The following is a 57,671-nucleotide window of genomic DNA, read 5'->3' on the forward strand; positions in this document are numbered from 1 at the left end:
CAATGCTTTTTGAACAGGTTCATTGATAAGGGCTTTGGCTCGCTCTATAATGTGTTGTCTTTTTTCAAGATTGTGTGCGTATTCTTGTTCTAGGTAGTCCTTATTAAGATCTAGTATGGCATAGAACTGATTGAGATGGTGGAAGTAGTCGTTATTCAAAATTTTGAATTTAGCTTTTGCTACTTGCCCTGCATTAGCCCACGCTTCTTTTATAGCTCTAATTTCTTTGAAGTAATTGATGCCTGGCTCTGTATTGGTATAGAGGTGTTTCAGGCGTTCTATGATGTCTTGTCTCTCTGTGAGATTTTCAGCTTGTTGCTCTTCTTGCAGTTTGAGGAAGTCATCGTGTTTTTCTTTGAAAATATGGATAAGCCCCGATAGTTTTGAAAGTAGCGGATGCTCCCATTGAAAGTGTTCTTCAGTGTTGCCAGCTTCTACAAAATCGTGTTTCTTATCCTCGGTTTCTTCGTGGATTTTTTGGGTAGCCAGATGTTTCAGTTGGTTGAATAGTTTGTATTGTTCCCCTGCATTCTCGGTATTGATGATGCGTTCCATCTCGGCAACCACCTGCTCTACAGAGCGGGTATCGGTGGTATGGTCCAGCGTTTCTTCCTCTTCCTCTGTATGGTCGGTAGTATAGGACTCCACCACAGGAGAGGCAGGTTCAGCATTGTTTTTTTTGGAATGTTCTACCGCATTTTGAGGTTGGCTTTCTGCGGTTTTGGGTTGTAATTCTTGGCTTTCAGGATTAGAGTGTTCCGTAATCATAGCAACTTAATTTTAAGTTCTCGTTTCAGTTCAAATATCGGTGCAAACTTAGGTTTGCTAAAAATCGCAATAAATATAAAGATTTTATTTTAAACCTACCAAAAAATCATTTAAAATTCCAAATTTCCCAAGCTTTTTCTGCTTGTTGCTCTAGCATAAAGAAACCATTGCAGCATTTTGCACCTTGCTGTGCGGCTCTCAGGAGAAATTCGGTCTGATTGGGATTGTAGATTAAATCTATCACCAGATGCTGGTGGGTAAGTTGTTCAAAAGGGAAGTGGAGACAGTCTTTTACATTGGGAAAAGTGCCTACAGGTGTACATTGTATAATGATGGGGCTAGTGGCTACCCACTCTTTGGGGAGGGTTTCAAAATTAGGTTCAGAGGTTCTGGTAACGACACGGAGAGGGATTTTATGTTTCTCCAAAACAAACTTCACCGCTTTGGCTGCTCCGCCGTTTCCTAAAATTAAAGCTTGGGTATGAGTCTCTTTTTTGTGCAAGAGTAAGGTTTGTTCAAATCCGAAAGCATCGGTATTATAACCAATGCGTTTGCCGTTTTTGATGAGCACTGTATTTACAGCTTGGATGTATTGGGCTTCTTCATTGAGCTCATCTAAGTAAGGGATAATCTGCTCCTTGTATGGAATGGTAACATTGAAGCCTTTGAGCGTAGGGTCTTTTAGTAGATTTTGAATTTCGTCTATGGATGGTAAATCAAAGGTATGGTAGCTGTGATTTTTAAGGAATAGTTTTCTGAATTTTTCGGTGAAATATTTTTCAGAAAAGGAGTACGAGATATTTTTTCCTATCAATCCGAATTTTATGATGTCTTCCATATTGTACGGGTATTGCTAAAAAATGGCCGAAGCAAACTTCGACCATTTCCTTATTTAAGTAATTATTCTATGATGAATTTCGCAGTGCTATTGCCTGCTTTCAAGATGTAAACGCCTTTTTGAAGTTGTTTCACTTGGATAGCATTGTTAGATTTTGATGCCTTGTCCACAGTCTGAACTAGCTGTCCTGCGGTATTGTAGATTTCCACTTTTACCGTTTCCTGAAGCCCAGATAGATAAAGTGTTCCGTTTTTTACGGGATTAGGCGTGATGCTCAGTTTCTTATAATTGCTTACTTCATTGGTGCTTAGGTTATTATAGCAAGTCCAAGAAAGGTCGTCCAAAGAAACGCGTTCTTTTGTTGAGGTGTTTTTCAACTCTAATGTGAAGTTTCCTTCTACATTAATGTTTTCTAAACGCTGGGTAGTAGCCGTTGCATTATAGTCTAAGAAACCTTTGGATACACCATTGACTAAAACTTCAAATCTTCCTGATGAGCCACTAAATTCTCTTTTTAAAACCACGGAAAGCGAACCAATACCTCCAGAAATATTAGAAGATGTAAGTGAACCATTTCTAATGGTAATGGCCCTTCCATTGATGCTAAGGTCTGTTCTGGCATCTGTAGCAGTCCAAGTGATATTGTTATTGCTCCAAGTTCTGGTGGTATAGCTAGAATTGACAGTTGGGATAGTTTCAAAATTTTCTGTGCCACAAGTAGCTGTGGTAGGAGGAACTGGCGTTCCTGCCAATGTAGTGGCTGTTACAGCATTACTGAATGATGAAATATTACCCGCTGCATCTTTTGCTCTTACCTTGAAAGTGTATGAGGTTTGTGGTGATAGTCCTGTTACATTATAGCTGGGTTGTGCAGAAGTGCCTTTCAGAACATCATCTACAAAAATGTCATAGACTAAAACAGCTACATTATCCGTAGAAGCAGTCCAATTAAGCTGAACGGATGAAGAGGAGATAATATTGGTGGCTAGATTGGTAGGGATAGATGGCGCTTCGGTATCGTTAGAAGAATTGCCCCATACCAATGCGACAAACTCTGGGTGGTCTACATAAGGATTTCTATTCCCTTGAAAATTGTATCCTGCATTATTTCTTACACGCTCTCTTTCGGAAACAGGGTCTTGAGCGTTCCACTGAAGGAGCATCGGTAGAGCCCAATTGCTCACCCCTGGATAGGCTTGATTTCCAAACATTGCAAAAGAAACGCCACCTAGATTTTTCTCATATCGCGTAGCGAAATAAAGTATAATTCTGGCAACATCACCTTTAAACTCATCAATAGGTTCAAACATTGTTCCGCTATAGCCGCTAACATCAGAAGCTCCTATTTTAGAACCATTACGAGAGGTCCAAGTTGCATTTTTTACATTACCAAAAACATAACTTTTTCTTTGGTTGTTTACATAGCCATCTGTAGGAATTACTTGATAGAAATCGTTTTTCATAATTCCCAAGTTCAATGTACTTTGAGGAACCATATGCTCACGATTGAAGCAATCGCCTTCACCACCATAGTTTCCGCATCTAGGACCGCTTGGGCGGAAGTTATAAGGGTCAGCACCACTAGGATTTTCTGAATAAATGTCTAAGATGGTACCATCATTTTCATAAAAATTATCAATATCTCCCGCTGCGTAGCCCGTATAGAGAGCACCATAGCCTCGGTCTCTATGACCACTGGTGATGATTTCGCTAAGTTTTGTTTTTAGAGTAGCTCCTGTAAGTCCGTCGGTACCATTATAATAGCCCGCTGGAGTCTGAGCGAAAATCTGAAATCCCAAGAGGGACAACATTAAAAAAGATAATTTCTTCATTCTATTATAAATTTGAAATAGGAGGACAAAGTTACAATAGAAAAATGACTTGAAAGCTAAATTTAATGTTAAAAAATATGAGATTTGTTCACCTTTGAGAATATCCAAGAAACTAAAATACCAAATGCTAAAGCTAAACAAGCAACAATGCAGTAGTTAAACACGGTGATTTTTACAGGGAAAGGTAGATTAACCCCCGCCTGGAAAAGGTTGGTCTGTATCTGAAAATAGCACATTAGGGTTCCAATTACCAATCCCAATACAATCCCAGTGAATACAATGAGAATCCCTGTATAGAAATAAATATTGCGAAGCCTTCTGATGGGAAAGCCTAATGAAATCAGAGATTTGGCTTGTTCTTTTTTATCCAGCTGAAGGATGATGATGGCACCAGCAAGGTTGAAAGTTGTGATGAAAATTACCAAAGCAAAAATGAAGTAAATCATCAGTTTTTCGGTGTTAATCATTTTCCAAAATGCGGCATTTTCTTCTGCCTTGGTTTTGATGATGTAGTCTTTGCCCAGTTTTTCGGAGAGTACTTTTTGTACTTTATCGGTATCCTTAGTATTTTTTAGTTTGATAACAATTTGATAAGCCTCTTTTTTTTGCAGGTGAAGTAGCTCTTGGGCAAGTTCTAGCGGTGCGATGATGTAGTTGCTAAGTTGCTCATTATTGGGGGCAAAAACTCCCGTAGCGTAGATGTCTTTTTTGGTGAAAATATCAGTTTCAGAAGAGATGATGCCTGTGCCTGCTTTGGGCATATAGAGAACGGCTGCATCTATACTATCGCCTACGGGAAGAGAAAGGCGACTGCTGAGTCCGTTTTCTACAATGACTTCGTTACTGTATTCAAAACCGGGATAGCTACCGAAAAAAATACTTTTATCAATAGGATTAACCTGTGTGTATGCAGAATCTACCCCTCTTAGGTAAGCAATCTCTCCCACATCCCCATAGTTGATATAGACTTTTTCTTCAATAATTTTTGAAAAGTTTTGAATTTCGTCTTGCTGTTTCAGTTGCAGGGTGAGTCGGTCTATGTTTTTAAGGCTTTTCCCTGAATTGCTGTATATGGTAAGGTCTGCGTGGAGGTTGGCAATCATTTCCTTGTTCATATCTTCTAAACCAGAGAATACCGAAATGATGATGAACATTGCCGCTACAGCAGTAGTCATAGCAAAGGCTGCCAGCCAAGTGATAAAGGTAACTGCAGAGCTTCCTTTCTTGGCGAGTAAATATCTTTTGGCGATGTAAAATGCTGTATTGCCCACAGAATAAAATTATAGAATAGGATTATCCCCGAGTCCTTTCAGCTCTCGTTCCAATTTCTCTACATCATCTAAAGTGGTATCCAGATAAAACTGCAAGTCTGGAATGATGCGTACTTGTTTTGCCATTTTCTGACCAATGAAGTGGCGGTATTGGGATTTATGAGCTTCTATCTCTTTCATAATAGGCTGGCGAAACTCCTGTGGGAAGATGCTGAGGTAGATTTTAGCAATCCCCAAATCGGCGGTTACCTTCACATCAGAAACGCTCACAAGAAAGTTTTGTGGGCTATCTGCGGCTTGCTTACGAAAAAGCTCGGCAAAATCTTCGTGGATAATTTGTGCTACTTTTCTTTGTCTATTGCTTTCATTCATACTGCAAATTTAGTATTTTTGTTTTAATCTATTATTTAAATCTTAAAATATTGATTTCATTATGAAAATAGAACATTTGGGCATTGCTGTAAAATCTTTAGGTTTTTCAGATGATTTGTTTGAAAGACTTTTGGGAAAGCCAAATTATAAACAAGAAACAGTGGAAAGGGAAGGGGTAACGACTTCTTTCTACGAAGTGGGAGAAAGTAAGATAGAACTTTTGGAAGCCACGAAGGAAGATAGTCCCATCGCTAAGTTTATAGAGAAGCGAGGGGAAGGTATTCACCATATTGCCTTTGGGGTGGAAAATCTTTTGGAAGAAATTGATAGACTGAAAAAAAATGGTTTTGAATTTATCTCCGAAGAGCCCAAGGAAGGTGCTGATAATAAGATGGTTGTTTTTCTACATCCTAAGACTACGAATGGTGTGCTGGTAGAACTTTGTCAAGAAAAGCCATAAAATATTTTGTAATTCACGAAAAAGTATTATTTTTGCAAACCAATTGTAAGGAACTAAAAGTTTCTGGTCCTATAGCTCAGTTGGTTAGAGCACCTGACTCATAATCAGGTGGTCCCTGGTTCGAGCCCAGGTGGGACCACGGTTTTTAATCCATTCGTAGAAATACGGATGGATTTTTTTGTTTTTATAATGCTGAATTGAAACGGACTCTAAGTTTTGCAACCTTGCAATTTGGTATGGGATTGGGGAAAGCTGTTTATCTTTGTAGCATCAAAATCAAACGACTAACTATGCAAAAAACCATCATATTTCTTATTACTTTATTGTTGTTTTCAGGTTGCAAGAGGAGGGAAGTATATCCAGAGCCAGAGAGGGATTACACCACTTTTACGCAGGAAGCCAAGCAGTTTGCACAGTACAACAGGCTTTCTAATGAGTTTTATATTTTGGTGGATATGTCTGTGCATTCTGGGAAGAAGCGGATGTTTGTTATCAATTTTGCAGATGGCAGCATTAGGGACGCTTTTCTCACCACTCACGGTATGGGCTGTGGCTCTTCTGATGGTGATGTGAGGTTTAGCAATACCCCAGAAAGCCATTGCTCTTCCAAAGGGAAATATATCTTGGGTACGCAAAAAGTATATAGCCCAGGCTACCGATACAAGTATATAATGTATGGCAAAGAGGCGAGCAATAGCAATGCAGTGGTGAGAAATGTAGTGTTTCACCCTTGGAGCATTGTCCCCGATGAGGAAACTTATCCCAATGGCATTGCCCAAAGCTGGGGGTGTCCCGCTGTTTCAGAAAAGGCTTTTAATACAATAGATGGTTATCTTCAAAGTACCAACGGAAGGGTATTGCTTTGGATTATAGATTAGTTCTGTCTAAAATCAAATAGTTTTTTTGAAAAAAAATATTTTTTAGGGTATTATTTTGTTAATTTTTATGAAAATCTAACATAGTTATATCTGAATAAAAACCCCGAAGTTTCCCCCGTGATGAAACGGCAAAAAATCATTTGCCCGAAGCTTCCCCCGCAGTGAAATGAGGTTTGAGCAATTCCCCGAAGCTTCCCCCGAGGTGAAATGAGCTTTGGGAAATTCCCCGAAGCTTCCCCCGCAGTGAAATGAGCTTTGAGCAATTTCCCGAAGTTTCCCCCGAAGTAAAACGGCTAATAGAAAATAAAAAACCACGAGCCAACGCCCGTGGTAAATATCAATTGAGATGGATATTATCTTGTGAAGACATAAGTATGAATGTCGTCTACACCATCATTGTTATAATCATAGTTTTCAACCACAACCTCCAATTCTTTATCAGTAAGTTTTAGAACATCTGTAGTGGCATCATCATTACTTGAAGTAATGGATAGTTTTTTGGTAGTAGCATCGTAAGAATAAATACCCGTCTCAGTGCCGTCTTCTACGCAGGTATTATTACTGTCCGTATAGAAAGTATAGGATGTTTTTTTATCAGAAGTAAAAACCATAGTGCCTTTAGCTTCACAGGCAGTTGCTGGTTCCTCACTAATGATAGTTTTTTTGTCTTTTCCACTATAGACAACATATTTACTATATTTCCAAGTTCCTACAATAGAAGGCTCTGTAGTGGTGTTGTCATCATCTCTTTTACACGCTGTAAGGCTGAGGGCAGCCATAGAAAATAAAATTAAATTTCTCATTTGTTAAATATTTAAAACTTTTTGCAAACTAAATAAAAAAAACTCAATCTTGCAAGAGAAAAGTTTATAATAAAGCGAATTTTTAAGAAATACCATTTAGATGAATCTAAAACCAATAGATAAAAGCTTTATTTTTCTGAAGCAGATCATTGAAAAATAATAGACTTTTAGCAGAATGCTTTTGGATTTAGCTCAAATTACTTTTTCACCTTTTAATTTTCAATAGGGTCGGGTTTTAACCCGACTTTTGATATGGTTTTTCCTAAAAGGCTTTAGCCAAATTAAAAAAAATCTTGCAGATACCCCATTTCGTATGGTAAATGAAATTATTGCTTACTTAATGTTTTTTTTGACAAATGTCAAAGGATGGCGTGGCGTAAAGAAAGACCTTTGTGGCTTTAAATCCATCAACAATGAAAATACAGCATATTATTGCAGGGATATCGCTCTGTTTGCCCACATTAAGCTGGGCACAGGCCGCTCCTACGCTCCAAGAGTTGATAGAGAGTGCAATGCACATAGACTACAATCTACAACAGAAGAGGTTGGAAAATGAAAAAACAAAACTGAATGATGAACAACTGAAAGATATATTTTTACCCAAATTAGAAGTTTCAGGGAAGGCAGGCTATCTTTATGCTCAGACTCATTTTTCTACACCACAATTTGCAATTCCCTCTTTGCTCAATCTTACACCAGCGATTGCCATCCCTGAGCAAAACAATAGACTAGACCTCTCTGGCATTTCCACAATGGCAAAAGCAGAGGCCTCTATGTTGCTCTATTCTGGCGGAAAAGTGAAATATCTCCAAGAAGCCAACCGAGAGAAAAGCCTTTCAGAAGAAGCAATGATGGAGAAAAATAGAGATGAAATCATTACTTCCATTTCTAAGGCCTATGACCAATTTGCCCTGATGCATCAGTCTAAAACGGTTTTAGACCAAGCTAAAAAACGCCTTGAAATTAACAAAAAAACAGCAGAAAAGGCTCTGGGATACGGACTGATAACCCCCTATGATTACAAGAAAATAGAACTTGCACAGGCTACCTTAGATTCAAAGATTGTAGAATACGAAGGAAAGAAGCGTCTGCTCATCACGCAATTGCATATTCTCTCTGGGCTATCCCCCGAAAGAATAGAGAGAATAGAACCACAGCTAATACCGATACAATATGAAGTAACGGAAAACAATATCTCACAAAGAGCGGAAATAAAAGCTTTAAGCCACGGTATCAAAGCCACAGAATATAAAATAAAAGCTGAAGAACGCTGGTGGATTCCTAAGGTTGTCGCTCAATCTTCACTCAGCTATATAGGTTTGTATGAAAATCATCTTAAAACTTCTAAGGCTTTAATTCCTAATACCAATACCACGCTCAATATCAACCCTTCCAATCTTAATGTCTTGCCACTGTTCCAAATAGGGGTAGGCTTTAAATGGGAAATATTGGATGGTAATGAAGGTAAGCACGCCATAGAAAATGCGAAGATAGACCGAGAAATTTTAGAAGCTAAAAAGGCAGAAGCTACCCGATTGTTAAAATTGAATTTAGCCAACAATCAATCTCAATATGATATTGCCACTGCACAGATTCTACTGAAGCGAAAAGCCAAAGAAATTGCTCAGAAAGCCTTGGATAATGTAGAAAAAGAATTCCGCTACGGCACCAAAAAATCATTAGACTTGATAGAAGCCGAAAACGACCTCCAAACTGCTGAATTGGAATATGAAACGGCTATCTTTAACCAAAGAAGAGCTGCCATAGAACTGATGAAATCTACACAAAATCTAAATATTGAAAATTTGTAAAACCTTTATGATTAATAATTTTATTGAAATGAAAACTCTATACAAAACCATAGCTACCACTGCATTATTCACTACGCTTATAGGTTGTAACAACGCCCAACCCGAAAAACCTATGGAAGGAAAAGTGAAAAAAGAAACCCTTGCATTTTCTCCAAAAGTTACAGGAAGAATTTTAGAAATAAAAGTAAAAGAAGGGGATATTGTAAAGAAAGGCGATACTCTTGCCATCTTAGATGTACCAGAGGTGTACGCTAAAATAGCACAAGCTAAAGGAGCAACAGAAGCCGCAAGAGCTCAAACGCAAATGGCAAAAAACGGAGCTACTGCCGACCAGCTTACTCAGCTTAGAGCTAAGCAAAAAGGATTACAAGAGCAGTATAACTATGCTCAAAAATCGTTGACCCGAGCAGGAAATATGTTCCGAGATAGTCTGATGTCGCCTCAAGCGTATGATGAAGTTTTTGCTAAATACCAAGGTGCAAAAGCCCAGCTGGATGCCGTGAATGCTGAGCTAAACGATGTGCTAAAAGGAACACGACCAGAAAAAATAGGAATGGCAGAAGGGCAACAAAACCAAGCAATGGGAGCCTTGCAAGAAGCTAATATTGCCTACTCAGAACGCTATATCATTGCGACTAACGATATGGAAATAGAAACCATTGCCCTGAATGTAGGCGAGTTGGCCACCGCAGGATATCCGTTATTTTCAGGGTATATCCCAGGGACTACCTATTTCAGATTTACCATTCCGGAAAGTAAAATTGCTCAATATCCTAAGGGAAGCATCGTGAATATGCAGGTGGTATATAATCAGCAGATGCTGAAAGGTAAAGTAACCACCATAAAACAACTCACTAAATATGCAGATATTACCACCGCTTTCCCAGATTATCAGATGGAAGAGGCTGTCTATGAAATTAAAGTAATACCTGCCGATAGCAAGGCTACACAGAATATCTTAGTGAATGCCAATGTGATTTTAAAATAATTGCTCAGGTTCGCTATCATAAAACAACCTTAGTAAAGAGGGAAAACTACCTTATCATTAGTAATAAAGATGATAACCTTTAAGGTAAAACGCCCTATTATTATCTTAATTTTAATCTGAATCAATGAAACATTTCTTATATCTCATCAAGCGAGAATTTCGTCTATTTTTGAAAAACTCTACCTTGCGAAGTGTCTTTCTTTTAGCTCCTTTGGTATATGCCCTCATCATCGGGTTTACTTATCAGAAAGGAAAAACCGAAAATCTCCCCATTATAGTCATCAATCAAGACCATACGCCTCTTGCCAATCAAGTGGTAGAAATGCTACGAGACAACAAGACTATAACGGTTTTGGAATATCCGCAGGAGCCAGCCAGCATAAAAGATGAAGTCATCAGAACGGGAGCCGCAGCGGTGGTAATACTACCTTCCAGATTTGAAGCCGATATCCTGCAAAAGAAATATCCCGAAGTGAATGTCTATATCAATACTTCTAACATTATGACTGCCAACTTTGCCAGCAAGGCAATACAAGTAACGCTGGGAACGCTCTCTGCAGGAATGGAAATCAAAACCCTTCAGCGGAGAGGGATGACTGCCGAGATAGCGAAAACCCAGTATGAACCCTTCAAGGCAAATTATATTACCTTATTCAATACCACCAGCAATTATCTCTACTTTATGTGGCCTGCGATGATGGCGGTAGTCTTGCAGCAAGTGATTTTATTGGCTATGGCAGTGAGCTTTGCGGCAGAGTTTGAACGGGAAAACTTCATTAGAGATTTTGCAGGAAAAGAGAAATATGCCGTACTGGTGATGCTGGTGAAAAACTTGCCTATATGGGTATTTTCTACCACCAATATCATCCTATTTTATCTGATAGGCAGGCACTTTATGATTCCTATGCCAGAGGAATGGCTTTATTTCATCGTGATTACAGGTTTGTTTGTAGTAGCGTGTAGCAATCTTGGAGTGATGGTAAGCATTATTCTCCCCGATGCTTTGAAGGTTACCCAAATACTGATGGTGATAGCCTCTCCTGCTTTCTTAATAAGTGGCTACACTTGGCCGCGAGATGCAATGCCAGAGCTTATCCGATGGACTACCGATATTATCCCACTTACGCCCTATCTGGAAGCAATGAAAATCCTAGTGATAGAGAAAGGTAATACCGCACTTACACAGCCTTATCTCATACATTTATTGGTTTTAGCTGTTGTATATTTTGTGATAGGCTGGGTAGTTTTGAAATTTAAAATCCATCGCCTTTTCAGAGAATACCATTTGAGCGAAGCTGAAACTAATGAATAAGCCTCTCATTTTTCCGAAATAAATAAAGGAAATCTAATAGACTTTTAGCGGAATCTTTTTAAATTAGCCTAAATTGCTGAGTAGAAAAGATGACCTTTTGTTTCAAATAGTTAGAAAGAAGTTTGTAATTTTCAATACCATCTTTTAATGTTCTAGCCTTTTAACATAAGCATTCAATTTTCAATAGGGTCGGGTTTTAACCCGACTTTTGATATAGTTTTTCCTAAAAGGCTTTAGCCCAATTAAAAAAAATACTGCATAATCTGGGTTTATAACAGAGGATGCAAGGGGTGTTACGAGAAGCTTTACGATTCTTAGCGTTCTTAGCAGTTGATAACAGATGAACCATCACTTTTTGTTACTTTATAGAACCTATTGAGAGCTTTAGATTAAAGGTTTCAGAAAAACTCACTGAAGATTTTTCCAAAACTCACGGGAGATTTTCCAAAAACTCACGGGAGATTTTTCCAAAACTTACTGAAGATTTTTTTTGAACTCACAGAAGAGTTATCAGACCAATACATTTTATTGTATAAATCGTTGCTTACCGCCTGCTGCGTAATTTATTGTAATTTCTTATTTTCGCAAAAAAAGCGAAATGAAATTGTTGGAAGTCTTTTCAAGACACTTTAAAATAGATGCTGAAATAGAACGATTCTTGGTAGAAAATACACAAACCCAATCTTTCCCAAAGGGCACACTGCTCAGTCAGCAAGCAACATATAACAAAACGGTTTTCTTTATGGAAAGCGGTTTAGCAAGGATGTTTTATAATGAAAATGGGAAAGATATTACCGCTAATTTCTACCCCGAAGAGAAAATTTTCGCCAATATAGATACTATTTTCACACAGCAAGCAACCCGCTACAACATAGAAACTGTGGAGCATAGTACCATTACCTACTTCAACTATGAGAAGCTAGAAGAGCTGTGTGCCATCTCTTTACCTGCAGCCAATTTGAGTCGATATATTTTAGGAAACTTAATAACGCAGATGTCTAAAAGAGTAGCATCTTTACAATTTAAGACAGCAAAAGAAAAGTATGCACAGCTATTGGAAGAAAACCCTAATATCATCCTAAGAGCCCCGCTGGGAATGGTGGCATCTTACCTTGGAATATCACAAGAAACCCTCAGTAGAATCCGAGCAGAACGATAGAGGGAAAGCAAAGGAATTAACTTTTAAAAAATATAGATTATGAACAAAATAGCAGTTTTAGTGGCGATGTTGAGTTTTGGATTTTCATTGTCGCAAGACCTTACGGGCAGTCAGAAATTTTGGAATAACCTGAAAAAACATTGCGGAAAATCTTATGAAGGCACCATCACGGCAGGAAGCCGAGAGGGAGATGGCTTTACGGGAAAGAAATTGGTAATGCAGGTTTTGTCTTGTGAGGAGCATCGCATTCGCATTCCATTTTATGTGGGAGAAGACCAGTCTAGAACTTGGGTGCTTACGAAGAATGAGGAACATATCCTCCGCCTAAAGCACGATCATAGGCACGAAGATGGCACGGAAGACAAGGTAACGCAATACGGCGGGGAAAATACCAATCACGGTTTTGAAAACTTGCAGATGTTCCCAGCGGATAGGGAAACGGCTACTAGAATTCCTTACGCTTCTAGCAATGTTTGGTGGATGTCGTTAGACGATAAAATTTTTACCTATAACCTTCGCCGTGTGGGGAGCGACCGCGTGTTTACCGTGTCTTTTGACCTTTCAAAACCTATTGATTTCAATAAAAAGCCTTGGGGCTGGAAAGAATAAATGAGAGAGAATCTTGTAAAGAATGGAAATAAAGTCAGTTCCAAGCGTAGTGTTTGGCTGTATATACTCATATTATTTTGTGTATTGACCTTTTACATTAGTGTAAATGGTTTATATTTGTATGATTTTAAGAAGGCAGGATTTAAGGAGTGGTTGATTATCCTTGTAGTTTTATTTTCGGGATTTTTCTTTTTACCTTATACAGTGTATAAAAAGCTAATAAGAATTTCAGTAGATGAACATAAGGTTTATCTATCCAATCTATTTCACAAGAGAACTATTTTGATTAAAGACTTATTATTAGAAGAAAAGTATCAGTTTACCCGATATGGAGCTTCTGGGGAATATTTCATAATGAAGGACGCTGAAAATGGTAAGGAATATAAGATAGAAAAATTTAGCATCAGGAATTATGATGAGATATTAGGCTTTATAAAACAACAGATAAACTCAGTGAATAGAGAAAACACAAGTGATTTAAAATAATTGATTCAATACTAATTTTATATTTATGGCGACAGTCAACATTTATTTGAACTTTGAAGGAAATTGCGAAGAGGCATTTTCTTTCTATGCAGAGGCATTCGGGGTAACCAATGTGGTGTGGAATAGGTTTGCAGATATGCCACCATCACCAGAGTTTCCTATTTCTGAAGAGATGAAACAGAAAATAATGCACGTTTCTCTTCCTATTTCATCAGAAACCCTATTGATGGGTAGTGATGTAATGCCAGGGATGAATCCATTGCAGAAAGGAGACAATTTCTCTATTTCCGTAGGTGTGGATTCTCGTGAAGAAGCAGACACTTTGTTTACAAAACTATCAGCAGGGGGCGAGGTTACAATGCCATTGCAAGATACTTTTTGGGGAGCCTACTTCGGAATGTGGGTGGACAAGTTCGGTATCCAATGGATGATTAACTATGATGATGCTGAAAAAGTGCAACCACATTAATAGTCTTTCTTAATATCTAATAGAAAAACCGCTTGCAATGAGCGGTTTTATCTTTCTATATATCTTTATGAAAATGGCTTGGGAAAGCATCTTCTGGTTTTTTTCTAAGGATATTGAGCATTATCCAAGATTGCAAAAATCCATAGCCATAGGAAAACAATTGGATGAAAGAGGCAATAACAGCCATCCCTGCAATGCTGATGTTTTTGGTCTTCCATAGAGAATGAAAGAAAACCAAAAAGGTGTATAGCCCATAAAGTGCCATCACAAAACCTTTCTGAAAGATAAAATATTCTATAAACCCGAGAACATAGCCAATGAGAAATAGAGATGGAAACGCAAAGGTAAGCTTCACATAGTTGGGGTGCCGTTGATTGAGAATTGGGCGAGCAACACCAAACTGATACACTTGCTTAGAAAATTTTCCAAAATCTGTTCTCCGCTTGTGATACACGCCAATATCATCAAAGAAAGCCGTAGTAAAGCCGTGTTCCCAAAGCGTCATAGAGAGGTCTGGGTCTTCACCTATTCTCATCTCTGAGAAACCACCTACTTTTTCAAATGCTATTTTTCTTACGCCCATATTAAAACTTCTGGGTTGGAATTTTGACACAGATTTTTTGCTTCCCCGTATGCCACCAGTGGTAAAAACTGAAGTCATAGCATAGGAAATGGCTTTTTGCATTAGGTTAAATCCTTTGTGGGCTTTGTCGGCACCACCAAAGGCATCACAAGGGATTAGTGCAATATTCTTCTTGATGTTGGCTACATAATCTTGTTCCACAATCACATCACTGTCCACAAAGACCAGCCATTCGCCTTTTGCTCTTCTGGCACCATAATTTCTGGAAAGCCCAGGACCAGAGTTGTCTTTTCGGAATAGTTGGATGTTGAGCCTATCTTGAAAAAGCTCTACTGTAGGGCGTAGTGCCACTTGCGAACCATCATCTACCACAATGATTTCAAAGTCTTTATCCGTTTGCAAGGATAAGGATTGTAGCAGTTCAAAAAGTTCATCTTTACGATTATAAATGGCGATAATGATTGAAAGCATTTGTTAATGGTTAATTATTAATTATTAATGGTTAATTGTTACATTGTTAAATTGTTACATTATAGCTAACCATTATTCTCATTTTTCTTCTTTGTTCCTTCGTACATTTCGTACTGTAAAAATCGGGTTTCCAATTTTCCGTTAAAGAGTTTTATTTTTCGGCTTGGGCGAAGTCCTATTTTTTTGGCGGCTTCCAAATCTGAAGAGATGAGCCAAGCCAAGGTATTAGGATATTGATTTTTGAAAGTATCGCCTATCTTCTTATAAAAATCCTCTTGTCGTATTGCAATTCTCTCATCGTAAGGCGGGTTAAACACCATCAGTAGAGGGAAATGTTCCTTTTTACTTTCAAAGAAATTTTGTTTTTTCACTTGGATAATGTCCTCCATCTCGGCAGACTCTATATTGATTCCGGCAGCATTCAGCATTCGCAGGTCGATATCGTAGCCAATGATTTTCCCCGTAAATTCTTTCACTCTATTGATGCGAACTTCCTTTATTTTCTTGAACAAAGCCTCATCATAGTTGTTCCAATTTTGGAAAGCGAATTTTTTTCGGAAAATCTGTGCGGGGAGTTCCATTGCTATCATTGCAGCTTCTATCAGTAGAGTTCCCGAGCCACACATTGGGTCTAAGAAATTGCCTTTGCCATCCCAACCCGCCAGCTGAAGCATTCCTGCAGCCAAGACTTCATTAATGGGAGCTTCGCCCTGCTCCTTGCGGTATCCTCTTTTAAATAAAGGCTCTCCCGAGGAATCTAGAGCAATGGTGACAAAATCCCTATCAATATGGAGGTTGAATTTGATATCTGGATTTTTGGCATCTACATTGGGACGCTGGCGGTATTTGTTTCTGAAGAAATCCACAATGGCATCTTTCATTTTCAGGGTCATAAACTGTGAATGGGTAAATCGCTCAGAGTGTATCGTGGCATCTATGGCAAAGGATTGGGTTACCTTCATCACGCTGTCCCAAGGAAATCTTACGAGTTTGTCATAAAATTTATGTTCATTAAAGGCTTTAAACTCATAGATAGGTACCAATATTTTCACGGCGGTACGGGCAGAGTAGTTGATTTTATAAAGGAAGCCAAGGTCGCCTTCGCAGTTTACAGCACGGTTTTTTACTTCTACATTTTTGCCACCTAGTTTTTTTATTTCTTCTGCTAAAACGGTTTCTAGTCCGTAGAATGTTTTGATTTGGATATTAAGTTCGTTGTTGTTCATTATTTTTTAAGTTTTGGGAATTTATCGCAAAATTTTTTCCATTTTCTTTCCTTTGGCAAGTTCGTCGATGAGTTTATCCAAGTAGCGAACTTTTTGCGTAAGCGGATTTTCGATGTCCTCTACGCGATAGCCACAGATAACGCCTTTTATCAAATGAGCATTGGGGTGCAACTGGGCTTGGGCAAAAAATTCTGCAAAAGTAGCTTTTTCACTTATCAATTGTTGGATTTTAGCATCGTCAAAGCCTGTAAGCCAGGTGATGACTTGGTGCAATTCTTCTTGTGTTCTGCCTTTTTTCTCCACCTTGGCTACATAGTGCGGATACACCGATGCAAAGGTCATTTGGGCAATTCGTTGGTGGTGGTCTGTGGTCATATTGAATATCCGTTAAGATGTTTTTTACTATTTCGTTTATATCTTTACTCCTTTGCGGTTTGGGGTTGTTTTTGCTCGTGGAGGTGTAGCCCAGAGCGGATGTGGATGTCTCGCTGAGGATATGGGATTTCGATGTTGTTTTTCTCAAATTCTTTAAAGAGGATATAGTACAATTCACTTTTCAGAATAGCAGGTTTTTGAATAAAGTTGGAGGTCCAAACCACCAGTTCGAAGTTTAGCGAATTGTCGCCATATTCGGTAAATAGAAGCAATGGAGCAGGTTCTTTTAGAATGCCATCGTGCTGATTGGCAATTTGCAATACAATATTTCTTATTTTTTCGGGGTTTTCTTTATACGCTACGCTAATGGGATAGTGAAAGCGAACTTTCCTATCAGTGTGCGACCAATTGGTGACATTATCATTGATAAACTTAGAATTGGGCACGATGATAGAGATATTGTCATTGGTCACTATGGTGGTAGAACGCATAGAAATGGCTACCACATCACCAGAAACATCACCTACTTGAATGCGGTCACCTATCTTTATCGGTCGTTCAAAAAGGATGATGATGCCCGATACAAAATTGTTCGTGATGTTTTGCAAACCAAACCCGAGACCAACTCCTAATGCTCCTAATAGCCAACTGAAGGCTCCTAAATCAAACCCTGCAGATTTGAAAATGAATAAAAAACCAAAGAGCAAAAGCATATAGCGAACGATGCTCACAATGGCAGCTCGTGTTCCTGTTTCGGTAATTTTGTTGAAGAGAATTTTGCTGTCTAAAAAGCGTGTAAACCGCTTGGTAATGTAAAAGAGCAATACCGTAGCCACAACGAGATAGAGCAGCGTCAGCAGTGTGAATTTACTGCCTTGTACATCAAAAACAACGAAGTTCATCACCCCTTTTATGTGGTCTAGAAGTTCGGCAAAGGTTTTATCGTTCATAAAATTATTTTTTTAAAATGATGAGATGCTCGTTGTTGAATTGCATTTTCAGCCATTGTTCCAACTTTTGAGTATCCAAAGGTTTTTCTGAAGAATAAATCACCACGGGATACATCTGCACAGAATCTTTCTTGGCATAGTCTGTTGCAGTGGCAAAGGTAATGTCTTTAATTTCGGGAAACAAAATTTTTACTTCTTTGTCTAATTGGTGAGACCCTATTTGGTATTGCTCCAACTCACGCATTAGCGTATTGATTTTGATATCTTGAGCAGAAAGCGTATTGGATTTTTGAATCTCGGAAAGGATTTCCTCTTTCAGATTAGAGGTATTTTGCTTGATATTGAGCTGGGTATCCGCAAGCCCTACATCCAAAAGGTCTTTGTGGAGTTTTTGGATTTCAATGCTATCAAATTTTTTGGTTAAAAATGCCAATTCAATGCTTTTGGGCGTTGCGTTGTAGTTGATTTTTTTATAAATCACCGTGTAGCCATTGTCGGTAAATTTATTTTTAATGAATTGTTCCACCTTTTGATGGTATTCCTTTTCCTTGAGTAGATTGTATGCCAAATAAGCACTCGGAATAATCATCAGAAAAACGGCTACAGATATAAAACTTTTGACTTTTTTGTCGAAAGATTGGTTTTCGGTAGTGATGGGTTTATATTTCAGATATTTGATGATGGCAAAAGTGGAAATGGCAATGAAAAAACAATTGATGCTGTACAAATAAAACGCCCCGATGACAAACTTGAAATTGAAAGTAGCCAAGCCAAACCCCACCGTACAAAGCGGTGGCATAAGTGCGGTGGCAATTGCTACTCCTGGTATGGGATTTCCTTTTTCGGTTCTCGTCATAGAAATAGCACCTACAATGCCTCCAAAAAAAGCAATAAGAACATCGTAAATAGTAGGCGATGTGCGTGCTAAAAGCTCGGATTCGGCTTCTTTAAAAGGACTTAGATAAAAGTAAATACCAGAAACCAATAGCGAAACCACGGTGGCAATTAAAAGGTTTTTTGCAGAGCGTTTTAGCAGTGTCAAATCGTAAGTCGCCAAAGCAAAACCCGCACCTACAATAGGGCCCATCAGTGGTGAAATAAGCATCGCCCCGATGATAACAGCCGTAGAATTGACATTCAGCCCTATGGAAGCAATGAGAATAGCACAGGCTAAAATCCAAAGATTTGCCCCGCGAAAGGAAATGCTTCCAATGATGTTTTCCTTTACTTTTTCTGGTTTTTCTTCACCTATATGAAGACTGAAAAGTTGTTTAAAGTTCATAACGATTTACATTTTAGACGTTGCACGGATGTTGTTCTTGGTGCAAATAATCCACAAATTTAGTTATTTTTGCACTATGGAGTGGTTTAAATCGTGGTTTAATACACCATATTATTTTATTCTCTATAAAAATAGAGACTTTTCTGAAGCGGAAGAATTTATAAAACGATTGGTTTTGGATTTAGATTTGAAGGCTGGTGCAGAGGTCATCGATTTGGCCTGTGGTAAGGGGAGGCATTCGGTGTATCTTAATAAAATAGGTTACAATGTTTTAGGATTAGACTTATCAGAAGAGAGCATTGCTCATAATAAGGGCTTTGAAGTGAAGACGGAGCCTTGGCTGAGGTTTGATGTACACGATATGCGAGACAGAATCCAAGGCAAACCGGTAGATGCAGTATTTAATCTGTTCACGAGTTTTGGCTTTTTTGATGATGAAAAAGATGATGCCAAAGTGTTTCATTCTGTAAGCGAAGCCTTGAAAACAGAGGGCTTGTTTGTATTAGATTTTTTGAATGAACGCTTTGTTGCCAATACATTACAACAAGAAACCGAAGTGGAGCGAGAGGGTATTACCTTTAAAATCGATAAAAAAATCGAAGGGAAATATGTGGTGAAAGACATTCGGTTTTCTGATGCAGGTGAAGATTTTCATTTTTATGAAAAGGTAAAATTGCATACTTTGGAAGAAATTCATCAGTTGGCAAAGGCTAATGGCTTTCAGCGAGTGAAGCTCTACGGGGATTATCAGCTTTCTTCTTTTGATTTGGAAACCTCGCCAAGGTGCATCAGTGTATTTAAAAAAATAAAAGAATGATTATAGTACTTTTACTCATATTGAGTGTTTTTGTGGGGGTATTGCTGGGGAAATTTTTTGGAACGAAACAGACTTTTGCCAAATATCTTCTCATCATCAGTGCAGGGTTTCTCATTACCATTTGCCTTAATGAAATTTTTCCGCAGGTCTATCATACACACGACCATAGCATAGGGCTGTGGGTGATAGGTGGTGTACTGTTGCAGATGTTGCTGGAAAATCTCACCAAAGGTTTTGAACACGGGCATATCCATCATCATAATGATGCGGGGATTATCCCAATGGCACTGATAGTGGGAATGTTTATCCACGCCTTTATAGAGGGTATTCCTTTAGCTAATGAAACCGATGTGCAGTCGCCATATTTACAAGGGATACTCATACACAATCTGCCTATTTCCTTTGTATTGGGAGCGTTTTTATTTAAAAATAAAAAGATGTCATCTATCTCGTGGTTGGTAATAGGCTTGTTTGCAGCGGCTTCTCCTTTGGGAATGCTTTTGGGGCAGTATTTAGAGCCAGGTTTGCAGCCTTATTTCTTAGCCATTGTAGGAGGGATTTTCTTGCATATTTCTTCCGTCATTATCTTTGAAAGTAATAAAAACCACAATACCGATTGGACTAAAATAGCCTTGGTAATTCTAGGTGTAGCCTTGGCAATGTTTGGACATACATTTCATCATCATTAGCATAGTAAATTTCAAATAATAGAAAAATGAGTAAACTAATTGTAACCTTATTTTCTTTCTTTTTATCTATTAATGTTTTAGCACAGAAAGAATGTGATATTGAAAATTCTGTTAATTATAAAGACCTTAAAGTAGTCAATGCTGAAAAGGTAAAATGCCTAGCAAAGCAAAACGAAAGGCAATCTTTGTTTTGGTCTTTTGGTATTTGGTGTGCACCGTGTAAATTACACTCAGATAATGCTTTTAAGTTTGCAAAGGAACATAATCTGAATTTTTATGTGATATTAATAGAAGATGACAAAAGTAATAATTCACAGATTGAAAGAGCCGTAAATTACTTAAAAGCAAAAGATGAAGATGTGAAAATTCTGTTGTTGAGTAATGAATATAGTTCACGCCCAAGGGTTAAGTATAAGAAATTCGTAACAGAAATTACGCCTTCGCAATTTGAAAATATCCCAGGTATGTCAAAATATATTTTGGTGAATAATGAAGGGGTTGTGCAGATGGTAACCAATTATAAAGACTATGCAGGCGATGATTGGCGAGACGATAGTGGCTTGCAAAAAAGAAGATTGCTACCATTAATAAAATAAACTTATTGTTTCAAAAATCTCATAAAGTAGCCTTGATAATATTTCATCTTTAGGCTATAATAAATATAACTACCAGATAATGGCAATAATCTGAGTTTATTTCTAAGTATAAAATAAAACCTAACCTGCTTTTATTAAAAAGCAAGTTAGGTTTCACTAAAAACGAAGCTTCATTTCACCCGAAAGGAAGCTTCGTTTTGCTTAAAAGGAAGCTTCGTTTTACCCAAAAGGAAGCTTCGTTTTTTAGAGTAGCAAGTTAATTGTTGATGATATTTCTATTATGTTATGAAAATCAATTAATTAAATATTGCTCTAATCAAGGTTTGATTTCTAAGATTAAATGATGTTATCTAGATAAAAATGATTTTAATATAAAATGTGCCGCCGCTCCATCTAAGATGAAACGGCGGCGTTGTATAACAATTAAATTAATTTTAAATTAAAACTTCCATCCAATGGTTAGGGATACATTGTTGAATTTATTTTTTACATCAGATACTACGGCACTGCCGTTAGAAAACCAAGCGGTATTTCCATAATACTCTGTTCCTGCAGTATCGCTACCTCTCAAGAAAGGCATATTGTAATCTGAGGTAATGTGGTTGTAGGCTACATCAGCATAGAATGATTTAAAATCATAGCCAATACCCAAGCCAAGTGTCTGTCTCTTCCCTGAATAAAGATTGCTGAAAGAAGCGTCTACATCAGCATTATTACTACTAATGGTAGTCATTGTCATCGTATCAAATGGAGCACTCGCAAAGCCATAACCGCCTCTCAATCTAAACTGTTGGTATCGATATTCTGCTCCTATTTTAACCTCGGAGATGCTTTTGTAGTTAGCCTTCAAAAAATTGTTCATTTCAGTTTGAGCTTCAGCACTCATATCACTGAACTTTGGTTTTGAGAGTCCCACAGTATAGTCTATATTCAGTGCGAAGTTTTTGTTTGGAACATAGGCAGCACTCAGTGTAGCTTTGGTAGGTGTAGTAAGGCTTCTTGTTTCTGCATATTCACCATCATCAGCAGAGTTGTATCCGTAGAAGGTATAGACTCTATCCATACTCCACCAAGTAGGCGTTTCAATGGCAGCCCCTACACGGAAAAATTTGTTTACTTTACCAATAATCCCTACAGAGGCAGAAAATCCGGACGCATCTTCTGCATAAGGTGTATATTGTTTGTAGAAAAGGCTCGATGTCCCCGTATTTTGAGAGGTCATACTCGCGAAATCATACTGGGTAATGGAACTTCCGTGCAGATTAAGCCCTGCACCGATGTAGATTTTGTTGTCGTAATTTCCACCCACACCTAAGCTCATTTTCGTTACAGAGCCTGTTCTATCGTAGGTATGCCCATTAAAAGATAGCACATCACCATTGGTTAAAGGAATGGTTACATTGCTGTTTCTAGCAGACTGAGAAAGCTCATCCACAGATTTATTAGAGTAGCTTACTCCTACATTGACAAACTTCCAAGGTGAGTTGGCTCGTGTTTCAAAAACCGCAATACCTCCTACTTGTCCTAGATTGGTATTATTAATTGGGTTACTGATTGAATTGCCATAAAGGGTAGAAGTATTCTTCATATTATCGATGGATAGCGTTGCCGATAGGTCGCTGGCAATGGCTACTCCTATCCCTGCGGGGTTAGAATTAAGGGTAGAAAAATCTCCTCCTAAAGCTCCCATAGCACCTGCCATTGCATTGTATTTAGCAGAGCCCGACCAAGGTGCTGAATAAACCTCCACCGAATTTCTGAGGACAGAAACATCCTGAGCATTAGCAAAAAACGCTACAGAAATGGATGAAATTATTAAAGATTGTTTTAACATTTGTTTCAGTTTTCTAATTGTTGAGTTTTAAACTTTCAGATTGATATTTTTTTGGGCTTAATGGCTTATCTGCCACCACCTGTTCTCATACCGCCACTTCTCATACCACCGCCACCAACGGAGCCTCCACCAAAGCCACTGCTACCTCCTGAACGGAATCCACCACTGTTATAAGAGTTGTTTTGGAAAGAGCGGTTGTCATAGCTTCGGCTTTCCATTCTCGGTTGTTGATATTGTCTTTGTGTAGCACTAGGCTGAGCATTTCCTGTTCTGAAACCTGGTGTTCGGTAGGTGTTATTTCCTACACGAGCCCCTGCATTAGATGTAGATGGTATTCTGCTTGTAGATTGCATTCTACCAGTATTTCCAGAGTTGAGGTAAGAGCCATCGGCACCACTTTTTCTCATAGGAACTCGATTATAGTTGCCATAGTAGCCACCATAGTAAGGGGAATAATAACCACCATAGTAGCCATAATAAGGATTGTAAAATCTATTCCATCCCCACGGATTACCCCATCCGTACATAGAGCCATAACCCCATCCCCAAGGAGAGAAGCTGTAAAATGGGTCATAACCCCATCCCCAAGGGCTTCCCCATCCAAAACCAAGGCTAAATCCATAGCCCATACCAAAGCCTCCCCACATACGGTAAGGTGAGTAAAATCCTAGACCATAGCCATAAGGATAATAGCCGTATCCCCAAGTATTATAGCGGGTTTCAGAGCCAGAGTAAGTTCCCCAGTCTGATGAGGTATTATTGTCTGCATTACTCCAATTCTCATTGCGATAACGATTATTATACTCCTTTTCGTTTTGCTGACTTTTTTGAATGATACCTGTAGAATTGTCTTGGTAGTCATAATATTCCCCTACGCGGTTACCATAGCCATTGGTAACGGCACCTACGGGAAGTGTATCGGTATTAGGGTCGTAATAAACACCATCGGTTTCGGAGTATCCTCCAGTGTAAACGCCACAAGATACGAGGAGCATACTGCCCGAAAACGCCAAAAACATTTTAGATTTTAGCGTTCGAAGAAGTTTTTTCTGTATATTTGTTTTCATAATGATACGAAATTTTTTAAGATTGAATTATATTTGCACTCAATACTAAAAGCGTACCAAACGCAAAAAAAAGATTGGGTAAAAATACGCTTTTGTCTTTAGATAAATCAACTGGAAAAAAGTTAAATTTTTTATAAATTAGGATAAATAATAAATAGTTACAATGGCAAAATTAACTTCAAGAAGCGAAGATTATAGCAAGTGGTATAATGAATTGGTGGTAAAAGCAGATTTAGCAGAAAACTCGGGGGTGAGAGGCTGTATGGTCATCAAGCCTTATGGCTATGCCATCTGGGAAAAAATGAGAGATGAGCTAGATAGAAAATTTAAAGAAACAGGGCATCAGAACGCTTATTTCCCGATTTTTATCCCTAAAAGTTATTTTGAAGCAGAGGAAAAAAATGCTGAAGGATTTGCAAAAGAATGTGCTGTTGTAACCCATTATCGATTAAAAACAGACCCAGATAATCCTCAGAAACTGGTGGTAGATCCAGAGGCGAAATTGGAAGAGGAATTGATTGTACGTCCTACATCAGAGGCTATTATTTGGAGTACTTATAAAAATTGGATTCAGTCTTATAGGGATTTGCCTATCCTTATTAATCAATGGGCTAATGTAGTGCGTTGGGAAATGCGTACCAGATTATTCCTTAGAACGGCAGAGTTTCTATGGCAAGAAGGTCATACCGCACACGCTACCAAGGCAGAAGCGATAGAGGAAACAGAAAAAATGCTAGAAGTATATGCAGATTTTGCCGAAAACTTCTTGGCTGTTCCGGTGATTAGAGGTTATAAAACACCATCAGAAAGATTTGCAGGAGCAGAAGAAACCTACTGTATTGAAGCGATGATGCAAGATGGAAAGGCTTTACAGGCAGGGACTTCACATTTCTTGGGACAGAATTTCTCCGAAGCTTTTGATGTAAAATTTACCAATAAGGAAGGAAAGCAAGAATTGGCTTGGGCAACGTCTTGGGGCGTTTCTACCCGCTTGATGGGAGCCCTCATTATGGCACACTCTGATGATAATGGATTGGTCTTACCACCAAAATTAGCGCCTATTCAGGTGGTGATTGTTCCTATTTTTAAAGGTGAGGAGCAGCTGAAACAAATTAGTGAAGTGGCATTGGCATTGCAAGCCAAATTGAGAGCTAAGGGCATTTCGGTGAAGTTTGATGATGATGACCAAAATAAACCAGGCTGGAAGTTTGCAGAATATGAACTGAAAGGTGTGCCAGTGCGTATTGCTATGGGTGCTAGAGATTTGGAAAACAAAACAGTGGAAGTAGCAAGAAGGGATAATTTGACTAAAGAAGTTCAGCCATTGGAAGGCATTGAAAATTACATTGAAGAGCTTTTGAAAACAATACAGAACGATATTTACGCTAAAGCATTGAACTTTAGAAACGAGAATATCACTGAGGTTAATTCTTACGAAGAGTTCAAACAAGTATTGGAAGAAAAAGGCGGATTTATCTCTGCCCATTGGGATGGCACAGCAGAGGAGGAAGAGCAAATCAAAAACGAAACTAAAGCCACCATCCGTTGTATTCCTTTAGATGCAAAAGAAGAAGAGGGCGTTTCATTGATTTCAGGAAAGCCATCTCGTAGAAGGGTGATTTTTGCGAAAGCGTATTAATTTGTTTATAAAAAAGAAACCATTATGTCATTAAATCTTATAGACCTTATCAAAGGACAATTGGGGGCAGCGTTGGTCTCTCAGGTTGCTACTAGGGTAGGTGAGAGTGAGTCCGCTGTTGCCAAAGCAATGGGAGGTTTTTTACCTGCGGTATTGGGCGGATTTGTAAATAAAGCTCAAGATGGGCAGGTATTGGATGTTGTAGAAAATAGAGATGTCGTAGAATTGTTGAGTAATCTCCTGAATGGAACACAAGATAATGCGTTGATTCATCAGGCGATGGGCTCTATATTTGGAGATAAGACGGAAACTTTAATACAAGCTGTTTCTTCATTTTCAAAGGTAGGAAATGAGGCATCTAAAACCATTTTAAATATTGTGATGGGAGCGGTGCTGGGCTCTGTAGGGAAGTACGCCAAAGACCATCAGCTAGATAGAAACGGAATTTCAGCGTTGCTACAAGAGCAGAAGGGATTTTTGACTACAGTAATGCCAGAAGGGCTTGTTTTGGGAAATGCAGTGAATGAACCTACAGCAGGGATAGATGCTGGTAAAATCAAAGTAACCTCTGTAGATGCTCCTCAAAACGAGACGGAATCACTAGTGTCTCAATCTGTCAATCCGAAAGAAGAGGGGATAGGCAGTATGTTTTTGAAATGGTTGGTTCCTTTGATATTATTATTGACAGCAGGGTATTTCCTTTTCCAGCAATACAACACGGAACAAAATCCTGTAGAGATGGCAATGAAAGACTCTGTCAATATCAGTCCTGAAGTTGATACTTTGGCTGTGACCAAAAATATAAAAGAAATAGACCTGAATGGGAATAAAATTCAAGGTTATGAAATGGAAAGCCAAGTGATAGATTTCTTAAAATCTGATGCTTACACCAAAGCTGCCGATGATGAATCTTTGAAAAATATTTGGTTTACTTTTGATAATGTGAACTTTAAGATGGCTTCTTCTACAGAATTAGAAGCAGGCTCTGAATCTCAAATTCAAAACTTGGCTACAATTCTTAAAGCTTACCCAGAGGCTAAAATCAAAATCGGGGGCTATACCGATAAAACAGGTGATGCTGCAGCTAATAAAAAACTATCACAAGAGAGGGCAGATTTCATTAAAAGTGAACTAACCAGAATGGGCGTAGGAGCTCAAGTGGTAGGTGCAGAAGGCTATGGTAGCGAGTTTGCTAAGGTTCCAGCAGAAGCTTCTAATGCTGAAAGAGCTAAGGATAGAAAAATGGCAGTAAGATTTGTAAAATAAAGCTGATAAAAATTATCTTGAAATCCCATATTTTTTTAAGTGTGGGATTTTTTTTGTTTAAGCTATTGTACATTAGAAAACATTGATTAATTTTGTTAGATTAATCTAACTTTCATAAATGAAGAATCCTTTTAGAAAAGCGTGGAGAAGCGAACGGTCTTCTAATTCCCTATCAGAGGTATTTTCCTCGGTGGAAGTTCCGCAGAATGTTGGTTTTTGGAAAAAGCTTTTCGCTTTTTTGGGGCCGGGGTTGATGATTTCTGTAGGATATATGGACCCTGGAAATTGGGCAACGGATATTGCGGGTGGGGCACAGTTTGGCTACACTTTGCTCTCAGTGATTTTAATTTCCAATCTCTTTGCGATGCTGCTACAGCATCTGGCTTTGAAGTTGGGGATAGTTGCCGAGCGAGATTTGGCTCAGGCGTGTAGAGACCATTTTCATCCAGCGGTGAATTTTTTACTGTGGTTGTTTTGTGAAATCGCCATTGCAGCGATGGATTTGGCAGAGGTATTAGGTACCGCCATTGCCCTCAATCTACTCTTTGGGATTCCTCTCACTTGGGGTATCGTTATCACCATAGTAGATGTATTGGTTATTTTGATGCTTCAGGCTAAGGGATTTCGGTGGTTAGAAAGTGTGGTAGGAGGTTTGGTATTCATTATTCTTATTTGTTTTGGTTACCAGATGGTGGTTTCCAAGCCTGAAATCTTTCCGCTTCTTAATGGATTAATTCCTCAACAAGAGATTGTTACCAATCCTTCAATGTTGTACATTGCCATTGGGATTTTAGGAGCTACGGTGATGCCTCATAATTTGTATTTGCATAGCAGTATTGTGCAAACCAGAAACTATTCCAGAACCGATGAAGGAAAAAAAGAAGCCATCAAATTTGCAACGATAGATAGCACTGCTTCTCTGATGCTGGCATTTCTCATCAATGGAGCTATTTTGATAGTGGCTGCGGCTACATTTTACACTTCGGGACATCATCAGATTGCAGATATTACAGATGCTCACAAGATGCTAGAGCCTCTCTTGGGAACTTCTCTGGCAAGTATCGCCTTTGCGGTAGCCCTTTTGGCTTCGGGGCAAAATTCTACCCTTACTGGAACTCTCGCGGGGCAAATTGTGATGGAAGGATTTCTTAGGCTAAGACTAAAACCGTGGCTTAGAAGATTGATTACAAGGCTTATAGCGGTAGTGCCCGCCTTTGTTGTAACGCTGCTCTATGGCGAAAAAGGAAGTTCAGAACTTTTGGTTTTAAGTCAGGTGATTCTTTCTATGCAGTTGGGATTTGCCGTTGTGCCGTTGGTGATGTTTACCAATGATAGACTGAAGATGGGAAAATTTGCCAATCCTACTTGGCTGAAAATTCTAGCTGTGTGTATTGCTGCTATTATCATTGTTTTGAATTTTTATCTTCTTTATACCGAATTATTCCAATAAAATTCTGCCGAAATGTCCACTATTTTGCTTTGGCAATGATTTTGACTATCACAGAATACTAAAATTAAAATTATGTCTGAAAACAACGATAAAATCGAAGAAACTTTGAACGAGGCTTCTGAAAACAACGCCAATGTAGAGGAAACTACAACGGAAAATGTGACAGAACAACCATCTGTGGAGGAACTTTTGGCAGAGGAAAAAGACCGATACATTCGCCTATATGCCGAGTTTGAAAACTATAAAAAAAGAACTGCAAAGGAGAAAATGGAATTTTTCCAATTTGCAAACCAAGATTTGATGACTACAATGCTTGGGGTTTTAGACGATTTTGAAAGGGCTTTAAAAGAAATTGCAAAATCTAATGATGCTGCAGCATTACAAGGCGTAGAGTTGATTTATCAAAAGTTTAAAGGAAAGCTAACAGAGAAAGGTTTGCAACCGATAGAAGTGGCTGCAGGCGATGACTTTAGTGTAGATTTTCACGAAGCCATTACGCAGATTCCTGCTCCAGCTCCAGAGCTTAAAGGCAAGATTGTGGATGTGGTAGAGACAGGCTATACCCTTCACGGGAAGGTGATTAGATTTGCAAAAGTAGTGACAGGAAATTAATTTGATTGTGGTTTTTCTAGGTTGAAAATTGATATTCAAACTAATATAGCTTCAATCATAATAAACATTTAATTATGTCTAAAAGAGATTATTATGAGGTGCTTGGTGTGTCCAAAAGTGCTTCAGCAGAAGAGATAAAAAAAGCATACCGAAAATTAGCGATAAAATACCATCCGGATAAAAACCCTGATGATAAAGAAGCAGAAGAAAAATTTAAAGAAGCGGCAGAGGCTTATGAAGTATTGAGTGATGCTAATAAAAAAGCCCGCTATGACCAATTCGGACACGCAGGAATGGGCGGCGGAGCAGGAGGCTTCGGAGGAGGCTTCGGTGGTGGTATGAGTATGGAGGATATCTTTGCTCAGTTTGGCGATATCTTCGGTGGACACTTTGGTGGTGGTTTTGGCGGTTTCGGCGGCGGTGGAGCAAGACCGCAGCAGTCCCGTGGTACCAATCTTAGAGTGAGAATCAAACTCAACCTTGAAGAGATGGTAAATGGTACGCAGAAAACCATCAAAGTAAAGAAAATGAAGGCGGCTCCTGGAGCAACTGCTAAAACCTGTCCTACTTGTAATGGAATGGGCGTTCAGACGCGTGTTGTTAATACAATGCTGGGACAAATGCAGACGCAAACCACTTGTGGTACTTGTGATGGATTAGGAAAAGTAGCAGACCATATTCCTGCGGGAGCTAATGCCCAAGGTTTAATCAAAGATGAAGAGGAGGTAACCATCAATATTCCAGCAGGAGCTAGAGATGGCATCCAGCTGAATGTGAGAGGGAAAGGAAATGATGCACCGTTTGGAGGTGTTCCAGGGGATCTCTATGTGGTAGTGGAAGAGGAGGAAGATGCAACCATTAAGCGAGAAGGCGATAATCTTCACCAAGAGTTGTATATTTCCTTTGCAGAAGCAGCACTGGGAACTTCTAAAGAGATTCCAACCGTAGGAGGAAGGGTGAAAATAAAGATAGATGCAGGAACACAATCTGGAAAGATACTAAGGTTGGCAGGGAAAGGATTGCCAAGTTTGGACAGCTATGGTAAAGGAGATATGTTTGTGCACATCAATGTATGGACGCCACAGAAATTAACTCCAGAACAAAAAGAATTTTTCGAGAAACAACTCAATAGCGGGGAAATGAACGCAGAGCCGTCAGGAAAGGAAAAATCTTTTTTTGATAAGGTGAAGGATTTGTTTAGCTAGGAAGATATTACTCATTATTTATAACTAAATACGAACTCGAAGTCAGATTCTGGCTTCGAGTTTTTTATTGATTTTGAAATAGTTATGGGTTATTGAACTTGAGAATTGTAAAAAATTTAAAATATAATTTTTATTTATTCTAAATAATATTTATATTTGCAAAGTAATTTATTTTTATTCTAAATAAAAATTATTAACCAATGAATGATAAAAGACTACCGATTTTATTATTTAGTTTACTTTTTTCAAACTATTTTTCTCAAATTAAATATGATACAATCAAAAAGGATTCTGTAAAAAGTATAGAAGAAGTTGTGATTTCTTCAAAGCAGATTTTGGGAAGTAAGTTTGGGGCAAGAAACCGTACAGGTTCGGCTTATTATATTTCTCCTGCGGAAATCCAGAAAATGGGATATACGGATATTAACCGAATGCTAAAGGCTGTCCCAGGTGTTAATATTTATGAAGAAGATGGTTATGGATTAAGACCTAATATTAGTTTGAGAGGAACTAAAGCAGAGCGAAGTGAGAAGATTACCATAATGGAAGATGGTATTTTAGCATCACCTGCCCCTTATGCGGCACCTGCAGCATATTATTTCCCTAATGCAGGGCGAATGTATGCGGTAGAAGTGGTGAAAGGTAGTAGCCAAGTGCAGTATGGTCCTTTTACTACAGGGGGAGCTATCAATATGGTTTCTACTCCTATTCCAAAGAAATTCTCAGGAAGGTTTAATGCCTCTTATGGAACAAATAAAACCTTTAAAACACACGCTAATATTGGAAGTCAGCACAAGAATTTTGGGTATTTGGTAGAATATTTAAGATATCAATCTGATGGCTTTAAGTCCTTTGAAGATGGGGCAAAAGCGGGTTTTAGTAGAAATGATTTTTTATCCAAATTAATGTTTAAAACCGATAAGTCTGCGGGGGTAAATCATTTATTGGAACTGAAATTTGGCTATGCTGATGAGAACTCAGATGAAACGTATGTGGGGTTGTCTGAGTCAGATTTTAGGAGCAATCCATTTTTGAGGTATGCGGGGTCTAAAATGGATCAAATGACAACCAAACACCAGCAATGGGTGGCAACTTATCTTTTGGATATTTCTAAAAATTTCAAAATAACTACCAATGCTTACTATACTAAATTTCATCGTAATTGGTATAAACTTAATGATATAAAGGCTGGAATTACGAGTGTAGAAAAACGCTCTCTCAATCAAGTATTGGCTGATCCAGATACCAATTATCTCTACTTCGATATTTTAACGGGGAAAACAGATTATCTTGGGGAAGGGCTCATTGTGAGAGCGAACAATAGGGATTATCTCTCTAGAGGTTTACAAACCAAGATGGAATACAAATTTGATTTTGGAGCAGTGAGTATGGATTTAGAAGGAGGATTGCGTTATCATTTTGACCAAGAAGATAGGTTCCAATGGGAAGATGGCTACTCGATGCAAAATAAGAAAATGGAACTTTTTATTTCGGGAGAGCGAGGTTCTAATGCTAATAGAATCATCTATGCTACGGCACTATCATCTTATTTACTCAATAAATTAAAATACAGAAATCTTACTCTAACTGCAGGTTTGAGGTATGAGGATATAAAATTACTCAATAAAGATTATACGAAAGAAGACCTAAGAAGAACAGGAAAAACTCGTATAGAAACAGAAAATAGTGCTAAGGTATTGATACCTAGCTTGGGGATTAATTATCAATTGACTAAAGCTTTTTCTGTGTTTTCAGGGATTCATAAAGGTTTTTCCCCTCCTAGTGCTGAGGTGGGGCAAAAACCCGAAAGCAGCATGAATATAGAATCTGGACTTCGATATTCTAAAGGAAACCTTACAGCGGAATTAATAGGTTTCTATAATGATTATCAGAATATGTTGGGTTCAAACCTCGCAGCAGCGGGAGGAACAGGAGAGCTGAATCAATTTGATATAGGTAAGGCAAAAGTGAAAGGTGCCGAGTTCCTGTTACAGTTTCAGCCGATACCTGCTTCGTATGGACTAAAACTTCCAGTACAACTATCTTATACTTATACGGATACGGAAATGCTCAATTCCTTTCAAGAAGATTCTTGGGGCTATGTTTTTAAAGGAGATGAGATTCCTTACATTACTAAACATAGTTTTAATGCCAGTTTGGGAGCAGAATACCGCTGGATGGAACTGAACTTAGGCATTCGGTATAATGGTGATATGAGAAGTACGCCTGGGCAAGGGAAAATAGCGGAGAGAGAGCTTATTCCAGCTTATACCATTATAGATGCTTCAGCAAAGGTTAAGATTAATAAATCCATCACACTTAATGTGAATGCTATCAACCTCACCAATAAAACTTATCTGGTTTCTCGTCATCCAGCAGGGCTTAGAGCGGGACATCCATTTGGGATATTTTCTGGTGTGAATGTGAAATTTTAATGGATAAACTATTTGGAGGAAAGTGAATTATAAGATGTTGATTTTCATTAAATAAATATTGAATCAAAACGAAATAAAATCGAAAAGGCATATTGCTTAAATGATTTAAAAAAAACAATAACTCAATGAAGATGATTTCTATTATTAGACCTAGTATCAGCGTGTTGTTTCTTTTTGGAGCTACTACGGTATTGGCACAGAAAACTGTAGTAGAGAAGGAAAAAGAAAAGGAAATAGAAGAAGTTGTTATCACGGGATACCAAAAAATTAAAAATAGAGTGTTTACGGGAGCGTCAAGCTCGGTAAAAGCTAAGGATATCAAGGTAGATGGGGTAGCAGATATTTCTAGAATGCTAGAGGGGCGTGTAGCTGGACTTTCTATACAAAATGTAACAGGAACTTTTGGAGCAGCACCTAAAATTAATATCCGTGGAGGAGCTTCTATTATGGGCAATGTACAGCCTCTTTGGGTGATAGATGGTGCGGTATATGAAGATTTGGTAACATTAAGTTTAGACCAACTGGTCTCTGGAGATGCTGCTACGCTTATCAGTTCTGCCATTGCAGGGATTAATGCTTCGGATATAGAAGATATTCAGGTGCTAAAAGACGCCTCAGCTACCTCGGTGTATGGTGCAAGGGCTCTGAATGGCGTTATTGTGATTACTACTAAATCTGGAAAGAGAGAGGCTCCAACTCAGGTTACATATTCTTATGAACAGAGTTTTAGGCAGATTCCATCTTATTCTAATTTTGATTTGCTCAATTCTCAAGAAACGATGTCCATTTATCAGGAAATGGAAAATAAAGGTTATTTTGATTTAACCAACTCTCTATATGGGAGAAGAGGGGGCGTTTATCATCAGTATTATAAAGGTGTAAGTACTATAAATCCAGCTACGGGAAATTATTATATCCCGAATACTGTAGAAGCTAAAAGAGCTTTTCTGAAGGAAAGAGAATATGCTAATACAGATTGGTTTAATCATCTTTTTACCGTTAATCCAATTAGAAATCATACCATTACTGTTTCTGGAGGAGGTAAAAATATTAGTAATTATGCTTCATTGGGATTTTATAATGATGAAGGCTGGTCTATAGCCGATAAGGTGAGTAGAATTACGGCTAATTTGAAAAACACTTTTTACATCAATGATAAGCTGAAAACGACCATCTCTGCACAAGGAAATATACGAAATCAGACAGCACCAGGAACTTTTGAGCAGAGAAGAAATACGGTAATAGGTTCTTTTGAGCGAGATTTTGATATTAATCCGTTCACTTATGCACTTACAACCAGCCGAACATTGAGGTTGAGGGATAATGATGGTAACTTAGAATATTACAGAAACAATTGGGCTCCTTTTAATATTTTAAATGAATATGCTAATAATTATATAAAAATCAATGTTTTAGATTTTCGTGTGCAAGGAGAGGCATCCTATAAAATCAATAAAGATTTAGAAGCCACAGTATTGGCATCTGTAAGACAAGCAACTACCAGTACATCTCACTTTATCACAGAGCAGTCTAATGTGATAGGAGCATTTCGGGCTAATGAAAACCCGTGGGTAGCACAGCAAAATATTTATCTGATAAAAGACAAAGATAACCCTCTACTTCAGCCTCAGGTAGGATTAACGCACGGAGGAATTTTTAATAAGACAGAAACTTCTCTTAAAAGTTATATGACAAGATTGGCTTTGGATTATAACAAAAGATTGGGAGAGCACGATGTGAAAGCCTTTGGTTTTACAGAGATACGCTATGCAGATAGAACTTCTAATCCGTTTCAAGGCTATGGAATACAGTATGATAAAGGAAATCAGGTTTTTACCAATCCTTTGATTTTCCAAAAATTGACGGATGAAGGGAATAATTATTTCTCTCTTCTCAATCGCTATGATAGAGGTGTTACATTTTCTCTTAGTGGGACTTATGGCTATGCCGGGAAATATATCATCAATGCAGTGGCAAACTATGAAGGCTCTAATACAGCAGGAAAGTACAGTAATTCTCGTTGGCTGCCTACTTGGAATATTGGTACGAAATGGAATATCGATAGAGAACGCTTTATGGAAGATGCTATGTTTTCTAAACTTTCATTCAGAGCAAGTTATGGTCTTACAGCTAAGATGAATGAACACGCCATAAACTCTAATGCGGTATATCGTAATGCAATTATCAACCGATATAATTTTGATGAGAGAGAAAATGCTTTGAAGCTTTTACATTTGGAAAATAGAGACCTTACTTGGGAGAAGATGTATGAGCTGAATGTAGGATTGGATGCTGGATTTTTGGACAATAAGCTTAATGCAACGATAGATGTGTATCAAAGAAACTCTTTTGATTTGATAGACCTCATTAGAACTTCGGGTATTGGGGGGCAATATTATAAGTATGCCAATTTTGGAGATATGCGTTCCAGAGGGATAGAGCTGACATTGAATAGCCGAAATATTTCGAATGAAAATTTCAGTTGGACTACCAATTTTACTGCGAGTTACATCAATCAAAAAATAACAAAACTTCTTAATACGCCTAATACCTTTGATATGGTAGCAGGAGCGGGGCGGGGAAATATCGTAGGTTTTGCACGAGGTTCTTTGTTCTCGTTTAATTATCAGGGGCTTAATCAGTATGGATTGCCAACTTTTGATTTTGGATTATATCCCTTGGAAAATCAGCCAAATGCTAATGTAGTAGGTGGAGATTTTTTAGATTCTCAATATTCTAAATCTTATTTGATTTATCACGGTCCGATAGAACCTACAACAATGGGAGGACTTTCTAATACATTTAAGTACAAAGGTTGGGAATTTTCATTTTTTGTAACAGCACAAGCGGGTAATAAAATAAGGCTTAATCCTACATTTGATCCAGCTTTTGCAGACCTGAATGTCTTTACAAAGGATTATTATTATCGTTGGCTAAACCCAGGAGATGAATGGACAACGGAGATGCCCACTATTCCATCAAGAGACTTAATCCAATTGATAGGGCAAGAAAACATTGAAAGAGCTTATAATACTTATAATTATTCACAAAATAGAGTGGCAGATGGAAGTTTTGTAAGAATGAAAAACATCTCTTTGGCTTACAATGTACCAAGTGATTATGCAGAAAAGTTGGGAGTGAAAACATTTAGTATAAGACTACAAGCGGTAAATCCTTTTCTGATATATTCTGATAAAAGATTGAATGGGCAAGACCCAGAGTTTTATCGTTCTGGAGGAGTTTCTTTGCCTACGCCTAAGCAATATACTATAACCATCAATGTAGGATTTTAAGAGCAGGCATATTTGTTTTAACTTTTTAATCAATCAACCGATGAAACATATTTTAAACACAGTTTTTTTATCAGTTTTATTATTGTTGAGCTCTTGTGAAAGGTACTTGGAAGTTAATCCAGATTCTACTTTGGATGTAGAGATTAACTCTGAGGAAAAGATTGCAGAGCTACTTACAGCGGCATATCCAGAGGCAAGTTATTCGGCATTTCTAGAAGCAAGAACAGACAATGTGGAAGAAAGAGTAAATGGAGTCCACTCTCGTCTGAATGAAGCGATGTATTTCTGGGAAGATTATGATCAAGAAGATTTGGATACACCTCTGAATTATTGGAACTCTTGTTACAAAGGAATTGCACAAGCTAATAAGGCATTAGAGCTTTTGGCAAGCTATCCCAAGACTGATAGAGTGAAAGCCCTCTATGGTGAAGCATTTCTTATAAGAGCTTATTTGCACTTTATGCTAGTTAATATTTGGTCAGCACCTTATGGTACAGAGAAGTCTAAGAATAGTCTTGGGATTCCGTACTTAGAAAAATCTGAAAAAAATGCATTGGTAGATTATAAAAGAGGAACGGTAGCGGAGGTTTATGAGAAAATAGAACGAGATTTAAAACTGGGAATATCCTTGGTGAGTGATGATTATTACCAAAATCCAAAATTTCACTTTAATAAAAAGGCCGCTTATGCCTTTGCATCAAGATTTTATCTGATAAAAGGAGAATGGGATTTAGTAATAGAATATTCCAATTTTGTATTGGGAGCAGATGCAAAACAGGTGATAAGAAATTGGAATGAATATATGCAACAGATGTCATCCGATAGAACATCGCTATACACTTTATATACCAGCTCTTCAGAACCAGCCAATTTACTTTTATCCACCACAGAATCTAGAATCAAGAGAAATATAAGTAATGAAAAATACGGCTCTACAACCCATAGCGTTACCAATATTTTTGCAAAAAAAGGTATTGATGGTTGTTCGGAAGCCAAGACGCTCAATCTAGACCAAGTGTACACTTTTGCATATACTGGAGCACCAGTGAGTAATGGAAGATATCTGGCCAAGTTTGATGAATTGTCTTTATTTGGAAATACGGGTATTAGACCTCGTGGATTGTATGTTACCAATGTATTGTTTTCAGTAGATGAGGTATTGCTAAATAGGATGGAAGCGTACACAATGAAAAAAAACTATAGCCAAGCTGTAGATGATTTATTAGACTATATGAAAGGTAAGTTTGATATAGATTTGCCTTGCTCTCGTGAGATGTATCTTACTACAAGTACAGAGCATTATGCCACATATACACCATTTTATGGTCTTACAGTAAAGCAATTGGCAATGGTAAAAACCATTACAGAACTAAGACAAAAAGAGTTTTTTCACGAAGGTTTAAGGTGGTTTGATATTCGTAGATTTTATCTTCCAGTGACTAGAAATTCTAAAAATAGTCTGTATAGACCTTTGACCAAAGAAGACCCGAGAAAACTTTTGCAAATACCTGCAGAAGCCATCAATAGAGGATTGGAACCCAACCCGAGATAAATTTTAATAAAAAAATTAATACGAGACCAATGAAATCATTAGGATTAATATTATGTTTAAGTCTATTATGGGTAAGTTGTTCGCGAGACACATTATCATCAGAGAGTGTGGTAGAAAGTCAACACCTGATACCATCTACAGAATTGGATACTTGGATAAAAGATTCTATCACCACTCCTTATGGAATAGCCGTAGAATACCGATGGAACAGAAATAACATCACGCCAGGCACCTATACCAACCCTGCCAATCCAGAAAAAGTAAAAGAGGTTTTGAAAACCATTAAAACACTTTGGATAGAGACATATTCTTTGCCCAATCTAGGGAAGAGTGATTTTATGAAAGGGAAAAATCCAATTAAAATTCACATTTATGGAGGGAAAAATATAGATGGCAATGGCGTAGAGCTCATTAGTAAACCCAATGCTTTGGGGGTAGAGATGTATCTATATAATGCCGATGATTTTGATGCTAAAGATGAAGAAAAGGTTTTTATTTTAATGAGAAGCGTTCATCATCAGTTTGCAAAGCGATTGGTAGAGCTTATTCCTTATGATAGAGATGCGTTTATGCAAATCAGTCAGAAAAAATATACCTTTACTACCGAGCCTCTTAAAACCTTGGTTCAGGGCTATACTTCCCGAAAGGAGCTTTATTCGTTGGATAACTATTTTAATAAGAAAGGTTTTTTCACTTTTCATTCTACCATCAGTCCAGAAGATGATTTTGCAGAAATAGTAAGTGCTACCATAATGCATACACCTGGTGAAATGGAGCAGGCTAAAATCAATGCTCAAACGCCATATCAGGATTACGGGTCAGATCCAGAAGTGCAGCAGGCGTATAACGAACAGGCAAAACAAGCCTATAAGGAATTTACAGCAAAACAAGTAATGGTAGAAGAGTATTTTTCTAAAAGCTTGAAAATTAATATTAAAAGATTGCAGTTGGCCAATCTAGAAAGAATGAAAAACTATGTGAAACCATAATACTATCATTATGAAAAACATCATATATCTATTGGGAATTTTATTGTTGGTTATTTCGTGTAGAGATGAGGAGCTGAAAGGGGATTCACCATCTCAAAGAGCTCGGTATAGTATTGAAAGTTTGAAAACAGAACTTACCGAAGCTCCTTATGGATGGAAGGTAATCTATTTCCCTAAAACTGATTCTTTGCTTTTTTCGGATAAGGAAGATGTGATAGAAAGAGACCCTGCATTCCGAAGCAAATATGGCTATGGAGGACATTATTTTACAATGAAATTCGGTACAGATGGAACAGTAACTATGCTTACAGATACAGATGATACAACAATTTCAGAACCTAAAAAGAGTGAATATAGCATCAAGCAAAATACGTTTACACAACTTAGTTTTACCACGCCAAGCTATTTGAATAAACTTCTGAATGAGCAGTTTGCAGGTTCACCAGATTGGCTGTATATCGGTAAAAATTGGGAAGGTAATTTGGTGTTTAAAACAGCTTCGTATATAGAACCAGCAAGGGAATATATCGTTTTTGAAAAGATAGAGAAAGAGGAAGATTTTTCCAACTTTGTTCAGGCTTCGTACGATAACCGAATGTTTTTTGATAATCTTTCCAATCCACAGATTACGATAAGGCAGGGAAGTAAAATATTTTTTCAAAGTGATGTGATAATGAAAACACAGTTTGTACAGAATTTCATCAATGAAATTCAGTATAAGAGATATTATCTATTCCGATTTGGAAAAAAACTAAATCCTGACCCGAATAGGATAGATCCTTTGGAAAGCAATGGTTTAGGCTCTGGATATGTAGGAACAGAGCAAGGAATTACATTCTATTCAGGAATAAGATATAGCAGTACTTATATTTTTTATGATTTTGAAAGACAGGGAAATAAGTTTGTATGTGAATTGGTAAAAGTTTATGACCCGATTCTCAAGAAGTATAGAATGATGAGTAAGCATCTTGCACCAAACAATGCGGAGTTTACAGGTTTTATAGCAGAAATACAGTAGATAAAGAATTAAATTTAGATAAAATGAAACTTCTAAAATTGTTATTAATAGGGCTAATGGTGGTGTCTTGTAATCCAAGAGGCGAGGATGCTTTGGAAGAAGATTATTCTCAATTATTCCCTTTCAGAGGGATAGATACTCCAGATATTTACTATGAAGATATGATTGCGAGAAACTGTAATCCTGATGAAGCTTTGGAACAGTATAAATATCCAGGTGTAACGCTTCCTAGTGAGAGAGAATATACCGTTACGCTAAAATGTAAATATACAGCAATAGGAAACGACTACGCTACGAGATATGCCATTAGATACATTGCGGAAGATAAGAGTATCAAGGTGATAGGAACAGATGCTGCGATGGCTAATGTCTCAGACATGTTGGAAAATGGGGAGCAAAAGACCATATCGTTCAAGGTGAAATCTGGGTATCCATTGTACCTTTCCGTGAACGGTGTAGGAGCAAGAAACTCTAGTATATATGCTAGTATTTCTGCAGTTTCTACAGATGGATATATCATAAGCCCAGAACTATTTACAGAGCAATATCAAAACAAAGAAGGACCTAATAGAATAGAAAATCCTTATTGTAAATATATCATTTTACCATAATGAATTTTAGTTAGCTCATTTTCTAAATAAAAATCTCAATACACAACCAATGAAAAAACTGTATCAATACGCTATTATATTTGGAGCATTGATGATGACTTCTTGCGATAGAAATGTAGGAGAAACTGTAGAAACAGCTTACCAAGAGCCGTTACCAGAGGTATTGGTCTATAAGTTTCAAAGAAATGGTAGTAGTAGTGTGAATACCCTAGCGTGCCAACTCATTATAGAGCCTGTGGACTATATTTTCAATAGTTATCTGAAAGATGCTAGGATTTTTAATCAATACTATTATGAAGGTTTGATGAAATATTACAAAATTGAAGGGATAGATGGTGCTATTCCTTATAATGAAATAGCAACATCAGATTTTCAAAAAAAATATCAAGCAGAGATTCAGCAAGACATTACCGCAATGATTGATATTTCTGCTAAAATTAGTGGTTATCAGTCAGATAATATAAGAAATAGAGAGGCTTCCAAATGCATTTCGGGATATGTGGGCAATAGTTTAGGGGATTTAAATTTATCCTTTGTGGACGAAAGAGGCTTGGCTCCAGCGGAGGCATTTTATTATATGATTTTGGGAGCTATTCAAATGGATAAAATTTTCGGAACTCATCTTACTAATGAGGTCCTACAAAATACGGAATATAGAACACAGCACGAAAACCTTGTGCTTTTACAAGGTAGAAATTATACTGCATTAGAGCATCATTGGGATTTAAGCTATGGATATTTTAACCGCTTAAAACCATTGGTACAAGCAGATGGCTTGCCCATTTTAACGCATTCTGAAACTAAAATTTATAATGCCTTGGTACAGGGCAGATATGAGATGGGCAGATACTATTATGATGAAATGACAACGCAGGCGGACATCATTCGTGCGGAATTGGCCAAAGCTATTGTTGTTAAAACGATGAACCTCTTGGCAGGGAATAATACACTTGCTAATCTTAATGAAGAAGCAGGTTATTCTTTTAAGTTTCTTTCTCAGGCTTATGGGCTTATTTATTCATTACAATTTTTAATAAATAATAATGGAGAGGCTTATTTTTCTCGCTCTCAAGTTCAGAATATATTGAACAAAATGATGGGTGAAAATGGGTTTTGGGACAAAGAGAGATTACTGTCAGATGAAAATACAACGGGGTCTTTAAAACAAATAGCAACCGAAATAGGAAAACCTTTTGGATTAACATTAAGCGATATTAAACGATAAAACACATACCGAAAATGAAAAGACAATATACTTTTTTATTTTTTCTTATCTCATTGTGGATGGTGGCACAAGAAAATATTATTCCCAATGGAGGTTTTGAGCAATACAGTGCAGGGAGACCCGTGGGATGGTATTTTGGAAGTTACCTAGGATTCAGTAGAGATAGAGACGCACACTCTGGGCGATACTCTGCAAAAGTATGGGCAAATGGAGATTCTTTCATTACCTCTAAGGGAGGCGAGTACAATGTGGCAGATGTTCAGGAAAATTCAGAGTATCAGATTTCTTATTGGCATAAAGGGAATATTCCGAAGGAAAATGTGGTGGTTTCGGTATATTGGTATAAAGATGACCAAAGAATCAAAACAGAAGTCTTGGAAAATGAACAAGTACTAACTTCTGAAACTGAATGGAAAAAGAAAGAAATTACGGTAAATTCTCCCATTGGAGTCAATAAAGTAGGATTAGAATTTAGACTAAAACTTCAAGAAGGTTGTATTTTGATAGATGATATATCTATGGTTTTTGTGAAGAAAAATGATAATGTGAAGCTTCCAATGCCAACGGGAATAACCACCAAAAGCCATCAGCGGGAGATAGAATTCTTTTGGGATAAAGAAGCGGATGATACCATAGAATGGGAGGTGCAGGTTAATAATGAAACGCCGCGTAGAACTAAAAATAATGCCTTTGTAGTGGAACAATTGGAGCTAAGAACATCTTATTCTTTGAAAGTGAGGGCTGTGAAGGGGGAGCAGTACTCTGATTTTACTCCTGCAATATCGGTTTCCACCGTAGGAATGAATCACTCAGAGGATAGTGTGGAGCGGGTACCACATCTCAGAACTTTGGGAACAGATGGAGAAACGCCTCAATCCCTCAGATTGTATTATTATGATTTGGCAACGCCCAATGCCATTATAAGGTATTTTGTAGATGAAACAGAAATAAAACCTACAGATGGAGTCCTTACATTTTCTAAAAAAGGAAAGCAGAAACTTAAACTTATTATAGAAGAAACACCCGAAAGACAATGGGAAATAGAATATGATATTGAGGTAAAATAATAACAAAAAAAAGATAAAATGAATCAATTTCTTAAACTTAAAGCTTTATGTTTGGTAATTTTAATGCTTTTTTCTTGTCGAGAAAATGAAACCTTATATCCAGATATTAAGGTAGGAAAAGAAGAAAATTCCATTGCTGAAGTTACCCTAAATAAAGAAACTCAGCGAAATATTATTCTTTCGGGAGGAAACGGAAAATATGCAGTAAACATAGCAGATTCCAAAGTAGCAAAAGTAGAAATCAGTAGCGATACTTTGAAAATAAAAGGGCTATTGGAGGGAAGTACCTTTGCAACAATTACTTCTCACGATAAGAAAATAAGATTGGGAATCAATGTGGTATCACCAGATTTAAGCATTAGTCAAGGATTTGTAAGGCTTTATCCTAAGGATGAAAGCAAATTCATCAGCCTTAGTGGAGGTGGAGATATTGTAGATGTAGTAGTGGACGACCCCGAAGGAATTATAAAAGTAAAATGGAATGGTAATACAGGGATTTTAGAACTGAGGGCTTTCTACGAAGGGGAAGCTACCATTACGGCAAAATCTGCAAATCTTGAAGATAAAACGCTTAAAGTATTAGTGAAATCGGAAGGAGAGACTAATGATGTAGGAATTTATTCTACAACGTCTAAGAATATTTATCCCATTCTTATTTCCAAAATGGTAGTGAAGCGAAAGAATGTAGGGGTTTGGCTTTCGTCAAGTACTACACCTTATGGTATCGCTCACCCATTATTTGGTAGAGTTTCGGTAAAAACAGCTCCTATCATTGCTCCTAAACAAGGCGAATATATAGATGTAATGATGAATATAATGCCTACATCACAAAGTGTACAAGGTCTAAAAGATGGAATGAATAGATTTTATATAGATGAAGTAAGAGAAAGTACAGTAGTGCTAAAGGCGAAAGGTATTAGAGTCGTATTGCCTTATTTTAAATAGAAAAGATTAAATCATTGAAAATAAAACTAATTTTAAAAACAAGAAAAAAATGAAAAAACTCTATGTATTAGCAGGAATGCTATCCGTTCAGTTAGTGCTTGCACAATCTACAAGTCTTAATGTAGTAGCCGTTGAAAATTCAGGATTACCATCTACAACTTTTGGTTCTGTGGCATCAGGAGAAGTAGGAGGCAAGAGAGCACTTTTATTCACAGGTGAAGTTCAAGAGAGTAATGAAGCCTATGGACAGGTGAGAACTCAATTATATCTCTATAACGGAACCACTTTTGTTAAAGATACTAATGCTAATTTTCAAGCAATTAAAAACGGACAAGGCATCTTTGTAGATGTAGATAAGGATCAAGACGAAGATATTGTACTTATTGGAAGGGGAAGTAATGATAGAGACCTTCATTTTAAGGTGTATGAAAATACAAATGGGAACTTTTCTCTGAAACAAGATTTAAACGGAGAAGGACTGAACTATGCTAGTATAGATGCAGGAGATTATGATGCAGATGGAGATTTAGACCTTTTAGTAACAGGAAAAAATGCTTCTGGTACAAGGCAGATTTTCATTTATCAAAACAATGATGGCACTTTTGAAAAGAAAACACTTTCTGGCGTGAAAGGAATTTCTCAGGGAGATGCAAAATTTGTAAAGTTGTCTAAGGATAATGGTGATAAATTGGATTTTGTTACGGCAGGAATGAAAACTGAACGAGATGGTACAGTAGAAGTCTATAAGCAAAATGCCGATGGGTCTTTTAGATTATCTCAAGATTTGGAGCAAGTTGGAGGAAAATGGATAGGTACAGAAACAGCAAATCTTGCGGTAGTGGATGCCGATAAAGATGGCGTTACAGACTATGTGGCAGCAATAGGAAGAACATATGAAGATTTTACTCCATTGTATAAGAATCAGTCAGGAAATCTTTCTTTACATACGCAGGATATTCCGAGATTAACGGGAAATCACGGTAAAAATAGTGCTCATTTTACGGATTTAGATGGCGATAATACTTATGAATTGATATTTGTGGAGCAAGAAGATGGAGAAACACCAAGAGCTTTTATCTATAAAGTAGTGAGCGAAGGTGTTAGTGAAATTACAACTCCTACGATAGAGTTTGGTTTAGAGGGCTCTATTGCGGTTTTAGATTATGATAGCGATGGCGATTTAGACCTATACATCACAGGAAATGATAAAAATGGAGAAGCTAAATCTGCGATTTACAGAAACCAAAAAATAACTCTTTCTAATAAAGAAATAGTGGCAGAAGAGAAAGTTATTTTATATCCAAATCCTGTTTCACAATCGTTCGCGATTAAAGGAATGGAAAATCCATTGCAAATCAGTATATTGGATGTGTCTGGAAAATTGGTAAAGACCTTTGTTGCACAATCTCAATATGATGTATCATCTTTACCAAAAGGACACTATAATGTAGTGATAAAAGGGAAAAAAGGTTCTAAAACTTTGAAGATGATTAAGAAGTAATCATTCATAAAAACCGTCGGTAAAATGTTTTACCGACGGTTTTCTTTATTTTCTTATCCTTTTCTTTCTAAGACTTCATCTACCATTCCCATTTCTTTAGCTTCGTGGGAGGTCATCCAATAGTCTCGGTCAGAGGCTTTTTCTACCCATTCATACGACTGTCCAGAGTGGTGAGAAATGATGTCATAAAGTTCCTTTTTTAGTTTGAGCATTTCTCTTAGATTGATTTCCATATCACTGGCAACGCCTTGGGCACCACCGCTAGGTTGGTGAATCATTACACGAGAGTGTTTTAGGGCAGAGCGTTTTCCTTTTTCGCCCGCTACCAAAAGTACTGCTCCCATACTTGCTGCCATTCCTGTACAGATGGTGGCTACATCAGGTTTTATGATTTGCATCGTGTCATAGATACCCAAGCCTGCATACACGCTACCACCTGGAGAGTTAATGTAGATTTGAATATCCTTGGTAGGGTCTGCACTTTCTAAGAAAAGAAGCTGAGCCGTTACAATATTAGCAACTTGGTCATCAATTCCTGTTCCTAAGAAAATGATTCTATCCATCATCAGACGAGAAAATACATCCATCTGAGCCACATTCATTCTTCTCTCTTCCATAATGTAAGGCGTGAGGTTGGTAGGGTTGAACAATCCCATATATTGGTCTGTAGCCAGACCGCTATTGCCTAAATGCTTTACAGAGAAGTCTCTGAAGTCTTTTTTTATATCCATTATATAATTGTTTATTGATTGTTTACTTATTTTAGGGCGTTGTTGTTCCAATTGGAGCTACCTTGCCAATGTTCCTTTTCATTTCAAAAATCATTCCTAACTCAAAAATAGTCATTTTGTCATAAAATTCTATGCAGTACCTCGTCTATTTTGTTTTTAAGCTGATTGAGCTTGATGATTTTAAGATAAACCTCGCTATTATCTTCGTTTTCTGAAAGTTGTTTTGTAAGGTTTCTGATGGTTTTTACAATATACTCGCGTTTGTGGCGGGTGATAACATCTTCCACAATTTTGGGTACCAATTCTTGCTCCTTGCTGAAATAGATATTGTGCTTGCTCCAATCGCTGTTTTCATAAGGCTCCATAATGAAATTAGCCACCGAGCTAGAGATTTCTTCGTCCATTAAGGTGATGAAAAATTGGCTGTTTCTCAGTTCATTTCCTTGAATGCCAGATTTTATTTCAGTCCTTATTTTTTCGTTCAATGGAGAAATCATTTCATAATCATCTTCCTCAAAGTGAGCCAAAATTTCCTCTATCACTGTAGTTTCGTAAGGTTGGTTTTCGGCATCTCTTAGGCTGATGATTTGGTCGCCGTATTTTAGCATCAGTTCTATTAGTTTTTCTTCTAGTACCAATAGGGGATTAACGCTTATTATAGGGTCTTTTACCACTTCCAGCTTGGGTGCGGAAGGGGTAGGTGTGGTTTTTTGCTGCTGATGTTGGATTTGCTTCTGCACGCCCAGTTCATTGAACAAGCTTTGCTCGCTCAGTCCAAATTTATTGGAAACTTCTTTCAGATAGACCTCTTGTTTTAGAGCATTGGATACAAACGCCACAGATTTTACAATATCTCTGATGGCTTCTGCCTTTTTTATTGGGTCATCATTAGCTTCTTTTAAGAGGATTTCAGCTTTAAAATCAATAAAGTCTTTGGCTTCTGTATTGATGTAGTTTTCTACAAACTCGCGGGGGTGTTTTCTGGAAAAGGAATCAGGGTCGTCCCCATCAGGAAATAGCACCACACGGATGTTCATTCCTTCGGAAAGGAGCATATCAATACTTCTGAAACTGGCTTTGATACCCGCAGCATCACCGTCAAATAAGATGGTGACATTCTCTGTGAGCCTTTTGATGAGTTTTATTTGCTCCGTTGTAAGGGCGGTGCCAGAGCTTGCTACCACATTTTCTATCCCAGCTTGGTGCAGGGCAATCACATCCATATAGCCTTCTACTAGTAGGCAGAGGTTGTTTTTAGAAATGGCTTGTTTGCTTTGGTTGAGTCCATAGAGGACATTAGATTTATGATAAATTTCTGTTTCTGGGGAATTGAGATACTTGGCGGCTTTTACATTGTTTTTCAATATTCTGGCACCAAAGCCCAAGACCCTTCCAGAGAAGCTGTGGATAGGGAAGATAACCCTTTCCCGAAATCTATCTACCCCCTCAGGCTGATAGTCAGGAAATATGGAAAGCCCCGATTTTTCTAAAATCTCTTTGCTATAGCCTTTTTGCAGAGCATATTCTGTGAAGGCATTTTTCTTTTCTGGGGAATATCCGAGCTGGAATTTTTGGATGGTGTTTTCCTTCAGGTCTCGCTCTTTGAAATAGGAAAGTCCTATTTGTTTGCCTTCATCGGTATCATAAAGTTGCTCTTGAAAAAAATGATTGGCAACTTCGTGTATTTTGTAGAGCAAATCCCGCTCATTTTGGGCGGCTTTTTGTTCATCGGTTTGCTCGGTAATGATTTCCTCTATCTCGATGCCGTATTTTTTTGCAGCGTGTCTTAGAGCTTCGGGATAGGTAAAGTTTTCAATTTCCATCAAGAAAGAAATGGCGGTACCTCCTTTGCCTGATGAAAAGTCCTTCCAGATTTGCTTGCTGGGAGAGACTACGAAGCTGGGCGTTTTTTCATCGTGAAAGGGGCTAAGCCCTTTATAATTGGAGCCTGCCCGTTTTAGCTGGACATATTCGCCAATAATTTCTTCTACTCTGATGGTGGAAAAAATCTTATCGATGGTTTGTTTAGAAATCATTCGGTAAAAATAGGAAAAATTTCTTTTGAGATTGATGCTCTTTTGGGGAATATTGAGTAGATTTTACTATTTTTGAGCCTCAAATTTTGAAATTGAAATCCGATGAAGAATATTCAGATTAAGGCTAAAGATTTTTTTGAATTGCTAAAATTAAGAGATACTTCGATGTGGGAGATTTTTGCCCAGATGGTAGATGGTGAGGAGAAGGAAATTGTATTTTTGGACGAGGAAGACAAGGTTTTGTTCAGCTATGTTTTGCCTTCTACAATGGAAAAATTGCAAGAAGACCAAAAAATCTTTGCCAAAGAATATGCGGAGAAAATTGCACAGAACAACTAGATAATGGTTAATTGTAAATTATCAATTGTTAATTGTCAGCCATCAACCATCAACTATTAATGCTAAGTTCGTGCTTGCCACATCGTGCACCCTTAGGATTTTAGCACCTTGCTCCAAAACTTTTCTGTGAAGCTGTTGAGTTTCTTCGTTGATGTCCAATGGTGATTTGCCCAAAGGCTTATAGATGAAAGATTTTCTGCTGATGCCAATGAGAATGGGGAACTCTCCGAAGCCTAGGTATTGTATTTCATCAATGAGTTGATATTGATTTTCAATGGTTTTTCCAAACCCAAATCCAGGGTCAAAGATGATGTCTTTAATGCCAAGTTTTAGCAGTTCTTGACTTTTATTGAGCAAAAACTGATTGACAGAATAGGTAATATCTTCGTAGTGAATTTTATCATGCATTTGCTGGTAGCTGGGGTTGCCGTGCATCAGGATGTAGGGAAGTTTCGTTTGGGCAACAATGGGAAGTAGCGTAGGGTCAAATTGTCCTGCGGAAATATCATTCACCATATCAATACCTTCATTAAAACCAAAATGCACCACTTCTCCCCAAAAAGTGTCTAAGGAAATGAGAGCTTCAGGAAATTTTTTTTTGATGCTACGGATGATAGAGCCCAGCCGATGGATTTCCTCTTGGGCAGAGAGGAAATTAGCATTGGGACGGGTAGATTGAGCCCCGATGTCTATGATGGTAGCTCCCTCACTTAGCATCTTCTCAGTTTGTAGTAGGGCATTGGTTTCGTTGTTAAACTTTCCTCCATCAGAGAAAGAATCTGGGGTCAAATTGAGAATCCCCATTATTTTCGGAGTGTCCAAAGTGAATAGCCTCCCATTGCAATTGAGCGTGAAAACCTTAGATGACTTCTGTGTATCCATACCGCAAAAATATGAATAAAGTGGTATAGAAACCTCCTACATTCCATATAAAATACCTATATTTGAACTTCAAATTCGTAAAGAAATGAACCGAACTTCCGTGCAGTTTGCCCAAGTAGTGGCACAATGCAGAGATTTATTTGAAAAAAAATATCAAGACTATGGCTCAGCGTTTAGGGTGTTGAGGGCATCCTCCGTTACAGACCAGATTTACATTAAGGTAAAACGCATAGTAACGCTACAGACTTCCGATGAACAAAAGGTAGAAGACGAAACCGAAGCGGAAGGTTTTATCGCCATTGTTAATTACGCCATTATCGCCTTGATACAGCTAGAGAAAGGAACATCAGAGGAACTCTATGAGAATGCTGCCGAGATTTTTAGTCTCTATGATTATTTTGCCACAGAAGCACAGAAACTGATGGAACGAAAAAATCACGATTATGGTGAAGCTTGGCGAGAGATGAGGGTTTCATCTATTACAGATTTGATTTATCAAAAAGTGTTGAGAACTAAACAGATAGAAAATAATAGTGGCAAGACTATTGCTTCCGAAGGCTTGGAAGCCAATTATTATGATATGTTGAATTACGCCGTATTTTGCTTGATTAAAATTTCGGAAGAGGAGAACATTATTTGATACATCGCCTAGTATTGCTACATTGTTACATTGTTAAATTGGTATATTGTTACATTAAATATTAATAAATGAAACATTTTCTGAGATATATTATTGGAATTATTTTCATCATTTCAGGAGTGGTGAAAGCGATAGATTCGGTTGGTTTTTCCTTTAAACTGGAAGAATATTTCTCACCGGTGGTTTTTAATATGCCGTTTTTGGAATCTTTTGCATTACCTATTGCCGTTTTTGTATCAGCATTGGAAGTGGTTTTGGGGCTGATGTTGCTGCTGAGTATTCATTTGAGAAAAACACTTTGGGCACTCATTGCGTTGTGTGTATTCTTCGCATTTCTTACATTTTACTCTGCGTATTATAATGTGGTGACCGACTGTGGTTGCTTTGGCGATGCAGTGAAGTTTACTCTTTGGCAAAGCTTTTGGAAAGATATTGTCCTATTAATGGGGTTGTTGATACTCCTTGGACTTGATAAAAAGACAGAAACTACTGAAGTTTCTAAAGCACGGTGGACAATGCTGTGGGCTTTATGTGGGCTATTGGCTGTGATTATTGGCATTGGCATCGTGCAAGAGCCTATCATTGATTTTAGAGATTATAAAATCGGGACCGATTTAAAAGCAGAAAAGAAAAAATTGGAAGACCAGCCATCTGAATACAAAACATTCTATGTTCTGAAAAATAAAACCACACAAGAGGAAAAGAAGATGAGCCAAGATGAATATGTGGCAGAGCCGAAATATTGGGAAGAGGGAACGCCGTGGGAGATTCAAAAAGATAAAACCACTTCGGAAATCGTGAAGGAAGGTTACCAATCAGAAATTGCAAAATTTAGAATAGAAAATGCAGAGGGTACCGACCTTACTGCCGATATTATCAATGCTCCAAAAGCGGTTTTGGTGTTTTCCTATAAACCTCAGGATTTAAGTGTTGAGGAAGTTGAAAAAGCGGAAGCCAAAGCATTGGCAAAGGCTCAAAATGCAATGATAGTAGGGGTTTCTACGCAAACCAATACTTTTAAAAATATTAAAAATGCAACAATGGACGGCACCGCCATCAAAACCATAGCGAGAAGTAATCCGTTCATCTTGGTGTTGGAAAATGGTGTGGTGGTAGAGAAATGATGGTTGTGTAGTCTGTACAATGTATGATGTACAATGTATGATGTACAATGTACAATGCACAATGTATAATGTATGATGTATAATGTACAATGTATAATGTACGATGTATAATTAGAAAAATCATATTACATTGTACCTATTACAATACTACAATAAAAAAAAATCATATTACATTGTACATATTACATACTACAAAATAAAAAGAATAATAAATAAAAATAAATATGCAAAAATCAAACAAATCCATTGCGGGTTACCATTTGCTGATGATATTATCAGCCGTAGACCACGAGTTTTCTCCAGAAGAGGGAATGAAAATTCAAGAATATTTAGCGGAAGAATTTCCTTTCCGTATGAATCTGGATAATGAGCTAGACATCATTGCGACGCTTCAGCCCGAAGCTTGGAAAGATCATTTTGAATTTCACGCCAGATGCTTCTTAGACGATTCTACAGAGGCAGAAAGACAAAACTTTGTAGCTTTTGCGAAAACCCTTATCAAAGCAGATGATGAGGTAACAGAAAGAGAACATCAGTTCTATACCCTATTGAAACATATTTGGAATTTGAAATAGAGGTGTTAATGTAGCAATGTACAGTAATACAACCAAACTAACAGCATAAAAAATGAAAAAACTATTCACGGCAAGTGTTATTGCTTTTACAGGTATGATGAATGCACAGCAATTTCCCAAGGTAAAACCACCCGTTGCGGAAAAACAATCCCACATCAGAACCATTCACGGGGATACGGTGGAAGACCCTTACTATTGGATGATAGATTATTTCAAAAAAGGAAAAGACAGCACCAAGGTGATTAAGTATCTCACGGAGGAAAACCAATATTTGGAAAAAATGATGGCGGATACAAAACCCCTTCAAGACAAACTTTTCCAAGAAATGAAAGCCCGCGTGAAGGAAAAAGACGAATCGGTGCCTACTTTCAAAAATGGATATTATTACTACTCCAAAACCGAGGAAGGCAAGCAGTATTATAAATATTGTAGAAAAAAAGGCAGTCTTGATGCACCAGAAGAAATCCTCCTAGATGTGGATAAAATGGCAGAAGGCAAGGCATATTATTCCGTGGGAGGAATGAGTATTAGCCCGAATAATCAGCTGATGATTTTCGGGGTAGATGATGTTTCCAGAAGACAATACAAATTGTTTTTAAAAGATTTAAAAACAGGAAAAGTTACCGACCTTAACATTAAAAACACCTCTGGAAATGCCACTTGGGCAAATGATAATAAAACCATTTTCTACACCGCCAACAATCCCGTTACCCTTCTATCAGAGCGTATTATGCGTCATAGCCTCGGTACAGATTCCCAAAACGACGTGGTGGTGTACCAAGAAAAAGACAATACCAACTATATAGGGCAATACAAATCTAAAAACGAAAAATACATCTTCATCAGCTCAGCTGCCACTACATCTTCGGAAATTAGATACATCTCTGCCGATGAGCCAATGGCGGAGTTCAAGGTGTTCCAGCCAAGGATGAAAGATGTCTTATACAGCGTAACGGCTTTGGAAGACAAGTTTCTGGTAAGAACCAATAAAGATGCTCTGAACTTCAAAATCGTAGAAACACCACTCAATAAAACAACGGTAGAATATTGGAAAGATTTTATTCCGCACCGTAAAGAGGTTTTGATGAGTGGCGTTACCGAGTTTAAAAACTTCCTAGTCTTCCAAGAACGCTACAATGGGCTTACCCAATTGGTGGTAATGAACCGAAAAACAGGCAAAAAAGAACAGATTAAATTTGATGAACCAACCTACACGGTTTTTGCATCAGGAAACCCAGAGTACAATACAGATAACTTCCGCTTTGGCTACACTTCTATGATTACGCCAAGCTCCCAATACGAGCAAAATCTCCAAACGGGAAAAAGAACCCTTCTGAAACAACAAGAGGTTTTGGGCGGATATGATAAAAACCAATATGTTACCGAAAGACTTTTTGCCACTGCGAATGACGGTACTAGAATCCCAATTTCCATCGTGTACAAAAAAGGCTTTAAGCGAGATGGTAAGCAGCCACTTTTGCTCTACGCCTATGGTTCCTATGGAAGCTCTATGGACGCCACATTCAGCTCCCCAAGGTTGAGCCTTTTGGAGAGAGGCTTTGCCTATGCCATTGCCCACATCCGTGGCGGGCAAGAGATGGGACGCCAGTGGTACGAAGATGGTAAAATGATGAAAAAGAAAAATACCTTTACCGATTTCATCAACGCAGGAGAATTTTTGGTGAAAGAACAATACACCTCTCCGAAGCATCTATATGCCCAAGGGGGAAGTGCAGGAGGGCTCCTAATGGGTGCTGTAGCCAATATGAAACCAGAGCTTTGGAACGGTATCATCTCTCAAGTGCCTTTCGTAGATGTGGTCAATACAATGCTGGACGAGTCTATCCCACTTACCACCAACGAGTATGACGAGTGGGGAAATCCTAATAATAAGGAAGCTTATTTCTATATGAAATCTTACTCCCCTTATGAGAATATCGAAAGGAAAAACTATCCTCATCTTCTCATCACCACGGGGCTTCACGACTCGCAAGTGCAGTATTTTGAACCAGCCAAATGGACAGCAAAACTGCGAGACCTGAAAACCGATAACAATGTCCTTTTCCTAAAAACCGATATGGAATATGGGCACGGTGGAGCTTCTGGAAGGTTTGATTACCTGAAAGACATCGCTCTGGTCTATGCTTTTATGTTTAAATTAGAAGGCATTAATAAATAATTATGAAAACACTTTCTTCTCTTAATGGAGGGGAAAGTGTTTTGGATTTAAAATCAAAATATATGTTTCATTTTTTAGAATCTTTGGATATACTTCATCAAAGCTTTTGGTATATTGCTTTGGGAAGTAGTTTGATTTTTTTAATTCAGACGATACTCACCTTTGTAGGGAGTGGTGATTCAGATGGTATAGCGGCAGATTTTGACGGAGGATTAGATGAGGCAGAAGGTCCTTTTCAGCTATTTTCATTTAGAAATTTAATTAATTTCCTCTTAGGATTTGCTTGGACGGGAGTTGCCTTTTATGAAAACATCGAGAACAAAATGCTGCTTATCCTTCTCGCTACCGTTGTAGGGATTGGCTTTGTACTATTGTTTTTGGTGTTGATTAAGCAGATACTTAAGCTTACGGAAGATAATACTTTTGACATTCAAAAATTGGTAGGAAAGACAGGAGAAGTGTACCTTAGAGTTCCTGCAAATTTATCTGGAAAGGGAAAGGTGCAAATCTCCTTGAATGGTACGAATAGGGAATTGCCTGCAATGACGCGTTCCCAAGACGGTATTCCATCTGGTAATTTGGTAAAAGTAATAGCCGTGGAAGATGGTATCTTAGTGGTAGAGTAGAAAAATTGATAAAATATTATTTAGATAAATAAAAAAAATAAAAGATATGGAAATTTTAATTTTAATTGTAGCTCTAGTAATAGTGTTATTTGTCACGTTCTTGGCGCTTATTTCTCGCTATAAACGTTGTCCTTCAGACAAAATATTGGTTATTTATGGAAAAACAGGAGGTAGCTCGGCAAAATGTATTCACGGAGGTGGAGCCTTTGTGTGGCCTGTAATTCAGGATTTTGCATATTTGGATTTGAAACCCATTTCCATAGAGGCTAATCTCACCAATGCCCTTTCTCGTCAAAATATACGAGTAGATGTACCGTGTCGTTTTACTATTGCGATTTCCACTGAACCCGATACGATGGGGAATGCAGCCGAAAGACTTTTAGGATTATCCCCAGATCAGATTCAAGAACTATCAAAAGATATTCTATTTGGTCAATTGCGTTTGGTAATTGCTACAATGACGATTGAGGAAATCAACTCGGATAGAGACAAGTTTTTGGATAACATCTCCAAAAATGTGGATACAGAGTTGAAAAAAATAGGACTAAAACTCATTAATGTCAATGTTACCGACATTAAGGATGAATCTGGATACATAGAAGCCTTAGGAAAAGAAGCCGCAGCAAAAGCCATTAATGAAGCTAAAATCTCTGTGGCAGAACAGGAGAAAATAGGAGAGACAGGTAAGGCTCTTGCCGATAGAGAAAAAGATGTGCAAATTACCGAGACCAATAGAGATAGAGATGTAAGAATTGCAGAAACCAATAGAGATAGAGATGTTCAGATTGCGATTACCCAAAAAGATAGAGAGGTAAGTATAGCATCAGCACAGAAAGATGAATCTATCGGTAAGGCAGAAGCCGAAAAAGAATCTAGAATAGCCACATCTCTAGCCAATTCCTTAGCGGTAAAAGGAGAAAACGAAGCGAGAATTACCATCGCAAATTCTGATGCCCAAAGGAGAGAAAAAGAAGCAGAAGCTTTGAAAATAGCCACTACGGCAGAGAAAGTTCAGGCAGCGAGAGCATTGGAAGAATCTTATGTAGCAGAGCAAAAAGCAGAAGCCGCTAGAGCGGAGAGAGAGCGTTCTACACAGAATGCCAATATCGTAGTTCCTGCAGAAATATCCAAGCAGAAAGCCATTATTGATGCACAAGCTGAAGCTGAAAAAATCCGTCTGAAAGCCAAAGGGGAAGCTGATGCTATTTTTGCGAAAATGGAAGCTGAAGCCAAAGGACTTTATGAAATCCTAACCAAACAAGCTGAAGGGTATGACCAAGTGGTGAAAGCAGCAGGAGGTGATGCTAATAATGCGTTCCAACTTCTCTTGATTGAAAAATTGCCAGAATTGGTGAAAACACAAGTGGAAGCGGTGAAGAATATTAAGATTGATAAAATTACAGTGTGGGATGGTGGTAATAATGCTGATGGAAATACATCTACGGCTAATTTTGTTTCAGGGATGATGAAAACAGTACCTCCGCTTAATGATTTGTTCAATATGGCAGGGCTTAATCTACCCAATTATTTGAAGGGAAAAGACGAACCTCAAAATAATGCTATTGAAGAAAACAATACCTCTGTGGAAACGTTGGAAACCCCGACACAAGAGAATCAACCTCTTTGATACTCAAAAATCCAATCAATTTGAAAATAAATGAGTATCAATATCCCCAAAAGTATGTAAAAATCTAATGGTAACATTCGTGATGAATCCAAGATAGAGTTGCATACATCTGAAAATCCCACCGCTAAAATGTGTGGGATTTTTTTGATTCAATGTGCTTAGGCTAAAAGGAGGGCGATTTTCTACTCGTTAAATTTCTTGCTGCAGATGTGCGGGAGCTTTTCTAATGATTAGATTTTCTCAATCTGAAATGCGGGAGACTTTCTAACCATTTTTTTTCTTCCCGCGGAAATGTTTGGCGTTTTCTAAGCGTTAGAAAATGCCAAGATGCAATGCAGGGGATTTTCTAATGATTTTATTTGCTGCCGCAATTCGTATTTGGATAAATTAATCATTAAACCGACTTAAAATTTGAGGATTTTATAAAATTTGTTTCTTCGATAGGATGAAGCGAGGTCTTTCTCAATTATTTTTTCGGATATTATGCAAATAAAATCTATTTTTGCAAGGAGAATGGCTTTTTGGAGCCTTATAAATAGAAAATCAAATGAAAAACATCATCATCATAACCAAAAGAGAGTACCTTACGCAAGTCAAGAAAAAATCTTTTATCCTGCTTACCTTATTAGCTCCCTTGCTTATTGTGGCTTTCGGAGCGTTGATTGCCCTAATGTTCAAGGCGAATGAAACCCAATACACCATCAATGTAATTGATAAAAGTGGGCATTTTCAAAAACAATTAAAGTCTGATGAGCAACTGAAATATGTCTTTGTGCCCGCTGGTACAGAGACCGCCCTGAAAACCTCCCTAAAAGATATGGAAGGGGTAGATGGGCTGCTGATAATCCCTGCTTTGAAAGAAGATAACTACGCCCAATGGGAACAAGATTTAACCCTTTTGGTAAACAAGAAGATTGGCTTTAATACCCAGAAAAGTATCAGTGCGGCATTGGAGAAGGTTCTTCGGCAAGAGAAGATTTTGAGATTAGGCTTGGAGGAGTCCAAAATCAAAGATTTGGATAAAGGTATTAGCCTCAATACCATTAATGTAGTGAATGACAATGCGGAAGATGATGACTTGGCTTTCGGCGTAAAATACGGGCTAAGTATGGGGCTGATGTATGTGGTTTTTATGTTCATCATCATCTACGGGGTGCGGGTGATGCGTAGTGTGCTGGAGGAGAAAAATAATAGAGTAGTAGAGGTCATTATCTCTTCGGTAAAGCCTTTTGAACTGATGCTGGGAAAAATCTTTGGGGTAACCTTGGTAGCTCTCACGCAGTTCTCGGTTTGGATTACGATGACCCTTGCTGCCGCAATGGTTTTTAATACCAGTTTTGTAAGTGCTCGGGGGAACCAACTTCCTGTTTCTGAAGAGCAACAAGCAGCGATGGAGCAGATGGATATTCAGCAAATGCTGGTGCAAGTTTCTCATATTTTATTAGAAATGAATGCACCATTGATTATATTTGTTTTCGTGGTATTCTTTCTATTAGGATATATCTTTTATAGTGCAATGTATGCTGCAATAGGCTCTGCGGTGGATAATGAAACGGAGACCCAGCAATTTACCCTTTTCGCCATTTTACCTTTGATGCTGGGGATGTACGGAAGTATGACGATAATGAATAACCCTGAGGGGCCACTTGCCTTTTGGCTTTCCATCATACCATTTACCTCTCCTGTCGCTATGATTGCACGGATTCCTTTTGGGGTACCTCTATGGCAGGTAGGGCTGTCTATTTTTCTTTTGGCGGTTAGTACTTTAGGGATGGTTTTGGTGGCGGCTAAAATTTATAAAGTAGGCGTTCTAATGTACGGCAACAAAGCTACCCTGAAAGAAATCTGGAAATGGATCAGGGAGTAATGAAAAGGCTTTTACTTTCCTAATGAATATTTTTTGAAAAAGTGTTACATTTGCACAATGGGACAGATAATGGCAATAGACTATGGTAAAAAGCGTACGGGGATTGCCGTAACAGATGATATGAAGATTATCGCCAGTGGCTTAGATACCGTAGATACAGCAGGGCTGATGTCTTTTCTGAAAAAATATTTTTCTGAGAACAGCGTTGAGACCATTGTTGTAGGCTTACCCACAGATTTGAAGGGGAATATGTCCGAAGTAGAAACCGATATACAGAAATTCATTGGGGAG

52 protein-coding genes and 1 tRNA gene (2 of these 53 running past the window's edge) are annotated in these 57,671 nt (G+C 37.9%); 37 read left to right on the forward strand and 16 right to left on the reverse strand.

Translation table 11 applies throughout. The annotated features are described in order from the left end of the window. From ACFFUE_RS07755 to rbfA, 5 genes are all read right to left on the reverse strand, one after another. Nucleotides 1–768: the start of a DUF349 domain-containing protein gene (locus ACFFUE_RS07755; protein ID WP_376834173.1), read on the reverse strand. It extends 1,071 nt beyond the left edge of the window; the window shows 768 of its 1,839 coding nt (coding positions 1–768); its start codon is at nt 766–768; its stop codon lies beyond the left edge, outside the window. Nucleotides 769–874: 106 nt separating this feature from the next. Next, entirely contained in the window at nt 875–1,606 is a 732-nt protein-coding gene (locus ACFFUE_RS07760) for a shikimate dehydrogenase family protein (RefSeq protein WP_376834176.1), read from the reverse strand. A gap of 62 nt (nt 1,607–1,668) precedes the next feature. Beyond that, nucleotides 1,669–3,438, reverse strand: a complete 1,770-nt coding sequence (locus ACFFUE_RS07765; protein ID WP_376834178.1) for an endonuclease — start codon at nt 3,436–3,438, stop codon at nt 1,669–1,671. A gap of 68 nt (nt 3,439–3,506) precedes the next feature. Continuing rightward, entirely contained in the window at nt 3,507–4,709 is a 1,203-nt protein-coding gene (locus ACFFUE_RS07770; RefSeq protein WP_376834180.1) for an ABC transporter permease, read from the reverse strand. 9 nt (nt 4,710–4,718) lie between these two features. After that, nucleotides 4,719–5,081 (reverse strand): 30S ribosome-binding factor RbfA, encoded by a 363-nt coding sequence (gene rbfA, locus ACFFUE_RS07775; protein ID WP_376834182.1) that lies wholly within the window; start codon nt 5,079–5,081, stop codon nt 4,719–4,721. Nucleotides 5,082–5,142: 61 nt separating this feature from the next. Here rbfA and mce point away from each other — a divergent pair, with 61 nt between their 5' ends. The 3 genes from mce (at nt 5,143) to ACFFUE_RS07790 (ending at nt 6,419) form a co-directional block, all read left to right on the forward strand. Then, nucleotides 5,143–5,541, forward strand: coding sequence for a methylmalonyl-CoA epimerase (mce, locus tag ACFFUE_RS07780; RefSeq protein ID WP_327984158.1), 399 nt, complete (start codon nt 5,143–5,145; stop codon nt 5,539–5,541). Between the two features lie 65 nt (nt 5,542–5,606). Then, nucleotides 5,607–5,680, forward strand: a tRNA-Ile gene (locus ACFFUE_RS07785). A gap of 151 nt (nt 5,681–5,831) precedes the next feature. After that, a complete protein-coding gene (locus ACFFUE_RS07790; protein ID WP_376834185.1) occupies nt 5,832–6,419 on the forward strand; it encodes a murein L,D-transpeptidase catalytic domain-containing protein in 588 nt (195 codons plus the stop codon). 353 nt (nt 6,420–6,772) lie between these two features. Here ACFFUE_RS07790 and ACFFUE_RS07795 read toward each other — a convergent pair whose 3' ends face one another. Further along, complete coding sequence (locus tag ACFFUE_RS07795) at nt 6,773–7,222, reverse strand: lipocalin family protein (RefSeq protein ID WP_376834187.1); 450 nt, start codon at nt 7,220–7,222, stop codon at nt 6,773–6,775. A 413-nt stretch (nt 7,223–7,635) separates the two neighbouring features. On the opposite strand from ACFFUE_RS07795, the gene ACFFUE_RS07800 reads away from it, so the two are divergent. The 7 genes from ACFFUE_RS07800 (at nt 7,636) to ACFFUE_RS07830 (ending at nt 14,056) form a co-directional block, all read left to right on the forward strand. Continuing rightward, nucleotides 7,636–9,033 carry a TolC family protein gene (locus ACFFUE_RS07800; protein WP_376834189.1) on the forward strand — a complete coding sequence of 466 codons (1,398 nt, stop codon included), beginning with the start codon at nt 7,636–7,638 and terminating at the stop codon, nt 9,031–9,033. Nucleotides 9,034–9,061: 28 nt separating this feature from the next. Then, nucleotides 9,062–10,021 (forward strand): HlyD family secretion protein, encoded by a 960-nt coding sequence (locus ACFFUE_RS07805; protein ID WP_376834190.1) that lies wholly within the window; start codon nt 9,062–9,064, stop codon nt 10,019–10,021. Nucleotides 10,022–10,145: 124 nt separating this feature from the next. Then, on the forward strand, nt 10,146–11,333 hold the full coding sequence (locus tag ACFFUE_RS07810) for an ABC transporter permease (protein WP_376834191.1): 1,188 nt from the start codon (nt 10,146–10,148) through the stop codon (nt 11,331–11,333). A gap of 598 nt (nt 11,334–11,931) precedes the next feature. Beyond that, complete coding sequence (locus ACFFUE_RS07815; protein WP_376834193.1) at nt 11,932–12,492, forward strand: Crp/Fnr family transcriptional regulator; 561 nt, start codon at nt 11,932–11,934, stop codon at nt 12,490–12,492. A 39-nt stretch (nt 12,493–12,531) separates the two neighbouring features. Next, nucleotides 12,532–13,101, forward strand: a complete 570-nt coding sequence (locus ACFFUE_RS07820; RefSeq protein WP_376834195.1) for a hypothetical protein — start codon at nt 12,532–12,534, stop codon at nt 13,099–13,101. 117 nt (nt 13,102–13,218) lie between these two features. Next, on the forward strand, nt 13,219–13,587 hold the full coding sequence (locus tag ACFFUE_RS07825) for a hypothetical protein (RefSeq protein WP_376834197.1): 369 nt from the start codon (nt 13,219–13,221) through the stop codon (nt 13,585–13,587). Between the two features lie 25 nt (nt 13,588–13,612). Then, nucleotides 13,613–14,056 (forward strand): VOC family protein, encoded by a 444-nt coding sequence (locus ACFFUE_RS07830; protein ID WP_376834199.1) that lies wholly within the window; start codon nt 13,613–13,615, stop codon nt 14,054–14,056. Between the two features lie 55 nt (nt 14,057–14,111). On the opposite strand, the gene ACFFUE_RS07835 is transcribed toward ACFFUE_RS07830, so the two are convergent. The 5 genes from ACFFUE_RS07835 to ACFFUE_RS07855 form a co-directional block, all read right to left on the reverse strand. Continuing rightward, a complete protein-coding gene (locus tag ACFFUE_RS07835; protein ID WP_376834201.1) occupies nt 14,112–15,110 on the reverse strand; it encodes a glycosyltransferase family 2 protein in 999 nt (332 codons plus the stop codon). Nucleotides 15,111–15,175: 65 nt separating this feature from the next. Then, nucleotides 15,176–16,336 carry a THUMP domain-containing class I SAM-dependent RNA methyltransferase gene (locus ACFFUE_RS07840; protein ID WP_376834203.1) on the reverse strand — a complete coding sequence of 387 codons (1,161 nt, stop codon included), beginning with the start codon at nt 16,334–16,336 and terminating at the stop codon, nt 15,176–15,178. Nucleotides 16,337–16,357: 21 nt separating this feature from the next. Then, entirely contained in the window at nt 16,358–16,711 is a 354-nt protein-coding gene (locus ACFFUE_RS07845) for a DUF2200 domain-containing protein (protein WP_376834205.1), read from the reverse strand. A gap of 44 nt (nt 16,712–16,755) precedes the next feature. Further along, entirely contained in the window at nt 16,756–17,661 is a 906-nt protein-coding gene (locus tag ACFFUE_RS07850) for a mechanosensitive ion channel family protein (RefSeq protein WP_376834207.1), read from the reverse strand. A 4-nt stretch (nt 17,662–17,665) separates the two neighbouring features. Then, nucleotides 17,666–18,943: a DUF389 domain-containing protein gene (locus ACFFUE_RS07855; RefSeq protein WP_376834209.1), complete on the reverse strand. Its 1,278-nt coding sequence runs from the start codon at nt 18,941–18,943 to the stop codon at nt 17,666–17,668. 76 nt (nt 18,944–19,019) lie between these two features. Between ACFFUE_RS07855 and ACFFUE_RS07860 the strand changes: the two genes are divergently transcribed. Genes ACFFUE_RS07860 through ACFFUE_RS07870 form a run of 3 tightly spaced genes read left to right on the forward strand, consistent with a single transcriptional unit; the run spans nt 19,020 to nt 21,045 of the window. Further along, the gene (locus ACFFUE_RS07860) at nt 19,020–19,760 is read left to right on the forward strand and encodes an SAM-dependent methyltransferase (protein WP_376834211.1); all 741 of its coding nucleotides are present in this window, start codon (nt 19,020–19,022) and stop codon (nt 19,758–19,760) included. Next, on the forward strand, nt 19,760–20,449 hold the full coding sequence (locus ACFFUE_RS07865) for a ZIP family metal transporter (RefSeq protein WP_376834300.1): 690 nt from the start codon (nt 19,760–19,762) through the stop codon (nt 20,447–20,449). The genes ACFFUE_RS07860 and ACFFUE_RS07865 overlap by 1 nt, the downstream gene beginning before the upstream one ends. 26 nt (nt 20,450–20,475) lie before the next feature. Continuing rightward, nucleotides 20,476–21,045, forward strand: a complete 570-nt coding sequence (locus tag ACFFUE_RS07870; RefSeq protein WP_376834213.1) for a hypothetical protein — start codon at nt 20,476–20,478, stop codon at nt 21,043–21,045. 439 nt (nt 21,046–21,484) lie between these two features. Here the strand turns inward: ACFFUE_RS07870 and ACFFUE_RS07875 are convergent, their stop codons facing one another. Continuing rightward, complete coding sequence (locus ACFFUE_RS07875) at nt 21,485–22,879, reverse strand: OmpP1/FadL family transporter (RefSeq protein WP_376834215.1); 1,395 nt, start codon at nt 22,877–22,879, stop codon at nt 21,485–21,487. A gap of 65 nt (nt 22,880–22,944) precedes the next feature. Then, on the reverse strand, nt 22,945–23,946 hold the full coding sequence (locus ACFFUE_RS07880; protein WP_376834217.1) for a prolyl-tRNA synthetase: 1,002 nt from the start codon (nt 23,944–23,946) through the stop codon (nt 22,945–22,947). A gap of 163 nt (nt 23,947–24,109) precedes the next feature. Between ACFFUE_RS07880 and proS the strand changes: the two genes are divergently transcribed. From proS to ACFFUE_RS07955, 15 genes are all read left to right on the forward strand, one after another. Beyond that, nucleotides 24,110–25,585, forward strand: a complete 1,476-nt coding sequence (gene proS, locus ACFFUE_RS07885) for a proline--tRNA ligase (protein ID WP_327984175.1) — start codon at nt 24,110–24,112, stop codon at nt 25,583–25,585. A 24-nt stretch (nt 25,586–25,609) separates the two neighbouring features. Next, entirely contained in the window at nt 25,610–26,851 is a 1,242-nt protein-coding gene (locus tag ACFFUE_RS07890) for a DUF937 domain-containing protein (protein ID WP_376834219.1), read from the forward strand. A 118-nt stretch (nt 26,852–26,969) separates the two neighbouring features. Continuing rightward, a complete protein-coding gene (locus ACFFUE_RS07895; RefSeq protein WP_376834221.1) occupies nt 26,970–28,301 on the forward strand; it encodes an Nramp family divalent metal transporter in 1,332 nt (443 codons plus the stop codon). 72 nt (nt 28,302–28,373) lie between these two features. Then, the gene (locus ACFFUE_RS07900) at nt 28,374–28,913 is read left to right on the forward strand and encodes a nucleotide exchange factor GrpE (protein ID WP_376834223.1); all 540 of its coding nucleotides are present in this window, start codon (nt 28,374–28,376) and stop codon (nt 28,911–28,913) included. Nucleotides 28,914–28,987: 74 nt separating this feature from the next. Further along, on the forward strand, nt 28,988–30,118 hold the full coding sequence (gene dnaJ / locus ACFFUE_RS07905) for a molecular chaperone DnaJ (protein WP_376834225.1): 1,131 nt from the start codon (nt 28,988–28,990) through the stop codon (nt 30,116–30,118). Nucleotides 30,119–30,318: 200 nt separating this feature from the next. Further along, the gene (locus ACFFUE_RS07910; protein WP_376834227.1) at nt 30,319–32,553 is read left to right on the forward strand and encodes a TonB-dependent receptor family protein; all 2,235 of its coding nucleotides are present in this window, start codon (nt 30,319–30,321) and stop codon (nt 32,551–32,553) included. Between the two features lie 131 nt (nt 32,554–32,684). Then, nucleotides 32,685–35,846, forward strand: coding sequence for a SusC/RagA family TonB-linked outer membrane protein (locus ACFFUE_RS07915; protein ID WP_376834229.1), 3,162 nt, complete (start codon nt 32,685–32,687; stop codon nt 35,844–35,846). A 40-nt stretch (nt 35,847–35,886) separates the two neighbouring features. Then, on the forward strand, nt 35,887–37,398 hold the full coding sequence (locus ACFFUE_RS07920; RefSeq protein WP_376834231.1) for a RagB/SusD family nutrient uptake outer membrane protein: 1,512 nt from the start codon (nt 35,887–35,889) through the stop codon (nt 37,396–37,398). 29 nt (nt 37,399–37,427) lie between these two features. Further along, a complete protein-coding gene (locus tag ACFFUE_RS07925; protein ID WP_376834233.1) occupies nt 37,428–38,387 on the forward strand; it encodes a putative zinc-binding metallopeptidase in 960 nt (319 codons plus the stop codon). 10 nt (nt 38,388–38,397) lie between these two features. Continuing rightward, complete coding sequence (locus ACFFUE_RS07930; RefSeq protein ID WP_376834235.1) at nt 38,398–39,405, forward strand: DUF4302 domain-containing protein; 1,008 nt, start codon at nt 38,398–38,400, stop codon at nt 39,403–39,405. Nucleotides 39,406–39,428: 23 nt separating this feature from the next. Further along, a complete protein-coding gene (locus ACFFUE_RS07935) occupies nt 39,429–40,016 on the forward strand; it encodes a hypothetical protein (RefSeq protein ID WP_376834237.1) in 588 nt (195 codons plus the stop codon). A 49-nt stretch (nt 40,017–40,065) separates the two neighbouring features. After that, entirely contained in the window at nt 40,066–41,241 is a 1,176-nt protein-coding gene (locus ACFFUE_RS07940) for a DUF4856 domain-containing protein (RefSeq protein ID WP_376834239.1), read from the forward strand. A gap of 14 nt (nt 41,242–41,255) precedes the next feature. Then, nucleotides 41,256–42,308 carry a carbohydrate binding domain-containing protein gene (locus ACFFUE_RS07945; RefSeq protein ID WP_376834241.1) on the forward strand — a complete coding sequence of 351 codons (1,053 nt, stop codon included), beginning with the start codon at nt 41,256–41,258 and terminating at the stop codon, nt 42,306–42,308. Nucleotides 42,309–42,326: 18 nt separating this feature from the next. Continuing rightward, a complete protein-coding gene (locus ACFFUE_RS07950; RefSeq protein WP_376834243.1) occupies nt 42,327–43,253 on the forward strand; it encodes a hypothetical protein in 927 nt (308 codons plus the stop codon). Nucleotides 43,254–43,302: 49 nt separating this feature from the next. Then, on the forward strand, nt 43,303–44,754 hold the full coding sequence (locus ACFFUE_RS07955; protein WP_376834245.1) for a T9SS type A sorting domain-containing protein: 1,452 nt from the start codon (nt 43,303–43,305) through the stop codon (nt 44,752–44,754). Between the two features lie 53 nt (nt 44,755–44,807). On the opposite strand, the gene clpP is transcribed toward ACFFUE_RS07955, so the two are convergent. Then, nucleotides 44,808–45,485, reverse strand: coding sequence for an ATP-dependent Clp endopeptidase proteolytic subunit ClpP (clpP, locus tag ACFFUE_RS07960; protein WP_327984190.1), 678 nt, complete (start codon nt 45,483–45,485; stop codon nt 44,808–44,810). A 119-nt stretch (nt 45,486–45,604) separates the two neighbouring features. Beyond that, a complete protein-coding gene (gene dnaG, locus ACFFUE_RS07965) occupies nt 45,605–47,521 on the reverse strand; it encodes a DNA primase (RefSeq protein WP_376834247.1) in 1,917 nt (638 codons plus the stop codon). Between the two features lie 102 nt (nt 47,522–47,623). Between dnaG and ACFFUE_RS07970 the strand changes: the two genes are divergently transcribed. After that, nucleotides 47,624–47,860, forward strand: a complete 237-nt coding sequence (locus ACFFUE_RS07970; RefSeq protein WP_376834249.1) for a hypothetical protein — start codon at nt 47,624–47,626, stop codon at nt 47,858–47,860. Nucleotides 47,861–47,902: 42 nt separating this feature from the next. On the opposite strand, the gene folP is transcribed toward ACFFUE_RS07970, so the two are convergent. Continuing rightward, the gene (gene folP / locus ACFFUE_RS07975; protein ID WP_376834251.1) at nt 47,903–48,742 is read right to left on the reverse strand and encodes a dihydropteroate synthase; all 840 of its coding nucleotides are present in this window, start codon (nt 48,740–48,742) and stop codon (nt 47,903–47,905) included. An 85-nt stretch (nt 48,743–48,827) separates the two neighbouring features. Here folP and ACFFUE_RS07980 point away from each other — a divergent pair, with 85 nt between their 5' ends. The 8 genes from ACFFUE_RS07980 to ruvX all read left to right on the forward strand — a co-directional run. After that, nucleotides 48,828–49,382, forward strand: a complete 555-nt coding sequence (locus ACFFUE_RS07980) for a DUF1599 domain-containing protein (RefSeq protein WP_376834253.1) — start codon at nt 48,828–48,830, stop codon at nt 49,380–49,382. Nucleotides 49,383–49,450: 68 nt separating this feature from the next. Continuing rightward, a complete protein-coding gene (locus ACFFUE_RS07985) occupies nt 49,451–50,506 on the forward strand; it encodes a BT_3928 family protein (protein WP_376834255.1) in 1,056 nt (351 codons plus the stop codon). 224 nt (nt 50,507–50,730) lie between these two features. Next, nucleotides 50,731–51,081, forward strand: a complete 351-nt coding sequence (locus ACFFUE_RS07990) for a tellurite resistance TerB family protein (protein WP_327984196.1) — start codon at nt 50,731–50,733, stop codon at nt 51,079–51,081. A gap of 52 nt (nt 51,082–51,133) precedes the next feature. Beyond that, nucleotides 51,134–53,260, forward strand: coding sequence for a S9 family peptidase (locus tag ACFFUE_RS07995; protein ID WP_376834257.1), 2,127 nt, complete (start codon nt 51,134–51,136; stop codon nt 53,258–53,260). 62 nt (nt 53,261–53,322) lie between these two features. Continuing rightward, nucleotides 53,323–53,886, forward strand: a complete 564-nt coding sequence (locus tag ACFFUE_RS08000; protein ID WP_376834302.1) for an NfeD family protein — start codon at nt 53,323–53,325, stop codon at nt 53,884–53,886. 46 nt (nt 53,887–53,932) lie between these two features. Further along, entirely contained in the window at nt 53,933–55,513 is a 1,581-nt protein-coding gene (locus ACFFUE_RS08005) for a flotillin family protein (protein WP_376834259.1), read from the forward strand. A gap of 547 nt (nt 55,514–56,060) precedes the next feature. Next, nucleotides 56,061–57,380, forward strand: coding sequence for an ABC transporter permease (locus ACFFUE_RS08010; protein ID WP_376834261.1), 1,320 nt, complete (start codon nt 56,061–56,063; stop codon nt 57,378–57,380). Nucleotides 57,381–57,437: 57 nt separating this feature from the next. Continuing rightward, nucleotides 57,438–57,671: the 5' portion of a Holliday junction resolvase RuvX gene (gene ruvX, locus ACFFUE_RS08015; protein WP_376834263.1), read on the forward strand. Its footprint extends 180 nt past the window's final position; 234 of the gene's 414 nt are visible here — the first part of the coding sequence; the start codon lies at nt 57,438–57,440; its stop codon lies beyond the right edge, outside the window.

This window comes from Bergeyella porcorum, assembly GCF_042427575.1.
Classification (GTDB): domain Bacteria; phylum Bacteroidota; class Bacteroidia; order Flavobacteriales; family Weeksellaceae; genus Bergeyella; species Bergeyella porcorum.

What these genes read in the sequence shown, in the direction of transcription:
- proS (WP_327984175.1), top strand. Translation starts at nt 24,110, where the DNA reads ATGGCAAAATTAACTTCAAGAAGCGAAGATTATAGCAAGTGGTATAAT.
- ACFFUE_RS07950 (WP_376834243.1), top strand. Translation starts at nt 42,327, where the DNA reads ATGAATCAATTTCTTAAACTTAAAGCTTTATGTTTGGTAATTTTAATG.
- ACFFUE_RS07795 (WP_376834187.1), bottom strand. Translation starts at nt 7,222, where the DNA reads ATGAGAAATTTAATTTTATTTTCTATGGCTGCCCTCAGCCTTACAGCG.
- ACFFUE_RS07835 (WP_376834201.1), bottom strand. Translation starts at nt 15,110, where the DNA reads ATGCTTTCAATCATTATCGCCATTTATAATCGTAAAGATGAACTTTTT.
- ACFFUE_RS07970 (WP_376834249.1), top strand. Translation starts at nt 47,624, where the DNA reads ATGAAGAATATTCAGATTAAGGCTAAAGATTTTTTTGAATTGCTAAAA.
- ACFFUE_RS07790 (WP_376834185.1), top strand. Translation starts at nt 5,832, where the DNA reads ATGCAAAAAACCATCATATTTCTTATTACTTTATTGTTGTTTTCAGGT.
- ACFFUE_RS07800 (WP_376834189.1), top strand. Translation starts at nt 7,636, where the DNA reads ATGAAAATACAGCATATTATTGCAGGGATATCGCTCTGTTTGCCCACA.
- ACFFUE_RS07765 (WP_376834178.1), bottom strand. Translation starts at nt 3,438, where the DNA reads ATGAAGAAATTATCTTTTTTAATGTTGTCCCTCTTGGGATTTCAGATT.
- ACFFUE_RS07810 (WP_376834191.1), top strand. Translation starts at nt 10,146, where the DNA reads ATGAAACATTTCTTATATCTCATCAAGCGAGAATTTCGTCTATTTTTG.
- ACFFUE_RS07985 (WP_376834255.1), top strand. Translation starts at nt 49,451, where the DNA reads ATGAAACATTTTCTGAGATATATTATTGGAATTATTTTCATCATTTCA.
- clpP (WP_327984190.1), bottom strand. Translation starts at nt 45,485, where the DNA reads ATGGATATAAAAAAAGACTTCAGAGACTTCTCTGTAAAGCATTTAGGC.
- ACFFUE_RS07875 (WP_376834215.1), bottom strand. Translation starts at nt 22,879, where the DNA reads ATGTTAAAACAATCTTTAATAATTTCATCCATTTCTGTAGCGTTTTTT.
- ACFFUE_RS07995 (WP_376834257.1), top strand. Translation starts at nt 51,134, where the DNA reads ATGAAAAAACTATTCACGGCAAGTGTTATTGCTTTTACAGGTATGATG.
- ACFFUE_RS07955 (WP_376834245.1), top strand. Translation starts at nt 43,303, where the DNA reads ATGAAAAAACTCTATGTATTAGCAGGAATGCTATCCGTTCAGTTAGTG.
- ACFFUE_RS07855 (WP_376834209.1), bottom strand. Translation starts at nt 18,943, where the DNA reads ATGAACTTTAAACAACTTTTCAGTCTTCATATAGGTGAAGAAAAACCA.
- ACFFUE_RS07915 (WP_376834229.1), top strand. Translation starts at nt 32,685, where the DNA reads ATGATTTCTATTATTAGACCTAGTATCAGCGTGTTGTTTCTTTTTGGA.
- ACFFUE_RS07945 (WP_376834241.1), top strand. Translation starts at nt 41,256, where the DNA reads ATGAAAAGACAATATACTTTTTTATTTTTTCTTATCTCATTGTGGATG.
- ACFFUE_RS08005 (WP_376834259.1), top strand. Translation starts at nt 53,933, where the DNA reads ATGGAAATTTTAATTTTAATTGTAGCTCTAGTAATAGTGTTATTTGTC.
- ACFFUE_RS07850 (WP_376834207.1), bottom strand. Translation starts at nt 17,661, where the DNA reads ATGAACGATAAAACCTTTGCCGAACTTCTAGACCACATAAAAGGGGTG.
- ACFFUE_RS07820 (WP_376834195.1), top strand. Translation starts at nt 12,532, where the DNA reads ATGAACAAAATAGCAGTTTTAGTGGCGATGTTGAGTTTTGGATTTTCA.
- ACFFUE_RS07840 (WP_376834203.1), bottom strand. Translation starts at nt 16,336, where the DNA reads ATGAACAACAACGAACTTAATATCCAAATCAAAACATTCTACGGACTA.
- ACFFUE_RS07900 (WP_376834223.1), top strand. Translation starts at nt 28,374, where the DNA reads ATGTCTGAAAACAACGATAAAATCGAAGAAACTTTGAACGAGGCTTCT.
- folP (WP_376834251.1), bottom strand. Translation starts at nt 48,742, where the DNA reads ATGGATACACAGAAGTCATCTAAGGTTTTCACGCTCAATTGCAATGGG.
- dnaJ (WP_376834225.1), top strand. Translation starts at nt 28,988, where the DNA reads ATGTCTAAAAGAGATTATTATGAGGTGCTTGGTGTGTCCAAAAGTGCT.
- ACFFUE_RS07890 (WP_376834219.1), top strand. Translation starts at nt 25,610, where the DNA reads ATGTCATTAAATCTTATAGACCTTATCAAAGGACAATTGGGGGCAGCG.
- ACFFUE_RS07990 (WP_327984196.1), top strand. Translation starts at nt 50,731, where the DNA reads ATGCAAAAATCAAACAAATCCATTGCGGGTTACCATTTGCTGATGATA.
- ACFFUE_RS07830 (WP_376834199.1), top strand. Translation starts at nt 13,613, where the DNA reads ATGGCGACAGTCAACATTTATTTGAACTTTGAAGGAAATTGCGAAGAG.
- ACFFUE_RS08000 (WP_376834302.1), top strand. Translation starts at nt 53,323, where the DNA reads ATGTTTCATTTTTTAGAATCTTTGGATATACTTCATCAAAGCTTTTGG.
- ACFFUE_RS08010 (WP_376834261.1), top strand. Translation starts at nt 56,061, where the DNA reads ATGAAAAACATCATCATCATAACCAAAAGAGAGTACCTTACGCAAGTC.
- ACFFUE_RS07935 (WP_376834237.1), top strand. Translation starts at nt 39,429, where the DNA reads ATGAAACTTCTAAAATTGTTATTAATAGGGCTAATGGTGGTGTCTTGT.
- ACFFUE_RS07980 (WP_376834253.1), top strand. Translation starts at nt 48,828, where the DNA reads ATGAACCGAACTTCCGTGCAGTTTGCCCAAGTAGTGGCACAATGCAGA.
- ACFFUE_RS07805 (WP_376834190.1), top strand. Translation starts at nt 9,062, where the DNA reads ATGAAAACTCTATACAAAACCATAGCTACCACTGCATTATTCACTACG.
- ACFFUE_RS07895 (WP_376834221.1), top strand. Translation starts at nt 26,970, where the DNA reads ATGAAGAATCCTTTTAGAAAAGCGTGGAGAAGCGAACGGTCTTCTAAT.
- ACFFUE_RS07910 (WP_376834227.1), top strand. Translation starts at nt 30,319, where the DNA reads ATGAATGATAAAAGACTACCGATTTTATTATTTAGTTTACTTTTTTCA.
- ACFFUE_RS07940 (WP_376834239.1), top strand. Translation starts at nt 40,066, where the DNA reads ATGAAAAAACTGTATCAATACGCTATTATATTTGGAGCATTGATGATG.
- ACFFUE_RS07930 (WP_376834235.1), top strand. Translation starts at nt 38,398, where the DNA reads ATGAAAAACATCATATATCTATTGGGAATTTTATTGTTGGTTATTTCG.
- ACFFUE_RS07925 (WP_376834233.1), top strand. Translation starts at nt 37,428, where the DNA reads ATGAAATCATTAGGATTAATATTATGTTTAAGTCTATTATGGGTAAGT.
- ACFFUE_RS07870 (WP_376834213.1), top strand. Translation starts at nt 20,476, where the DNA reads ATGAGTAAACTAATTGTAACCTTATTTTCTTTCTTTTTATCTATTAAT.
- ACFFUE_RS07920 (WP_376834231.1), top strand. Translation starts at nt 35,887, where the DNA reads ATGAAACATATTTTAAACACAGTTTTTTTATCAGTTTTATTATTGTTG.
- dnaG (WP_376834247.1), bottom strand. Translation starts at nt 47,521, where the DNA reads ATGATTTCTAAACAAACCATCGATAAGATTTTTTCCACCATCAGAGTA.
- rbfA (WP_376834182.1), bottom strand. Translation starts at nt 5,081, where the DNA reads ATGAATGAAAGCAATAGACAAAGAAAAGTAGCACAAATTATCCACGAA.
- ACFFUE_RS07760 (WP_376834176.1), bottom strand. Translation starts at nt 1,606, where the DNA reads ATGGAAGACATCATAAAATTCGGATTGATAGGAAAAAATATCTCGTAC.
- mce (WP_327984158.1), top strand. Translation starts at nt 5,143, where the DNA reads ATGAAAATAGAACATTTGGGCATTGCTGTAAAATCTTTAGGTTTTTCA.
- ACFFUE_RS07815 (WP_376834193.1), top strand. Translation starts at nt 11,932, where the DNA reads ATGAAATTGTTGGAAGTCTTTTCAAGACACTTTAAAATAGATGCTGAA.
- ACFFUE_RS07845 (WP_376834205.1), bottom strand. Translation starts at nt 16,711, where the DNA reads ATGACCACAGACCACCACCAACGAATTGCCCAAATGACCTTTGCATCG.
- ACFFUE_RS07880 (WP_376834217.1), bottom strand. Translation starts at nt 23,946, where the DNA reads ATGAAAACAAATATACAGAAAAAACTTCTTCGAACGCTAAAATCTAAA.
- ACFFUE_RS07860 (WP_376834211.1), top strand. Translation starts at nt 19,020, where the DNA reads ATGGAGTGGTTTAAATCGTGGTTTAATACACCATATTATTTTATTCTC.